This window comes from Microbacterium sp. zg-Y625, from assembly GCF_030246925.1.
In the GTDB taxonomy this organism is placed as follows: domain Bacteria; phylum Actinomycetota; class Actinomycetes; order Actinomycetales; family Microbacteriaceae; genus Microbacterium; species Microbacterium jiangjiandongii.
This window is the reverse complement of sequence record NZ_CP126740.1, coordinates 2,965,070-3,021,279: the sequence shown is the minus strand read 5'-3', so window position 1 is coordinate 3,021,279 and position 56,210 is coordinate 2,965,070. Positions and strand designations below refer to the sequence as shown.

55 protein-coding genes and 1 riboswitch (2 of these 56 running past the window's edge) are annotated in these 56,210 nt (G+C 72.0%); of the genes, 35 read left to right on the top strand and 20 right to left on the bottom strand.

Features of this window, described 5'->3' with window-relative positions; translation table 11 throughout:
• A protein-coding gene (locus QNO14_RS14085; protein WP_257494409.1) for a glycine--tRNA ligase crosses the window boundary here: on the top strand, positions 1-1,214 show its 3' portion. The gene continues 175 nt to the left of window position 1, outside the view; only the last 1,214 of its 1,389 coding nucleotides appear in the window; the start codon falls outside the window, past its left edge; the stop codon is at positions 1,212-1,214.
• A gap of 166 nt (positions 1,215-1,380) precedes the next feature.
• Here the strand turns inward: QNO14_RS14085 and QNO14_RS14080 are convergent, their stop codons facing one another.
• From QNO14_RS14080 to QNO14_RS14050, 7 genes are all read right to left on the bottom strand, one after another.
• On the bottom strand, positions 1,381-2,139 hold the full coding sequence (locus QNO14_RS14080) for a hypothetical protein (protein ID WP_257506493.1): 759 nt from the start codon (positions 2,137-2,139) through the stop codon (positions 1,381-1,383).
• Between the two features lie 16 nt (positions 2,140-2,155).
• On the bottom strand, positions 2,156-4,504 hold the full coding sequence (locus tag QNO14_RS14075) for a beta-glucosidase (RefSeq protein WP_257506494.1): 2,349 nt from the start codon (positions 4,502-4,504) through the stop codon (positions 2,156-2,158).
• Between the two features lie 133 nt (positions 4,505-4,637).
• A complete protein-coding gene (locus tag QNO14_RS14070; RefSeq protein ID WP_257506495.1) occupies positions 4,638-6,119 on the bottom strand; it encodes a flotillin family protein in 1,482 nt (493 codons plus the stop codon).
• A 36-nt stretch (positions 6,120-6,155) separates the two neighbouring features.
• Positions 6,156-6,623, bottom strand: coding sequence for an NfeD family protein (locus QNO14_RS14065; protein ID WP_257506496.1), 468 nt, complete (start codon positions 6,621-6,623; stop codon positions 6,156-6,158).
• A 74-nt stretch (positions 6,624-6,697) separates the two neighbouring features.
• On the bottom strand, positions 6,698-7,282 hold the full coding sequence (locus QNO14_RS14060; RefSeq protein WP_257506497.1) for an HhH-GPD-type base excision DNA repair protein: 585 nt from the start codon (positions 7,280-7,282) through the stop codon (positions 6,698-6,700).
• Between the two features lie 88 nt (positions 7,283-7,370).
• Positions 7,371-7,856, bottom strand: coding sequence for a hypothetical protein (locus QNO14_RS14055; RefSeq protein WP_257506498.1), 486 nt, complete (start codon positions 7,854-7,856; stop codon positions 7,371-7,373).
• Between the two features lie 30 nt (positions 7,857-7,886).
• Complete coding sequence (locus QNO14_RS14050) at positions 7,887-9,182, bottom strand: hypothetical protein (protein ID WP_257506499.1); 1,296 nt, start codon at positions 9,180-9,182, stop codon at positions 7,887-7,889.
• A gap of 164 nt (positions 9,183-9,346) precedes the next feature.
• Here QNO14_RS14050 and QNO14_RS14045 point away from each other — a divergent pair, with 164 nt between their 5' ends.
• Positions 9,347-9,898, top strand: a complete 552-nt coding sequence (locus tag QNO14_RS14045) for a hypothetical protein (RefSeq protein WP_257506500.1) — start codon at positions 9,347-9,349, stop codon at positions 9,896-9,898.
• A 62-nt stretch (positions 9,899-9,960) separates the two neighbouring features.
• Here the strand turns inward: QNO14_RS14045 and QNO14_RS14040 are convergent, their stop codons facing one another.
• The gene (locus tag QNO14_RS14040) at positions 9,961-10,257 is read right to left on the bottom strand and encodes a hypothetical protein (protein WP_257506501.1); all 297 of its coding nucleotides are present in this window, start codon (positions 10,255-10,257) and stop codon (positions 9,961-9,963) included.
• Positions 10,258-10,259: 2 nt separating this feature from the next.
• Entirely contained in the window at positions 10,260-11,564 is a 1,305-nt protein-coding gene (locus QNO14_RS14035) for a glutamyl-tRNA reductase (RefSeq protein ID WP_257506502.1), read from the bottom strand.
• A 62-nt stretch (positions 11,565-11,626) separates the two neighbouring features.
• On the opposite strand from QNO14_RS14035, the gene hemE reads away from it, so the two are divergent.
• The 11 genes from hemE (at position 11,627) to cofD (ending at position 21,421) form a co-directional block, all read left to right on the top strand.
• On the top strand, positions 11,627-12,655 hold the full coding sequence (gene hemE, locus QNO14_RS14030) for a uroporphyrinogen decarboxylase (RefSeq protein ID WP_257494397.1): 1,029 nt from the start codon (positions 11,627-11,629) through the stop codon (positions 12,653-12,655).
• Entirely contained in the window at positions 12,652-14,154 is a 1,503-nt protein-coding gene (gene hemG / locus QNO14_RS14025) for a protoporphyrinogen oxidase (RefSeq protein ID WP_257506503.1), read from the top strand. The genes hemE and hemG overlap by 4 nt, the downstream gene beginning before the upstream one ends.
• A gap of 98 nt (positions 14,155-14,252) precedes the next feature.
• Positions 14,253-14,639 carry a hypothetical protein gene (locus QNO14_RS14020; RefSeq protein ID WP_257506504.1) on the top strand — a complete coding sequence of 129 codons (387 nt, stop codon included), beginning with the start codon at positions 14,253-14,255 and terminating at the stop codon, positions 14,637-14,639.
• 1 nt (position 14,640) lies between these two features.
• Complete coding sequence (locus QNO14_RS14015; RefSeq protein WP_257494393.1) at positions 14,641-15,051, top strand: phage holin family protein; 411 nt, start codon at positions 14,641-14,643, stop codon at positions 15,049-15,051.
• Entirely contained in the window at positions 15,041-15,325 is a 285-nt protein-coding gene (locus QNO14_RS14010) for a hypothetical protein (protein ID WP_257506505.1), read from the top strand. The genes QNO14_RS14015 and QNO14_RS14010 overlap by 11 nt, the downstream gene beginning before the upstream one ends.
• A gap of 89 nt (positions 15,326-15,414) precedes the next feature.
• Positions 15,415-16,074: a hydrogen peroxide-dependent heme synthase gene (gene hemQ, locus QNO14_RS14005; RefSeq protein WP_257494391.1), complete on the top strand. Its 660-nt coding sequence runs from the start codon at positions 15,415-15,417 to the stop codon at positions 16,072-16,074.
• A 10-nt stretch (positions 16,075-16,084) separates the two neighbouring features.
• The gene (gene hemC, locus QNO14_RS14000; protein WP_257506506.1) at positions 16,085-17,083 is read left to right on the top strand and encodes a hydroxymethylbilane synthase; all 999 of its coding nucleotides are present in this window, start codon (positions 16,085-16,087) and stop codon (positions 17,081-17,083) included.
• Entirely contained in the window at positions 17,080-17,883 is an 804-nt protein-coding gene (locus tag QNO14_RS13995) for a uroporphyrinogen-III synthase (RefSeq protein ID WP_257494389.1), read from the top strand. Before hemC ends, QNO14_RS13995 begins: the two co-directional genes overlap by 4 nt.
• Positions 17,880-18,863, top strand: coding sequence for a porphobilinogen synthase (gene hemB / locus QNO14_RS13990; protein WP_257506507.1), 984 nt, complete (start codon positions 17,880-17,882; stop codon positions 18,861-18,863). The genes QNO14_RS13995 and hemB overlap by 4 nt, the downstream gene beginning before the upstream one ends.
• 91 nt (positions 18,864-18,954) lie before the next feature.
• Entirely contained in the window at positions 18,955-20,277 is a 1,323-nt protein-coding gene (hemL, locus tag QNO14_RS13985) for a glutamate-1-semialdehyde 2,1-aminomutase (protein WP_257506508.1), read from the top strand.
• Between the two features lie 172 nt (positions 20,278-20,449).
• Entirely contained in the window at positions 20,450-21,421 is a 972-nt protein-coding gene (gene cofD / locus QNO14_RS13980; protein ID WP_257494386.1) for a 2-phospho-L-lactate transferase, read from the top strand.
• A gap of 45 nt (positions 21,422-21,466) precedes the next feature.
• Here cofD and cofC read toward each other — a convergent pair whose 3' ends face one another.
• From cofC to cofG, 4 genes are read right to left on the bottom strand one after another with little or no spacing between them, the layout of a single operon-like run.
• The gene (cofC, locus tag QNO14_RS13975; protein WP_257506509.1) at positions 21,467-22,639 is read right to left on the bottom strand and encodes a 2-phospho-L-lactate guanylyltransferase; all 1,173 of its coding nucleotides are present in this window, start codon (positions 22,637-22,639) and stop codon (positions 21,467-21,469) included.
• A complete protein-coding gene (fgd, locus tag QNO14_RS13970) occupies positions 22,636-23,649 on the bottom strand; it encodes a glucose-6-phosphate dehydrogenase (coenzyme-F420) (RefSeq protein WP_257506510.1) in 1,014 nt (337 codons plus the stop codon). The genes cofC and fgd overlap by 4 nt, the downstream gene beginning before the upstream one ends.
• Positions 23,646-25,133, bottom strand: coding sequence for a flavin-containing monooxygenase (locus tag QNO14_RS13965; protein WP_257506511.1), 1,488 nt, complete (start codon positions 25,131-25,133; stop codon positions 23,646-23,648). The genes fgd and QNO14_RS13965 overlap by 4 nt, the downstream gene beginning before the upstream one ends.
• Positions 25,130-27,811: a 7,8-didemethyl-8-hydroxy-5-deazariboflavin synthase CofG gene (gene cofG, locus QNO14_RS13960; protein WP_257506512.1), complete on the bottom strand. Its 2,682-nt coding sequence runs from the start codon at positions 27,809-27,811 to the stop codon at positions 25,130-25,132. Before cofG ends, QNO14_RS13965 begins: the two co-directional genes overlap by 4 nt.
• A gap of 96 nt (positions 27,812-27,907) precedes the next feature.
• Here cofG and QNO14_RS13955 point away from each other — a divergent pair, with 96 nt between their 5' ends.
• The gene (locus QNO14_RS13955; RefSeq protein WP_257506513.1) at positions 27,908-28,399 is read left to right on the top strand and encodes a hypothetical protein; all 492 of its coding nucleotides are present in this window, start codon (positions 27,908-27,910) and stop codon (positions 28,397-28,399) included.
• Between the two features lie 55 nt (positions 28,400-28,454).
• Here the strand turns inward: QNO14_RS13955 and QNO14_RS13950 are convergent, their stop codons facing one another.
• Together QNO14_RS13950 and QNO14_RS13945 are read right to left on the bottom strand one after the other, a co-directional pair.
• Positions 28,455-29,282: an ABC transporter permease gene (locus QNO14_RS13950; RefSeq protein ID WP_257506514.1), complete on the bottom strand. Its 828-nt coding sequence runs from the start codon at positions 29,280-29,282 to the stop codon at positions 28,455-28,457.
• Positions 29,279-30,244: an ATP-binding cassette domain-containing protein gene (locus QNO14_RS13945; protein ID WP_257494379.1), complete on the bottom strand. Its 966-nt coding sequence runs from the start codon at positions 30,242-30,244 to the stop codon at positions 29,279-29,281. Before QNO14_RS13945 ends, QNO14_RS13950 begins: the two co-directional genes overlap by 4 nt.
• Before the next feature lie 70 nt (positions 30,245-30,314).
• On the opposite strand from QNO14_RS13945, the gene QNO14_RS13940 reads away from it, so the two are divergent.
• The 3 genes from QNO14_RS13940 to QNO14_RS13930 are packed head-to-tail and all read left to right on the top strand — an operon-like array spanning position 30,315 to position 33,981.
• Entirely contained in the window at positions 30,315-31,379 is a 1,065-nt protein-coding gene (locus QNO14_RS13940; protein ID WP_257506515.1) for an enoyl-CoA hydratase/isomerase family protein, read from the top strand.
• A gap of 47 nt (positions 31,380-31,426) precedes the next feature.
• Complete coding sequence (locus tag QNO14_RS13935; RefSeq protein ID WP_257506516.1) at positions 31,427-32,353, top strand: J domain-containing protein; 927 nt, start codon at positions 31,427-31,429, stop codon at positions 32,351-32,353.
• A 38-nt stretch (positions 32,354-32,391) separates the two neighbouring features.
• Positions 32,392-33,981 carry an SLC13 family permease gene (locus QNO14_RS13930; protein ID WP_257506517.1) on the top strand — a complete coding sequence of 530 codons (1,590 nt, stop codon included), beginning with the start codon at positions 32,392-32,394 and terminating at the stop codon, positions 33,979-33,981.
• A 14-nt stretch (positions 33,982-33,995) separates the two neighbouring features.
• On the opposite strand, the gene QNO14_RS13925 is transcribed toward QNO14_RS13930, so the two are convergent.
• A complete protein-coding gene (locus tag QNO14_RS13925) occupies positions 33,996-35,630 on the bottom strand; it encodes a D-alanyl-D-alanine carboxypeptidase family protein (protein ID WP_257506518.1) in 1,635 nt (544 codons plus the stop codon).
• A gap of 38 nt (positions 35,631-35,668) precedes the next feature.
• Positions 35,669-35,778, top strand: a riboswitch (TPP riboswitch).
• On the opposite strand from QNO14_RS13925, the gene QNO14_RS13920 reads away from it, so the two are divergent.
• The 4 genes from QNO14_RS13920 to QNO14_RS13905 all read left to right on the top strand — a co-directional run bounded on the left by QNO14_RS13920 (position 35,772) and on the right by QNO14_RS13905 (position 39,110).
• Positions 35,772-36,422 carry an ECF transporter S component gene (locus QNO14_RS13920; RefSeq protein WP_257494374.1) on the top strand — a complete coding sequence of 217 codons (651 nt, stop codon included), beginning with the start codon at positions 35,772-35,774 and terminating at the stop codon, positions 36,420-36,422. It overlaps the preceding riboswitch by 7 nt.
• A gap of 1 nt (position 36,423) precedes the next feature.
• Entirely contained in the window at positions 36,424-38,031 is a 1,608-nt protein-coding gene (locus QNO14_RS13915) for an ABC transporter ATP-binding protein (RefSeq protein ID WP_257506519.1), read from the top strand.
• Positions 38,028-38,804 carry an energy-coupling factor transporter transmembrane component T family protein gene (locus QNO14_RS13910; protein WP_257506520.1) on the top strand — a complete coding sequence of 259 codons (777 nt, stop codon included), beginning with the start codon at positions 38,028-38,030 and terminating at the stop codon, positions 38,802-38,804. Before QNO14_RS13915 ends, QNO14_RS13910 begins: the two co-directional genes overlap by 4 nt.
• Before the next feature lie 123 nt (positions 38,805-38,927).
• The gene (locus QNO14_RS13905; protein ID WP_257494371.1) at positions 38,928-39,110 is read left to right on the top strand and encodes a hypothetical protein; all 183 of its coding nucleotides are present in this window, start codon (positions 38,928-38,930) and stop codon (positions 39,108-39,110) included.
• A gap of 71 nt (positions 39,111-39,181) precedes the next feature.
• On the opposite strand, the gene QNO14_RS13900 is transcribed toward QNO14_RS13905, so the two are convergent.
• Positions 39,182-39,907 (bottom strand): aminoglycoside 3'-phosphotransferase, encoded by a 726-nt coding sequence (locus QNO14_RS13900; protein ID WP_257506521.1) that lies wholly within the window; start codon positions 39,905-39,907, stop codon positions 39,182-39,184.
• 199 nt (positions 39,908-40,106) lie between these two features.
• On the opposite strand from QNO14_RS13900, the gene QNO14_RS13895 reads away from it, so the two are divergent.
• Genes QNO14_RS13895 through QNO14_RS13885 form a run of 3 tightly spaced genes read left to right on the top strand, consistent with a single transcriptional unit; the run spans position 40,107 to position 42,528 of the window.
• Positions 40,107-40,868 (top strand): SDR family NAD(P)-dependent oxidoreductase, encoded by a 762-nt coding sequence (locus QNO14_RS13895; protein ID WP_257494369.1) that lies wholly within the window; start codon positions 40,107-40,109, stop codon positions 40,866-40,868.
• A 26-nt stretch (positions 40,869-40,894) separates the two neighbouring features.
• Entirely contained in the window at positions 40,895-41,704 is an 810-nt protein-coding gene (locus tag QNO14_RS13890; protein WP_257506522.1) for an enoyl-CoA hydratase/isomerase family protein, read from the top strand.
• Positions 41,701-42,528, top strand: a complete 828-nt coding sequence (locus QNO14_RS13885) for an SDR family oxidoreductase (protein ID WP_257506523.1) — start codon at positions 41,701-41,703, stop codon at positions 42,526-42,528. The genes QNO14_RS13890 and QNO14_RS13885 overlap by 4 nt, the downstream gene beginning before the upstream one ends.
• Positions 42,529-42,653: 125 nt before the next feature.
• On the opposite strand, the gene QNO14_RS13880 is transcribed toward QNO14_RS13885, so the two are convergent.
• On the bottom strand, positions 42,654-43,499 hold the full coding sequence (locus QNO14_RS13880) for an HAD family hydrolase (protein ID WP_257506524.1): 846 nt from the start codon (positions 43,497-43,499) through the stop codon (positions 42,654-42,656).
• 78 nt (positions 43,500-43,577) lie between these two features.
• Between QNO14_RS13880 and QNO14_RS13875 the strand changes: the two genes are divergently transcribed.
• Positions 43,578-43,928 (top strand): VOC family protein, encoded by a 351-nt coding sequence (locus tag QNO14_RS13875; RefSeq protein ID WP_257494364.1) that lies wholly within the window; start codon positions 43,578-43,580, stop codon positions 43,926-43,928.
• Positions 43,929-44,002: 74 nt separating this feature from the next.
• On the opposite strand, the gene QNO14_RS13870 is transcribed toward QNO14_RS13875, so the two are convergent.
• Entirely contained in the window at positions 44,003-44,557 is a 555-nt protein-coding gene (locus tag QNO14_RS13870; protein ID WP_257506525.1) for a TetR/AcrR family transcriptional regulator, read from the bottom strand.
• Between the two features lie 128 nt (positions 44,558-44,685).
• Here QNO14_RS13870 and QNO14_RS13865 point away from each other — a divergent pair, with 128 nt between their 5' ends.
• Positions 44,686-45,729: a hypothetical protein gene (locus tag QNO14_RS13865; protein ID WP_257506526.1), complete on the top strand. Its 1,044-nt coding sequence runs from the start codon at positions 44,686-44,688 to the stop codon at positions 45,727-45,729.
• Positions 45,730-45,921: 192 nt separating this feature from the next.
• On the opposite strand, the gene QNO14_RS13860 is transcribed toward QNO14_RS13865, so the two are convergent.
• Positions 45,922-46,395, bottom strand: a complete 474-nt coding sequence (locus tag QNO14_RS13860) for a GNAT family N-acetyltransferase (protein WP_257506527.1) — start codon at positions 46,393-46,395, stop codon at positions 45,922-45,924.
• Between the two features lie 110 nt (positions 46,396-46,505).
• Here QNO14_RS13860 and rlmN point away from each other — a divergent pair, with 110 nt between their 5' ends.
• From rlmN to QNO14_RS13815, 9 genes are all read left to right on the top strand, one after another.
• A complete protein-coding gene (rlmN, locus tag QNO14_RS13855; RefSeq protein ID WP_257506528.1) occupies positions 46,506-47,750 on the top strand; it encodes a dual-specificity RNA methyltransferase RlmN in 1,245 nt (414 codons plus the stop codon).
• A 72-nt stretch (positions 47,751-47,822) separates the two neighbouring features.
• A complete protein-coding gene (locus QNO14_RS13850; RefSeq protein ID WP_257506529.1) occupies positions 47,823-48,836 on the top strand; it encodes an aldo/keto reductase family protein in 1,014 nt (337 codons plus the stop codon).
• Positions 48,836-49,321: an NUDIX hydrolase gene (locus QNO14_RS13845; RefSeq protein ID WP_257506530.1), complete on the top strand. Its 486-nt coding sequence runs from the start codon at positions 48,836-48,838 to the stop codon at positions 49,319-49,321. The genes QNO14_RS13850 and QNO14_RS13845 overlap by 1 nt, the downstream gene beginning before the upstream one ends.
• Positions 49,322-49,585: 264 nt before the next feature.
• Positions 49,586-50,266: a GntR family transcriptional regulator gene (locus QNO14_RS13840; protein ID WP_257494357.1), complete on the top strand. Its 681-nt coding sequence runs from the start codon at positions 49,586-49,588 to the stop codon at positions 50,264-50,266.
• Positions 50,267-50,278: 12 nt separating this feature from the next.
• Positions 50,279-51,805: an MmgE/PrpD family protein gene (locus QNO14_RS13835; RefSeq protein WP_257506531.1), complete on the top strand. Its 1,527-nt coding sequence runs from the start codon at positions 50,279-50,281 to the stop codon at positions 51,803-51,805.
• Positions 51,806-51,920: 115 nt separating this feature from the next.
• Positions 51,921-52,820 carry a methylisocitrate lyase gene (gene prpB, locus QNO14_RS13830; protein ID WP_257506532.1) on the top strand — a complete coding sequence of 300 codons (900 nt, stop codon included), beginning with the start codon at positions 51,921-51,923 and terminating at the stop codon, positions 52,818-52,820.
• 7 nt (positions 52,821-52,827) lie between these two features.
• Positions 52,828-54,015, top strand: coding sequence for a bifunctional 2-methylcitrate synthase/citrate synthase (locus tag QNO14_RS13825; protein WP_257506533.1), 1,188 nt, complete (start codon positions 52,828-52,830; stop codon positions 54,013-54,015).
• A gap of 237 nt (positions 54,016-54,252) precedes the next feature.
• The gene (locus QNO14_RS13820) at positions 54,253-55,542 is read left to right on the top strand and encodes a sugar ABC transporter substrate-binding protein (RefSeq protein ID WP_257494353.1); all 1,290 of its coding nucleotides are present in this window, start codon (positions 54,253-54,255) and stop codon (positions 55,540-55,542) included.
• 113 nt (positions 55,543-55,655) lie between these two features.
• A protein-coding gene (locus tag QNO14_RS13815) for a carbohydrate ABC transporter permease (protein WP_257506534.1) crosses the window boundary here: on the top strand, positions 55,656-56,210 show its 5' portion. It continues 330 nt past the right edge of the window; the window shows 555 of its 885 coding nt (coding positions 1-555); its start codon is at positions 55,656-55,658; the stop codon falls past the right edge of the window.

Here is a 56,210-nt window from a genome sequence, read left to right as displayed (position 1 = left end):
GTGGCGACATGGTGGGCCTGGACTCCTCGATCATCCTGCCCAAGCGGGTGTGGGAGGCGTCGGGCCACGTCGCGACGTTCACCGACCCGCTCGTGGAGTGCCTGCAGTGCCACAAGCGGTTCCGCGCCGACAACCTCATCGAGGACTTCGAGGCCCGCAAGGGCCGCCCGGCTGCCAACGGTCTGGCCGACATCCCGTGCCCGAACTGCGGCACGAAGGGCAAGTACACCGAGCCGAAGGCGTTCTCGGGCCTCGTGAAGACCTACCTCGGCGTCGTCGACGATGAGTCGGGCCTGCATTTCCTGCGCCCCGAGACCGCGCAGGGCATCTTCGTCAACTTCACCAACGTGCTGACCGCTTCGCGCAAGAAGCCGCCGTTCGGCATCGGCCAGGTGGGCAAGGCCTTCCGCAACGAGATCACGCCCGGAAACTTCATCTTCCGCACGCGCGAGTTCGAGCAGATGGAGATCGAGTTCTTCACCCCGCCCGCCGAGGCGCCCGAGTGGTTCGACCACTGGGTCGAGGCGTGCTGGAACTGGTTCGTGGACCTGGGCGTCAACCCCGACAACATGCGCCGCTTCGACGTTCCCGAGGAGGACCGGGCGCACTACTCCGCAGGCACGATCGACGTCGAGTACCGGTTCGGCTTCACCGGCAAGGAGTGGGGCGAGCTCATGGGCATCGCCAACCGCACCGACTACGACCTGGGGAGCCACTCCGAGGCATCCGGCCAGTCGCTGACCTACTTCGACCAGGCGACGGGCGAGAAGTACACCCCCTACGTCATCGAGCCGTCGTTCGGCCTCACCCGCGCCATGATGGCGTTCCTCGTCGACGCGTACGACGAGGAAGAGGTGCCCAACGCCAAGGGCGGGGTCGACACCCGCACCGTGCTGCACCTCGACCCGCGTCTGGCCCCTGTGAAGGTCGCCGTGCTGCCGCTGTCGCGCAACGAGCGGCTGTCGCCGCTGGCGCGCGAGGTCGCCGACACCCTCCGCGGCCGCGGCTGGAACATCGACTTCGACGACGCCGGCGCCATCGGCCGCCGCTACCGCCGCCAGGACGAGATCGGCACGCCGCTGTGCGTGACGGTCGACTTCGACTCGCTCGACGACGGCGCCGTGACGGTGCGCGACCGCGACACCATGGCGCAGGAGCGCGTGTCGCTCGACGCGCTCACCGCGTACCTGGCCGAGCGCCTGCGCGGAGCCTGAACCCGGGCGGTCCGCGGCGTTCCGCTGCCGACCGCCCCCGGCACCGGTTTTTCGGACAACGCCGCTTCTTCGGAGGCGAGCGGGGGCAAAGCTCCGAAGTGCCGGCGTTCTCCGAGATTGTGGTGCGGCGTTGTGCCCGCGACGTGCCCGCGACGTGCCTGCGAGGTCAGCGGTCCGCGTCGGTGCGGGTGCTGCGCGGCGCATGGCGCGACGGAACGGGGCCGGGCGGACCGTAACCGAGCTTGACCTCGAGTGCCTGGCGCGGATCGGAATAGGGGTACACCGCCCGCCGGATGCCGGTGAACAGACCCACCGCGGTCGGCAGCATGCCGCCGGCCAGCACGAGGCCGAAGGCGGCGAGTCCGAGCTCCGCGGCGGACGCGGACCCCGCGGCCATCGCCCCTCGGACGGCCAGGGCCGCCCCGCCTGCCCCGAGCAGCCCGGTGACACCGGCCGCGGACCAGCGCAGGGCGACGGCCGGGTCGGTGTAGGCGCGGGTCGTGCCGTCGTACAACGGGTGCCGGCCGCGCGGCTCACCGCGCAGCCACGGGAGCCGCACCCAGTAGGCGAGGGCGCGCGTCACCGCCCTCCCGGAACGGTGCAGTCGCCAGAGCAGCCATCCCGACACCGCCCCGAAGCCGGCGGTGAGAACCGCGCCCGTCACCGCCATGCCCACGCCGCCGTCCTGCCCCTCGGCTAGGCCGGCCGGAATGAGGGAGGCCGCCGCCGCGGCGCCCATCCACAGCACCAGCGCAAGCGTGCCCCAGCCGAATCGGGAGTACCGGCGCCAGTCGCGGTAGAGCACGTCCTCCGCCTCGCGTGCGTCGGCGGACGCCGCCACCTCCTCGGGAGCGAGTGCTCCGCTTTCCCGCTCCACGGCGCGGGCCTTCTCGGCCTGCGCGATCCAGGGCTGGGACTCCGGCATGGTCCAGCGCATCATTTCACCGCGGTCCCCACTCCGGGAGAGTCACTGTCACCGGCGCGACGATCATCCGCTCGGGGCCCACGTGTCGCATGTCGCCGACGACATCGACGGCGTGCTCGGACACGAGGTCCTCGCTCGAGCGACCCAGGCTGAAGACGAGGGTGCCGGCATCCACCCGCCGCTGCAGGTCGATGCCGGTGTAGGCCGCCAGCTCGGGCGAGACCGTGAAGGTGACGGTCGCCGCGGCGCCGGGCTGCAGCGTCGTCTTCGCGAACCCGACGAGGCGCCGCACCGGGCGGGCGACCTCGGCGACCGGATCCGAGACGTACAGCTGCACGACCACCGGCGCGGTGACGTCGCCGGTGTTGCGGACGACGGTCGACAGGGTCGCTGTGCCGTCGGTGGCGATCGCCTCGGCGTCGAGGATGCCGGGGGTGATGTCGACCGCTCCGTAGGACAGGCCGTGCCCGAACGGGAACGCAGGTTCCGTCGGCAGGTTCGAGATGCGGTCGATCGTGCGGGTGAGCGGGGCGCCGAGGTAGACGTGCTGACCGCCGCCCGCGATGCGCGGGATCTGCACGGGAAGCCGCCCGCCCGGGTTCACCCGACCGCTCAGCACGCCGGCGATCGCGGCGGCACCCTCCTCGCCGGGGATGAACGCCTGCACCGCAGCCGGTACGGCCGACGCCGGATGGTCGAATGCGTACGGGCGTCCGCTGTTGGTGACCAGCACCACCGGAGTCCCGACCGCGAGCACGGCGGCGACGAGCGCGGCCTGGCCGCCCGGGAGTGTGAGGTCGGTCGCGTCGCACCCCTCACCGGAGGTGCCGCGGCCGAACATTCCCGGCAGGTCGCCGACGGTGAGGATCACGAGGTCGGCGTCGCGGGCGGCCGCGACGGCCGCCGGGATGCCCGACTCGTCGGTGTCGAGGAAGTCCGCGCCGCGTTCGTGGACGATGTCGGCGTGCGGGAACTCGGCCCGCAGCGCTTCGAGCACCGTGGGCACCTCGATGCCCAGGCCGAATTCCGGATGCCGCGGCAGCACGTGCACGGGGTACGAGTAGCAGCCCAGCAGCGCGCGGGCGCGGTCGGCCGTCGGGCCGATGACGGCGATGCGGCGGCGGGTGTCGGCGGGGAGGGGGAGCAGGTCGCCCTCGTTGCGCAGCAGCACGATGGATGCCTCGGCCGCCTCGCGTGCCAGCGCACGGTTGGTCGGGGGATCCAGATCCACCGCGGTGCCGGCGACGGGCGGGTGCTCGTCGAGCAGTCCCAGTTCGGCCTTCTGCTGCAGGACGCGCCGGACTGCGGTGTCGACGACGGCGACGTCGAGGCCGCCCGAGCGCACGAGATCCACCAGCGGCGGGAAGCACATGCCGTTGGGAAGCTCCACATCGAGCCCCGCCTCCAGTGCGATGCGGCCGGCGTCCTGCGCGTCCCGCGCCACGCCGTGCGCGGTGGCGAGGAACGCGACGGCCCAGTAGTCCGACACGACGGTGCCGGTGAAGCCCCATTCCTCGCGCAGCAGCTCGGTGAGCAGGTGCCGGTCGGCTGCCACCGGGACCCCGTCGAGATCGCTGTAGGAGTTCATCACCGACCGCACGCCGCTGTCGCGGACGGCGAGCTCGAACGGCACCAGAAGCACGTCGGCGAGCTCACGCGGTCCCACCGCGACCGGTGCGTGGTTGCGGCCCGACAGCGAGGCCGAGTAGCCGACGAAGTGCTTCAGGGTGGCGACGACGCCGGCATCCTCCAAGCCGCGCACGTAGGCGCTGCCCACGCCGCCGACCAGCACCGGGTCTTCGCCGATCGTCTCTTCGACGCGGCCCCAGCGATAGTCACGGACGACGTCGAGCACCGGGGAGAGCCCCTGGTGCACGCCGAGCGCGCGCAGATCGGCCCCGATGGCGGCGCCGATGCGCTCGGTCAGGGCCGAGTCGAACGAGGCGCCCCACGCGATCGGTGCCGGATAGACGGTGGCGCCGAGCGCGTTGACGCCGGTCAGGCACTCCTCGTGGGCGATGGCGGGGATGCCGAGCCTCGTGTCCCGCATGAGCGCGTGCTGCACGTCGGCGAGGCGGGCCACCACCTCGTCTGTCGGTGCGGGGGTGGTCCCGATCACCCGCGTGACGTGGCCGAGCCCATCACGCGCAGCGACCTCGAAGGGAGGCCGTCCTGCCCCGAGCGTGTCCTGCATCGGCGCGACCACCTCGCCGGCGCCGCGCTTGTCGAACCAGTACCCGGTGAGCTGGGCGACCTTCTCCTCGAGGGTCAGCTGCGCCAGCAGCGTCTCGGCGCGCTCGGCGGCCGGGCGCGCGGTGTCCTGCCAGGCGTTCGGTGCTGCCGCGCCGGGGGTGGTGTCGCTCACGAAGACTCCCTTGTCCATCTGTCATCCGGTCGTGCTGTCGGCCAGGCCCGGTCGGGCTGTCGGCCGGCTGTGACGATGCGGTCCGCACCGTCATCCGGTGTGGACCGCATCGTCGGCATCCTGCGCTGTGGGCTCAGCCGTGCGCGGTCGTTCCCGTGCCGGCCGGCGCCGAGCCGTTGCCCGAGGCCCCGGTGCGGGCGCCGGCGAAGCCGGCCAGAAGGGTCCCGAGGTCGAGCCCGGTCAGCGACTTGACGACCTCGGTGCCTTCGCCGAGCACCGTGCCGACGGTCTTGGTGACCGCCGACGCGCCGTCGGTGGAGATGACGGTGAGCTGGTCGATGTTGCTGATCGGCTCGGCGGCGGCGCGCACGATCTCGGGCAGGCGGGAGATGATCTCCTGCGCGAGCGCGGCCTCGCCGTACTTCTTCAGCGCCTCGGCCTTGGCGTCGGTCGCGGTGGCCTCGGCGACACCCTCGGCCTGGATGGCGGCGGCGCGGGCCTCGCCCTCGGCGCGGATACCGGCGGCCAGAGCCACCTGCTTGTCGCGCTCGGCCTCACCGGCGAAGCGCACCGACGTCGCGGACGCCTCGGCATCCTGCACGGCGGCGACCTTGTTCGCCTCGGCGATCTTGGTGCGCTTGTAGGCGTCGGCTTCGGTCGCGGCGTTGGCGGCGTCGCGCTGGGCGGTGGCGCGCTGCACCTCGGCGTACGCCTCGGCCTCGGCGGGCTTGCGGATCTCGATGTCGAGGCGCTCCTGCGTCACGAGTGCCTGCTCGATGAGCGCTTCACGCTCCTGCTGCGCCACGAGGCGATCCTGCTCTGCCTTCGTGAAGGTACCTGCGGCCTCGGCCTCGGCGTTGGCGCGGTCTGTTTCGGCCTTGATCGATGCCTGGCGCAGGCTCAGTGCCTTCTGGCGCTCGGCGATCTGCTCGGCGGCCTCGATGCGGGCGAATTCGCTGGCGCGTGAGGCTTCGGCTTCGCTGACCTCGGCGACCTGACGGGCACGGGCGGCCTCGGCGCGACCCAGGTTGGCGAGGTAGTCGCTGCCGGGCGTGGAGATGTCGCTGATGTTGAGCAGATCCACCTGCAGGCCCTGCTCGACGAGGTCCGCTTTCGTCTCGGCGACGACCCGGTCGGACAGCCCCTTGCGGTCGGAGATGATCTGCTCGATCGTCATGTCGCCGATGATCGATCGCAGCGAGCCTTCGAGGGACTCCCGGATGATGTCGGTGAGGGTCTCCTGCTGCGAGAGGAAGCGCTGGCCGGCGCGGCGCACGCCCTCTTCGGTGCCCGAGACCTTGAAGTTGATGGACGCCTTGATGGCGATCTTGATGCGGTTCTTGTCGACGCCTTCGACGGTGATGCCGATCTGGCGCTGCTCCAGCGAGATCGGGAACCCCTGCTGCAGAATCGGCCACACGAACGTGCGCCCGCCGATCACGACGCGCTGGCCGACGGCCTCGCCCGGCTCGGGCTTGCCGGCGCCGCGGCCCACGATGATGAGCGCCTCGTTCGGAGGCACGCGCCGGATGCGCCGCGCGATGAAGGTCAGCAGTCCCAGGACCGCGACGATGAGGGCGAGGACGGCGGCGATCTGGACGATGTCGACCGGCATGGGATTCCTTCCGTGGATCGCGGCGGCCGCCGCGGGTTATTCGGCGACGACCTTGACGCGCGTGCCGGTGTGCTCGACGACGCGGATGCGCACGCCTTCGGGAATGGGGGTGTCGGAGTACGCGAGACGCCGCTCGATCTCGTGCGGGCCGTCGAGGGAGACCTCGCCGCCGGCCGGGGTGATCGGGGAGCGACAGATGCCGGTGAGGCCGACCGTGCTGACGGGAGCGCCGTCGGAGCTCGCCGCGAGCTTGCGGATGAACAGCACCGCCGCGACGTAGGTGACGACCGCGAGTCCCGCCGCGATGACGTACACCCACACATCGTCGAGATCGGACGAGTGCGTGAACACGCCGCTGGCGCCGAAGACCACGGCGGCGATGCCGAGGGCCGTGCCCGACAGGGCGCCCTCGCCGATCTCGAAGTGGTCGAAGACGTCGCCGACCACGAGGGAGATCACGAGCACCAGCAGACCGATGCTGCCGATGATGATGAATGGCGTCATGCAGGCCTCCCCGGGGCGTCGGCGGTCGCTTCGCCTCTACCCTATGAGAAAGCTGAGAGTTCGCGCTGCCTTTCTTATGCCGAGGTCGCTTTCGACTCGCGCGCGGCGGCCTTCGCGGCCTTCTTGAACGCACGCACCTGCTGCAGCGAGTCGGGCGACACGATGTCGGCGACGCTGCGGTGCGACCCCTCCTCGCCGTAGGGGGCGGATGCCTCGCGCCACCCGTCGCCGGTGTAGCCGTACTGCTTGCCCAGGAGCGCGAGGAAGATCTTGGCCTTCTGCTCTCCGTACCCGGGCAGCGCCTTCAGTCGCTTCAGCACCGCCGCGCCGTCGGGGGCATCACGGGTCCAGATCGCTGCGGCATCCCCGCCCCACTCGTTCACGACTGCGCTGCACAGCGCCTGCACGCGCGCCGCCATGGAACCCGGAAAGCGGTGCACCGCGGGGGTCTGTGCGAACAGCGCCGCGAACTGGTCCGGGTCGGCGCCCGCGATGGCCTCGGCATCCAGCGTCCCCAGCCGCTCGCTGATCTTCAACGGACCGGCGAACGCGGTCTCCATCGGCACCTGCTGGTCCAGCAGCATGCCGATGAGCAGGGCCAGCGGGTCGCGCGTGAGCAGCTCATCCGCTGCGGGGTCGTCGGTGATGTGCAGGCTCATCCCTCCATCGTCTCACCGCGGTCTGTGAGCCCGTGCGGGGCGCGGGCGCGAGCGGTCAGTCGAACCAGGCGTCGGCGAAGTCGGCTCGTCAGGTCGCGCGCCGGACCGGATCGATTTCGACACCTATTCGGTCACGAAAACGCAGGAAGACCGGGTTGGCCGAGAGGGAGTAGCTGTAGGGCATCACGATGCGATCCTGATGGGGGCCTGGAGCATCCCACAGCATCGTGACGCTCTGCGGCTTGAGTTCGGCCAGAAACCGGCGGGTGTCGCTTTCTCGCGACTCAGCCTCCTCTACCCATTCCCGGAGGAGCGCCGACGGAGCGGAATCAGGATCGTCCAGAGCCGCCACCAGCGCGTCATGGGCCATCGTGTCGATCCGCTCCCAGCCCAGGAGGATGGCGTCGAGTTGCGCGAGTTGCCGCTCGTCGAACCGAGACGGGTCGTCCACTTCGAGGCGGAACGGCACGGTGGCGCCGCTGAGCTCGGTCGTGGTTTCGAACACGGCGCCGCCGGGGCCGCCGACGAGTTCTACGGGTCCGAAGACACGGCTTTCCATTGCGATGCGATCCATTCTGATCTGTTCCGGGGTGCCCGATGAGGCTCAGGAGTTCGGCGTGAGGGCTTCGGATGCAGCAAGCTCCTCCACGAGTTGCTGGTTCTCTTCGTCGGTGTTGAAGTAGTTATCCACCTCGGCGTCGAAGAGATCCTTGCCGCGCGAGTACTCTTCCAACGTCGACATGAGTGCATCGGCCGTGTAGTCGAACAGATTGAGCGCATTCGAGTGGGTTCCGCTCGAGAGCTGCGAGTGAGGCGTCGGGTCGGAGTAGGGCGGGGATCCGAGTGCGGTCTTCGCGGCGTCGAGGCCGTCGATCACACGCTGCATGTTGCTCGACACGGTGTTCGTATGCTGGCGCGCCATCACGATCTCGTCGGAGAAGTCACCCTGCGTCTGGATCTGGTAGCGGTTGAGATCGAAGCCGCTCGGGTCCGCGATGATCGCGTTGACGGCGCCGGAGAGCATCGTGCGAACCTCGGATTCCTGGTCGGAGACCGCCGAGCGGAGATCCTCCAGGGCTTTCTCGAACGACGACATGATCTCGTCGTAGCTTCCGCCCGTGATCGAGGCATCCGCGCTGATCGCGGAGACCGCGGTCGCGGCCGCGCTCGAAAGGGTGACCATCGCGCCGACCAGCGGCGCTGCGGCGCCCGCCGTCGCCACGGTGGCCACGGCTGCGGCGACGGTCGCCACGACTCCCAGCGTGATCTGCAAGTTGGCCGCATTCTTGCTATCCGCGTACTCGACGCACGCCCGTTTTGCGTTCTCGACGATGGCGGCCGCGTCGGCGCGCACGTCCTGCCACATGGTCGACTGCATCGTGTAGTTCATCTGCAGGATCGCGGCAGCGGCTCCGAGGCTCTGCGAGACGCCCTTGAACTGCGTGTAGTACTTGTCGAGCATCGGTTCGATGAAGGACGCGACGAGCTGTTGCGTGAGCAGATCGCCCACGGTGTTCGTCGACGTGAGAATCGCTCCGTCGTCGGCGACGGACGCGCCGCTCCCCGACGCTCCGAGGCTGGCGGCCGCGCTCGACGTGGACGTCTTGTACGTGCCGGCGGCCGTGCCGGTCGGCAGGTCCCGCCACTTGTCGACCGCGTTGTCGACGCGCGAGCGGATGCCGTCGAAGGAGATGTCATCGGCCCACGGCAGGCCGTCCACCATCTTGCCGCCGCCTTCACCGGACGAGCTCGGCATCTCGTAGCCGTTCGGCGCCCAACCCCACTTGTAATAGCGGTTCGTGCCGAGCTTGTCTTCGTAAAAGCCGTCGTCGGCCATCCATGCGTCGATGGCCGCCTTCTTCAGCGCGCCGATGGAATTGTCGAGGTCGTCATAGCTCACAGAAGTATCCTCATCCGTCTCTTGCTCACGGGCGGCTGCGGCTATTGTCCACGACTGGAGACGCCCTTCTGGAAACTTTGCATATCGCGTGCCTAAACAAAACCCCCGCGGGGTAAATGCACATAACCCGCCTATGCTCGTTGTGTCTCGAACGGGGGAAACTTATGCCCGAAGGTGCAACGCTCGCGGTGTCGCGGTTGCGTGTGGCGAGTGTGGGGCTCTCGGTTGCCGCCCTCGCACTTTTCGCGATGGGGATGCTCCTGTCTTGGTCGCGGATGGCCGTGCTGATCGTGCCCGTCGTCCTCGGTGTGGTCGCGCTCGTTCTCGCGATCAGGGCGCGCGGATCCGCAGCCGCTCGCCCCGGCCGCGCCATCGCATTCCTGATGTCCGCGCTGGCGATGATCGCTCCCGCCCTCGCCATCGGCGCGGTGCTCCTCGCGCCAGCCCTGGCCCCGTCCGCGGTCTACACGATCACGGTCGACTCGCCGGAACCCGTCGACGTGGTCATCAGAGAAGGCGCCGACAGCACCAGCGCGGCGTGGGACTCGGGAGACACCATCACTCTCGACTCGAACGCGACGGTCATCGGGATCGCAGCGCACACGTCGACCCCCACCACGGTGATCTCGTGCGAGATCCGCCGCCACGGCAAGATCCTGGCCGCCGAAGAGCGCGCCGGATCAGTCAACTGCAGCTTCGTCGAGGGCGAAGAGTAGAGAAGCGGGCCCGGGCCGGCATCTGGCGTCCCGACTCGTTCGCCGAGCGCGAGCGCGAGCGGTCAGTCGAACCAGGCGTCGGCGAAGTCGACCGCGTCGAGGGTGCGGAGGTCGTGCTGCGCGAGCTCGAGCGTCGCCTGCACGTCGTCGATGTCAGAAGGCTGCAGCCGGTGGACCTCCGACCCGTCCAGCACCAGGCGGAAGACGATGTCCGTCATCGCGGGTGCGCCGCCGCCGCCGAGATCGAACAGCGAGACCACCGCCGTCCCCGCCCACTGGGCGGCTCGCCGCAGCGGCGAAGAGAGGCGGTCCTCCCCGGCGACGGAGTACACCTCGAACGCGGCGACGGGTGTGGTCACGGTCAGCCGGCGGATGCCACGTCGTCCGGTGCCGCCACCGGCGTCGCGAGCTCCTGCACGTCGATGTTGAAAAGCGCCGACACGGCTGCGAACACGTCGTCGGCGCGGCCCTGCTCGGCCAGTTCGTGGGCGCGCACGGTGGGGGTGTGCATGAGCACGCCCGCGAGGTGGCGCAGCGCCTGCTCGGTCGTGCCGTCGTCACCGCGTGCGCGGGCGCGGGCGATCTCGGTCTCGAGCACCGCACCGACATACGACCGCAGCGCCACGACGGCGGGCGTGACACTTCGGCGCTCACCGCTGACGACGAACCGGGCCGCGGCGTCGGCGACGAGCCGGCGCGCATCGTCGGTGGCCTGCAGCTCTTCGAGCGGGGCATGCAGGCGGATCGTCTCGAGATCGAGCAGATCGGTGTCGGGCACGCCGGAGACGTCGTGGTCGACGTTGCGCGGCAGCCCGAGGTCGATGACCAGGCGTCGGGCGGGCAGCTCGGCGGCGTCGGCGATGGCGGCGCCCTCGGTGAAGTCCGCGGCGGAGAGCACGGGGTGCTCGGCGCTCGTGCAGGTGATGACCAGGTCGGCGCTTGCGACGGCCTCGGCGAAGTGCGTCGAGGGCACGGGGCGCAGGGCGTGGCGGGCAGCGAACAGCGCCTCGCGCCCGGACGGCGATGCGACCCGGATGTCGTCGGCCCCACGGTCGCGGAGGGCTGCGACCGTGGCCGCGGCGTACGATCCGGTGCCGACGAGCACGACGCGCAGGGTCGACCAGTCGGTGACGCGGCTGTCGGCCAGTTCGAGCGCGAGGCGCACCAGCGAGCGACCGGCGCGACCGATCGCGGTGGCGTTCTTGATGCCGCGCTGCGTCTCACTCGCGCGCTGGAAGAGCCGCTCGAGCTCGGTCGACGTCGTGCCCTGCTCACGCGCCTCGGTGAGCGCGCGGCGCACCTGCCCGGCGATCTCGCCCTCGCCCACGACGACCGATTCCAAACCCGATGCCACGGCGAAGAGGTGACGGGCGACATCGTCGCCGACGACGACGTCGTATGACCCCTCGAGCTCGGCGGGGGAGACCCCCATCGCGGACTCGATGGCGAGCAGTGTCGCCTCGACGCCCACGGCGCCGGCAGCGGTCACCGGCTCGTCCATCTCGACGTACGCCTCGAAGCGGTTGCAGGTCGCGACCACGACGGCGCCCTGTACGCACTCGTCGTGCCCGGCGATGATCGGCGCGACGCGGTCGGGGTGCACGCTGAGACGTTCGAGCAACTCGAACGAGGCGGTCTTATGACTCGCGGTGACACACAGCAGCACCATTGAAGGCTACCTGTCCTCTGGCTGAGAGGGCGCACGACGGCGGGTGCGAGGATGGATCAATGGCCACCGCCCCCCTTCTGCGTGCGTTGCACGGCGACCGCCCGGAACGCCTCCCCGTCTGGTTCATGCGTCAAGCCGGACGCTCCCTCCCCGAGTACCGCGATCTGCGGGTGGGGACCCGCATGCTCGACGCCTGCCTCGACCCCGCCCTGGCCGCCGAGATCACTCTGCAGCCGGTGCGCCGGCACGGGGTGGATGCCGCCGTGTTCTTCAGCGACATCGTGGTGCCCCTGCTGCTGGCGGGCATCGACGTCGAGATCCAGCCCGGCCGGGGTCCCGTCTTCGCCGAGCCGGTGCGCACCGCCGCCGACGTCGCGCGTGTGACGGCGATCGAGCCGGCCGCCGTGGTCGCGGCATCCGGTCCCATCGCCGAGGCGATCGGCATCGTCACGGCCGAACTGGGCGAGGTGCCGGTCATCGGCTTCGCCGGGGCGCCCTTCACCCTCGCCGCCTACCTCGTCGAGGGTGGGCCGTCGAAGGAGCACCTGCGCGCCCGCGGCCTGATGCACGCCGATCCCGATTCCTGGCACCGCCTGGCCGGCTGGCTCGCCGAGGTCTCGCGGGCGTTCCTCGGCGTGCAGACCGATGCCGGCGCGTCGGCCGTTCAGCTGTTCGACTCGTGGGCGGGGTCGCTGTCGGCGGCGGACTACCGCGAGTTCGTCGCCCCCCACTCCCTCGCCGCGCTCGAAGGGGTCACCGTTCCCCGCATCCACTTCGGCGTCGGCACCGGCCACCTGCTGCCGGACATGCGCCTGAACGGACGGGCAGACGCGGTGGGCGTCGACTGGCGGATGCCGCTGGACGAAGCCGCCCGCATTCTGGGACCTGACGTCACCTTGCAGGGCAACATCGACCCGGCGCTGCTGGCCGCACCGTGGCCGGTGCTGTCGGCCCACGTGCGCGATGTCATCGGCCGCGGCGAGGCCGCTCGCGCACACATCCTCAACCTGGGGCACGGCGTGCCGCCGGAGGCTGACCCGACGGTGCTGACCCGCATCGTCGCCCTCGCCCACGGGGAGGACGCATGACCGACGCGGCAGACCTCGTCGCGCATGCGCACGACACCCGCATCGTCGTGGTCGGCGGCGGCGTCGCGGGCCTGGTCGCGGCGCTGGAATGCGCCAAGGTCGGCATGCAGGTGACGGTGCTGGAAGCGTCGGATCGACTCGGTGGCGTCGTGCGCTCCGCGGAGGTCGACGGCGTGAGCGTGGACGTCGGCGCCGAGAGCTTCGCCACGCGCGGGGGCACGGTCGCGGCGCTCGTGACCGAGCTGGGGTTGCAGCACGCCATCGTCGCGCCGGACGCTGCCGGGGCCTGGGTCGCCGGGCTTCCCGGCGGTGCCGCGGCGCCCCTGCCTGCCGGCGGCATCCTCGGCATTCCCGCCAACCCGTTCTCGGACGACGTGCGCCGCGTCATCGGCTGGCGCGGCGCGTGGCGCGCGTACCTCGACCGCCTGCGGCCTCCGCTCACGATCGGCCACGAGCGCAGCCTCGGCGCCCTCGTGCGCCGCCGCATGGGGCAGGCCGTGCTCGACCGGCTCGTCGCCCCCGTGACGACCGGTGTGTACTCCGCCCGTCCCGACGACATCGACGTCGACCTCGCCGCCCCGGGCCTCAACAACGCCCTGACCCGCACCGGCTCGCTGCAGGGGGCGGTCGCGCAGCTGCGCGGCGGACGCGCCGTCGTGCCGGGCCAAGCGGTGCAGGGGCTGGACGGCGGCATGACCCGCCTCGTGGACGCGCTCGTCGAGCGGCTGACCGACCTGGGGGTGGAGCTGCGGGTCGGCGCTCCGGCCCGGGAGATCGTCCGTGACGGCGATGCGTGGGCCGTCGTGGTCGACCCCGCCACCGGCGACGGGTCGCCCGCTGCGCCTGCGGCCGCCGACAGCGCGACGCCCGCCCCCGGCGACCGGGTGCCCGCGCACGCCGTCATCGTGGCCACCCCCGAGGCGCAGGCGCGACACCTGCTGGCGCCGGTGTCGAGCCTCGACCCCGGCAGCGTCACCGCGCCGGTGGTCGAGATCGTCACGCTCGTCGTCGACGCGCCCGAACTGGATGTCGCCCCCCGCGGCACCGGCGTACTCACCGTTCCCGGATCCCACACCGCCAAGGCGCTCACGCACGCCACGGCGAAGTGGCAGTGGCTGCGCGAGGCGACGCCCCACCACATCCTGCGCGTGTCGTTCGGCGCACAGGGCGAGGCGCCCGCCACGGAAGCCCTTGATGACGACGCGGCCGCGGCCCTGGCGCTGTCGGAGGCCGCTGCGCTGCTGGGCGTGCCGCTGCAGCCGTCGCAGCTGCGCGCGTCGCACCGCGAGCGCTACGTGCAGTCGCAACCGGCCGCGGTCATCGGACGCGCCGCGGTGTCCGCCGCCGGTCGTGCCGCCGTGCACGCCGTGCCGGGGCTCGCGGTCGTCGGCGCCTGGCTGTCGGGCACGGGGCTGGCGCAGGTCGTTCCCGACGCGATCGCCGAGGCGGAGCGCGTGCGTCGCGAAGCGCTCTGGGGCGGTTCGGTCGCCGCGGACTAACCCAGTACGCTCCGGCGCGCAACCCCGGATACCCGGGACGGCATACAGCGCTAATCTGGGGGCACACGAAGCACTCCCAACGAGCGTGAGGAGACCCCATGAGGGGCAAAGTAGGACTCGTCGTCGGACTCGCTGCGGGCTACGTCCTGGGCACTCGGGCCGGTCGGGAACGCTATGAGCAGATCAAGGAAAAGGCCTCGAAGGTCTGGGACCTGGACCCGGTTCAGGAGCAGGTCGCCAAGGTCAAGGACCTCGGCAAGACGGCCGCGATGGCCTTTCCGACGGCTGTCTGGGACAGCGCCGTCAAGGTGACCAAGGCCGCGACGAAGAAGGGCGGCTCCGCCGGTCAGCGACTCGACGCCGCGATCGACGCAGGCAGGGACTCGGTCGACGAGGTCGCCGAGGGCGCCGAGACGACCGCAGCGCAGGTCAAGCAGGCCGCGCACGAGGCGCTGGACGACGTCAAGAAGGCCGCGGACAGCTGACATGACCACACCTCGCGGATTCCGCGATCGCAGCGACGACAGCCTGCTGACGCTGATCGGCGAGCTGCCCGAGCTTGTGCGCAACCTCGTCATGGCCGAGTTCAACGCGGCGAAGAAGTGGGCGAAGAAGACGGGCAAGGATGCCGGCATCGGCAGCCTCTGGGTCGTCGCGGCGCTGTTCGTACTGTTCTGGTCGATTCCGGTGCTGGGCGCGTTCATCATCATCGGACTGTCGTCCTGGTGGCCCGCGTGGCTGTCGGCGCTCGTGGTCTTCGTCGTGATGATCGTCATCACGGCCGTGCTGGTGCTGCTCGGCATCCTGCGATTCCGCAAGCTCTCGAGCCGGGACAACCCCGGCCAGGCGATCGCGACCGACGCCAAGATCGTGAAGGACGCTGTCAATGACTATTGACCGACGCACGCCCGTGCCGGTGCCGCGCACCGCTGTTCCGCTGGGCATCGCCGACCCCGTGGAGCAGGCAAGGGCCGAGCTCAAGGCGGCCCTCTCGGCGATCGAGGAGAAGGCGAACGTCTCGAAGCGGGTGGGTGAGGCGACGGACCGTCGCGTCGCCGAGGCGCGCCGATTCGCCCGCCGCAACCCCACTGCCGCCATCGCGGCGACGGCCGGAGCCGCCATCGCCGTGGGGCTCACCGTCTGGGGAATCGTGCGCCTCGTCGCGCGCTGACCCGACACCACGACACCGACACCGCCACCGCCGGCGCCGACCCGCGCCGGCGGTTTGGCGTGCGGCGGAGCGGAAGAGAGACTTGAGACATGTCCGACACCGCTTTCACCCTCTGGTCCGTGCTGCGCCGCGACCCCGCGCGCCCCGTCACCGACCCCGATCCCGCCGAGCTGGAACGCGTCGTGGCCGATCTGGCCGACGCCGGCACCACCGTGCGCGGGTTCTACGACGTCAGCGGTCTGCGCGCCGACGCGGACGTGATGATCTGGATGCACGGGCCCACCGCCGAAGGCCTGCAGCGCGACCTGCGGGCGCTGCGGCGTACCGCGCTGCTCGCGCCGCTGCTGCCCACATGGAACGCCATGGGCGTGCACCGCGATGCCGAGTTCAACCGTGCCCACGTCCCCGGCTTCCTCCGCGGCATCGCGGCCAAGCAGTGGCTCACCGTGTACCCGTTCGTGCGCAGCTACGAGTGGTACCTGCTGCCCGATGAGGAGCGTCGCGCCATGCTCGCCGACCACGGCCGCAAGGGCGCCGCGTTCACCGGCGTCACCGCGAACACGGTGGCATCCTTCGCCCTGGGCGACTGGGAGTGGCTCCTGCCCATGGAGGCAGACGAGCTGACCGACCTCGTCGACATGATGCGGGAGCTTCGCTACACCGAGGCGCGCCGTCATGTGCGCGAGGAGGTGCCGTTCTTCACCGGTCGCCTCGTCGCCCCGGCAGATCTCGTCGAGGTGCTGCGATGAGGATGCCGCGATGACCCGCCCATTCCGGCTGGGCACGCGCCGCAGCGCCTTGGCGATGGCGCAGTCGCAGCAGGTCGCCGACGCCATCGCTGCGGCGGCCGGCCGGCCGGTCGAGCTCGTGCCGATCGTCTCCGAGGGCGACGTCTCCCGAGCCTCGCTGTCGCAGATCGGCGGCACCGGGGTCTTCGCGACCCGGTTGCGTGAAGCGCTCGTCGCGGGGGAGTGCGACCTGCTCGTCCATTCGCTGAAGGACCTGCCGACCACCCAGCCCGAGGGTCTCGTCATCGCGGCGATCCCGCCCCGCGAGGACGCCCGGGACGTCGTGGTCACCCGCGACGGCACGCCGCTGCACCTGATGGCCGCCGGGGCGCGCGTGGGCACCGGCTCGCCGCGCCGCCGCGCGCAGGTGGTGCGCCGCAACCCCCGCGTCGAGCTGCACGACCTGCGCGGCAACGTCGACTCCCGTCTGCAGCGCGTGCGCGATGGACAGCTGGATGCCGTCATCCTCGCTGCCGCCGGGCTGTCTCGCATCGGCCTCGACCTCGGTGACCTGCACCTCGAACCCCTGGGGCTCGCGGCATGGCCGACAGCGCCCGGTCAGGGCGCCCTGGCGATCGAGACGCTGGCCGACGCCCCTGAAGATCTGCGGGCCGCCCTCGCGCTCATCGACCACCTCGACACGCGAGTGGCGGTGACGGCGGAGCGTACGGTGCTGTCGGCGCTCGAGGCCGGGTGTCACGCCCCGCTGGGGGTGCACGCCGCGCTCACCGACGCCGACCTGCGCATCGATGCGGTCGTGTACGCGCTGGACGGAAGTCGCCGAATCGGGCTGGACCGCGCCGCCCCCTTCCCACGGGAGTATGGTGGGACGACAGGCAGCGGCGATGGTGCGGATGCTGCCGACGACGCGACCCCGATCGCGTACGCCGTACGCGCCGGGACCGACGTTGCTCGTCGGCTGCTCGTTAGTGGGGCAGCCGATCTGGTACCACGAGAGTCGACCCCATGAACAACGCCCCCTGGCCATCGCAACCCGCTAAGCCGCTCAGCGGCTGGCGGGTGCTCGTGCCGCGCGGGGGACCCTGGGGAGATGGCGTCGCGGCCACACTGCGCGCGCAGGGTGCGACGCCCGTGATCGCACCTCTCATCAACTTCGCGCCGTCCACCGACGAGGCCACGCTTGAGAAGGCGCTGGCCGATCTGGCCGCGGGCGTCTTCGACTGGCTGACCGTCACGAGCGCGACCACCGTCGACGTGCTGTACGCCTACCGGGCGCAGATCCCGGCCAACACGAAGGTCGCCGCGGTGGGGGAGACCACCGCCGCCGCGTTGAGCGCCGTCGGGTACAAGGTCGACCTCGTTCCCGAGGTGGACAACTCCGCCGCCGGCATGGCCGACCAGCTCATGTCGCTCGAGACCGAGCCCCGCGACATCCTGACGCTGCGCAGCGAGATCGCGAAGCCGGTGCTGACCGAACGGCTGAGTGCCGGCGGCCACCGCGTGCGCAGCGTCGTGGCCTATCGCACCGTCGGCGTCCCGGTGACGGACAAGATCGCCCACGACGTCGCGAGCGGCCGCATCAACGCGATCCTCGTGACGAGCGGATCGGTGGCGCAGCAGGTGCGGGAGCAGTTCCCCGCGATCCCCCCGTCGACCGTGCTCGCCGCGATCGGGCCGCGCACCGCCGAGGACGCCAGGCTGCTGGGTCTGCCCGTCGACGCCGTGGCCGCCGAGCAGACCGTGGCGGCCCTCATCGGTGCGGTCGCGGAACTCGCGCTGCCCCACTCTGCCGACGAGACGGTGCCGTGAGCTTCCCCGCCCACCGCCCACGTCGGCTCCGCCAGTCGCCGGCGGTCCGTCGACTCGTGCGTGAGACGCACGTGGTGCCCGCCCAGCTCGTCCTTCCTACGTTCGTCAGGGAAGGGCTGACCGAGCCCGTCGCCATCGGCTCGATGCCGGGCGTCGTGCAGCACTCGCTCGACTCCCTGCGGCGCGCCGCAGCCGAGGCCGCCACGGCCGGGGTCGGCGGCATCATGCTCTTCGGCGTGCCGGCCGTGCGCGACGCCGTCGGCTCCGGAGCAGATGACCCCCGCGGCATCCTGAACGTCGCCACCGAGGCGCTGGTCGCCGAGGTCGGCGATGCGCTGGTCGTCCAGACAGACCTGTGCCTGGACGAGTTCACCGACCACGGCCACTGCGGCGTGCTGCGCGCCGACGGGGTCGTCGACAACGACGCCACCCTCGAGCGCTACGCCGCCATGGCGCTCGCCCAGGCGCGCGCGGGCTCGCAGCTGCTGGGCCTGTCGGGGATGATGGACGGCCAGGTCGCGTACATCCGCGCGGCGCTGGAGGCCGAGGGCTTCACCGACACGCTGATCCTGGCGTACGCCGCCAAGTACGCCGGTGCCTTCTACGGACCCTTCCGCGAGGCGGTCGACTCGCAGCTGCAGGGCGACCGCCGCACCTACCAGCTCGACCCCGGCAATGGCCGCGAGGGCGTGCGCGAAGCGGTCACCGACGTCGATGAGGGAGCCGACATCGTCATGGTCAAGCCGGCCATGCCCTACCTCGACGTGCTGGCCGCCGTGCGCGCCGCCGTCGATGTGCCGGTGTGGGCGTACCAGGTGTCGGGCGAGTACGCGATGGTCGAGGCCGCCGCGGCCAACGGGTGGATCGACCGCCGGGGAGCGATCACCGAGTCGCTCACGGCGATCCGCCGCGCCGGGGCGGACGCCATCCTGACCTATTGGGCCGTCGAGGCGGCCGGCTGGCTGCGCGACGGTCTGTGACGGCCGCGACGGTCTGTGACGGCCGCGACGGCGGTGCACAGCCCCGACGGCGGCGCACAGCCGCGATGGCGGCGATGAGAGAGAGTGACGCATGACTGACCGCAACGACGAACTGTTCGCACACGCGCGCGAGGTGATCCCCGGGGGCGTGAACTCCCCGGTGCGCGCCTACGGCTCGGTCGGCGGGACACCGCGCTTCGTGTCGTCGGCACGCGGCGCGTACATCACCGACGCCGCCGGCCGCGAGTACGTCGACCTGGTCGCGTCGTGGGGGCCCGCCCTCCTCGGCCACGCGCACCCCGAGGTCGTGGCGGCCGTGCAGCAGGCGGCATCCCGGGGGCTCTCCTTCGGCGCTCCCACCGGCGCCGAGGTGGAGCTGGCGGACATGATCGCCGCACGGGTCTCGGCCGGCGGGCGTCGCCCCGTCGAGCGCGTGCGGCTGGTGTCGACCGGCACCGAGGCGACGATGACGGCCATCCGGCTGGCGCGCGGCTACACCGGACGGGACCTGCTCATCAAGTTCGCCGGGCACTATCACGGGCACTCCGATGGGCTGCTCGCCGACGCCGGCTCCGGGGTCGCCACGCTCGCGCTGCCCGGATCTGCCGGGGTGCCGGCGCCCATCGCGGCGCAGACGCTCGTGCTGCCGTACAACGACGTCGCCGCCGTCGAAGAGGCCTTCGCCGTGCACGGCGACAAGATCGCCGCGATCATCGTGGAGGCCGCCGCCGCGAACATGGGCGTCGTCCCGCCGCTGCCGGGGTTCAACGCCGCGCTGGCCGACATCGCGCACCGCAACGGCGCCCTGCTCATCCTCGACGAGGTGCTCACGGGGTTCCGCGTGCACCCGGCCGGATACTGGGGTCTGCAGCAGGAGGCCGGCGAGGAGTACACCCCCGACCTCTTCACCTTCGGCAAGGTGGTCGGCGGCGGCATGCCGCTCGCCGCGCTCGGTGGCCGCGCTGACGTGATGGAGATGCTCGCCCCCGTGGGGCCGGTGTACCAGGCGGGGACGCTCTCGGGCAATCCGCTCTCGGTCGCCGCGGGCATCGCGACGCTGCAGCTGGCAACCCCCGAGGTCTACGCGCGGGTGGATGCCGCGGCATCCGTCGTCGCCGACGCGCTCGACGCGGCGCTGACCGCCGAAGGCGTGGTGCACGCGGTGGCGCGGGCCGGGTCGCTCTTCGGCCTGGCGATGCTTCCCGAAGCGCCGCGTTCGTACGCCGAGGCGCTGGAGCAGCAGGCGGCCCGGTACACACCGTTCTTCCACGCGATGCTCGACGCCGGGGTATCGCTTCCCCCCAGCGTCTACGAGGCCTGGTTCCTCACCGCAGCGCACGACGACGCCGCGCTCGCGCGGATCGTGGAGGCGCTCCCCGGCGCGGCGCGCGCCGCCGCCGGCGCGGCCGCGTAGCCCTTCGGGGTGCGGCGCCGCCCGCGTCTGTGGTGCGCCGACCGCGTGCCCGGCACCGGCATGCTGCAACTCCTCGACAACGGTGCCGGTCGGGCCGCAGGGGCCGGTTTCGGCCGCGCTGTGGCGGGTTCTTGAGGAGTTACGGCGACCGACCCGCCCGTAGGGTGGAACGGTGACATCCTCTCCTCGTGTCGTCGTGCTCGCCGGCGGGGTCGGCGGCTCGAAGTTCACCCTCGGCGTGCGGGAGGCGCTCGCCCGTCGCGGCGCCCCGCAGGCGACGGTCGTCGTCAACACCGGGGACGATCTGTGGCTCTCGGGCGTGCGGCTGCAGCCCGACGTCGACTCGATCCTCTACGCCCTGGCAGGGGTCAACGACACCGAGCGGGGATGGGGCCGCGCCGGCGACACCGAGCGCGTGAACCACGAGCTGCAGCAGTGGGATGCCGGCTGGCCCTGGTTCACCCTCGGCGACCTCGACCTCGGCACCCACCTCGCACGCACCGGCTGGCTGCGGGAGGGCCTCACCCCGACCCAGGTGGCCGAGCGACTGTCCCGCCGGTGGCCGCTGGGGGTGCGCCTGCTCCCCATGACCGACGCCGAGGTCGACACCCGCGTGCTGGTGGAAGGCGGGGACGTGATGCATTTCCAGGAGTGGTGGACCCGCCACCGCGCGCGCCTGGTGCCTCGGGCCTTCGAGAACGCCGGGATGGATGCCGCGCGCCCCGCGCCCGGTGTCATCGAAGCGATCGCCGAGGCGGACGTCGTGCTCGTGGCGCCGTCGAACCCTGTCGTCTCGATCGGCCCGATCCTCGCGGTGCCGGGAGTGCGCGAGGCTCTCGCCGCGACGTCGGCGCGCGTGGTGGGCGTCTCGCCGATCATCGGCGGGGCGGTCGTGCGCGGCATGGCCGACGTCTGCCTGGCGGCCATCGGCGTCGAGACGTCGGCCTCCGCCGTCGCGAGGCACTACGGCGCCCGCCGCGCGGGGGGCCTCCTCGACGCGTGGCTGCTCGCCGAGGAGGACACCGGTCTCGCCCCCGACGTCGCCGCCCTCGGGATGACCGCGGCGGTCGCGCCACTGTGGATGCGGGATGTCGCGGCATCCGCCCACATCGCCGACGCCGCGCTCGCCGCCGCCATCCGCTGACCCCGCGGCGCTCGTCCGCCGTCCGCTGCCCGCCGTGCGCTGAGGCTACAGCGCCATGCGCATGACGGTGATGCCGGCGGACTCCGATTCAGCGGCATCCCGGTGCATGCCGGTCTTCTGCGCCACGCGCGTCGACGCAGCGTTGTCCGGATGCACGAGGGCGCGCAACTCGGAGAAACCGAGCGACCGGGCATGGTCGCGGCAGGCGGCGGCCGCCTCGGCGGCGTAGCCGCGGCCCTGCAGCGGCGGGGTCACGTGGTAGCCGACCTCCAGCACCAGCCGGGCGCCCAGGGGCTGCCAGGTCAGTCCGCAGTCGCCGACGAAGCGGCCCTCGGCATCCTCGACGATCCACAGCCCCAGTGCGTCGTTGCGGTAGCGGAGCATGCTGCGGGCGATCCACTCCGCCGCCTGCTCGCGGGTGCGCGGCGCGGGGTAGTACCGCATCACGTCGGGGTCGCCCAGGAGCGTCGCCATGTCGTCGAGGTCGTCCGGGCGCATCTCGCGAAGCCGCAGCCGCGCTGTCGGCGCCGGAGCCGTGCCGCCGGCGCCCGCCGCGCGCAGCAGCGCCGTCGTGCGCGGCCCGAGGCCGAGCTCGGACACCTGCTGCAGCTGCCCGGCGGTGTCGATGTCGCGGCGCAGCCCGGATGCCGCGGGAGCGTCCAGCGGCTCCGCGCCCTGCGCGCGGTGACGGGCGAACGAGTCCGCGCCGAACGACGAGCGCCACGGCACGCCCGCCGCGGCGGTGAGGAGGGTCGACCCGGTGCCTTCGGCATCCGGCATGACGGCGGTGGGCCGTCGCGCGGCCTGACGCAGCGCCTGGCCGAGGTCGGCCGGTTGCAGCGCCGGCAGGTCGCCCAGCAGCGCGGCCCGCGGGTGGCCGTCAGCTCCGGCCGCGCCGGCCGCGATGGCCGAGTTCAGTCCCTCGCCCGGGTCGGCGACGACCGAGACCGGCGCGGCAGCGGGCGCCGAGGGTACTGTCGCCGCCAGATCCGGGTCGGCGGTGACCACCACGACCCGCGCGACGCCGGGAGCCTGCGCGGCGGCGTCGATCGTGTCCCGCGCGATCGCGCGGGCGAGGGCCACGCGGTCGAGGCCCGGCGCGGCGAGACGCGACTTGCCCTCGACCGGCGGCTTGACCGGGATCACGACGACCCAGCCGCCGTCGCGCCCGCCCTCGTCCGCCATCCCGACGCGCTTGCCCGGCGAACCGATCGTCACTGACCGAACCGGGCCCGCAGGCGCGGCAGGATCTCGGTGCCGTAGGTGCGCAGGAACGTCTCCTGGTCGTGACCGGGGTCGTGGAACACCAGGTGACGGAAGCCGAGGTCGACGTACCGGGCGATCTGCTCGACGTGCTCGTCCGGATCGGTGGAGACGATGAACCGTGACGCCGCACGCTCGATCGGCAGCTCGTCGGCCCGCCGCTGCATCTCGATGGGGTCGTGGATGCCGGTCTTCTCTTCCGGCGACAGCGCGAGCGGCGCCCAGAAGCGGGTCTTCTCCAGCGCCTCCTGCCGGGTCTCGGCGAACGACACCTTCACCTCGATGAGCGTGTCGACGTCGTCGGCGGAGCGGCCGCCCTTCTCGAGGCCCTCCTCCAGCGCCGGCAGCAGCTTGTCGGTGTACAGCGCGGGGTCTTTGCCGCTCGTGGTGATCCAGCCGTCGGCCATGCGCCCCGCCAGGCGGGTCGCGGCCGGTCCCGAGGCCCCGATGTAGATCGGCACCGGCTGGTCGGGACGGTCGTAGACGGTGGCATCCTTCACACTCCAGAAGTTGCCCTCGAACGTCACCCGGTCGTTCGTCCACAGCTCGCGGATGAGCGTGATGGCCTCCTTCATGCGCTGGAAGCGCTCGGGCGGGTCGGGCCAGTCCAGTCCGAGAGTGACCTCGTTCAACGCCTCGCCGGTGCCGACTCCGAGGATCATGCGCCCCGGGAACATCACCCCGAGTGTGGCGAACGCCTGCGCGACGACGGCCGGGTGGTAGCGGAAGGTGGGCGTCAGCACCGAGGTCCCCAGCAGCACCCGCGAGGTGCGAGCGCCTACCGCGCCGAGCCACGGCAGGGCAGCGGGGGCGTGGCCGCCTTCGTGCATCCAGGGCTGGAAGTGGTCGGAGATGAACACCGAGTCGAAGCCGACCTCCTCGGCCAGTACGGCGAAGTCGGCGAGCTGCGACGGGCCGAACTGCTCGGCCGACGCCTTGTACCCGAGGCGGAGCGGAAGGGTCATGTGGATCTCCTGTCGTCCCCGCCGGTGCGGGCGGGGGTGGTCGTGAATTCGGACCCGTCGGCGCGGGCGAGCCGCGCGCGGAACGCGTCGACGGTGCCCGGCCACAGCAGCGTCAGCCTGCCACGGTCGACGTACCAGTTGTGGCATCCGCCGGTCAGCCAGGGGGTCGTTCGGGCGGCGCGGGCGATCTCGGCGGTGTAGTCGGCCTCGGCATCCGGGTGCACGCGCAGCACGCCGTTCGGGAAGGCGCCGCGGCGCGCGAGGGCGCGTACGGTGTACGCGGCCTGTTCCTCGAGCATGAGCACCGCGGAGTTGTGCCCGAGCGAGGCGTTCGGGCCGTCGAGCACGAAGAGGTTCGGGAACCCGGCGACGACCGTCGACGCGAAGGACGTCATGCCCGTGGCCCAGTGCTCGGCGAGGGTCTGGCCGTGCTCGCCGGTGACGAGGTCGGCGTAGGGCTGGCGCTGTGAAACGAACCCGGTGGCGAGCACGAGGGCGTCGACGCGGTGGCGGGCGCCGGATGCCGCGACCAGCTCGCCGCCGTCGACCGCGGTCAGGGCCGAGGGCTCGAGGGTGACCGCGGGGGAGGCGACGGCGGGGTAGAACTCGTCCGAGAGCAGCACGCGCTTGCACCCGAACGCGTAGTCGGGGGTGAGGGCTGCGCGCAGCGCCGGGTCGGCGACCTGCGCCGCCAGGTGTGTGAGCGCGGCCTCACGTGCGGCTGCGGATGCCGCGGCGTCGCCCGACCGCGAGGCGTACCGGGCCTCGCCCTCGACGTACAGGGCGGCGCGGAGCGCGGCGAGCTCCTCGGGGTGGGCGGCGAAGCGCTCCCGCTCGGTGTCGTCATACCGGCGCTCGCCGCGCGGCACGATCCAGGCGGGGGTGCGCTGGAACAGCGTCACGTGCCCGGCGACGTCGGCCAGCCGCGGCACCAGCTGCACCGCACTGGCTCCCGTGCCGACGACGGCGACGTGCGCGCCCGCGAGGTCGGCGCCGTGATCCCAGCGCGCGGAGTGGAAGATGGGCCCGGCGAACTGCTCGAGCCCCGGGATCTCGGGGATCGACGGCTCGGTGAGCCGGCCGCAGGCCAGCACGAGGGCGTCGGCGGTGAGCGGGCCGGATCCGGTGTCGAGCGTCCAGCGCGCGGTCGTGGCATCCCACCGCGCCGACAGCAGCGGCGTGCGCAGGCGCAGGCGCTCGCCGAGGTGTTCGGCCGCGGCGACCCGTTCGAGGTATCTGCGGATCTCGGCGCCGGTCGCGTAGAGCCCCGACCAGTCCGGATTGGGGTGGGTGGCGAAGCCGTAGAGGTGCGAGGGCACGTCGCAGGCGACGCCGGGGTAGGTGTTGTCGCGCCACGTGCCGCCGACGGATGCCGCCCGCTCGAGGATCACGAACGATTCGCGGCCCGCGCGGCGGAGCGCGATCGCCATGCCGAGGCCGGCGAAGCCCGCGCCGACGACGGCGACCTCGACGTGTTCGGTCACGGGGTGCTCGCCGGTGTGGGCGGGGCGGCGGTGGCGGGCGTCGCGGTGGGCATCGGGGTGCCGTAGTCGGTGGTGCGCAGCCGGAACGGCCGCATCAGCCGCGCGGCCATGCGTGCCGCCTCGGATGCCGGCAGCTCCTGCCCGTGCTCGATGCCGGTGTCCGGGCGCACGCGACCGTCGAGCAGCGTCCCGCCCAGGTCGTCGGCGCCGGCGCGCAAGAGCACGGCGACGGCTTCCCGCCCGAGCCGAGGCCACGGCACCTGGATGTGCGGGATCGATCCGTTGAGCGCCAGCCGCGCCACCGCGACCATGGCGCGGTGCTCGTCGATGGGCGTACGCCCGGGCACGAGCGGCACGCCGCCGGCGGTTCCGGGCAGCGGAATGGGAACGAACTCGGTGAAGCCGCCTCCGGCGCGGGCGGCGGTCGCGGCATCCTGCAGGCGGCGGAGGAGTCGCAGGTGAGCGACGCGCTCGGCGGCGGTCTCGACGTGCCCGTAGAACAGCACGCTCGTGGAGCGGAAGCCGTGGCGATGCGCGGCCGAGATGCCCTCGATCCAGCGGTCGACCTCAAGGTCGGTGGGGAAGAGGGCGGCGCGCACCCGCTCGGCGGCGACCTTCACACCGGTGCCGGGAACCGTGTCGACACCGGCGTCGCGCAGCGCCGCCAGGGCGTCGTCGAGGCCCAGGCCGCCGCGGTCGGCGAGGTCCCACACATCCTGCGGGCGGTAGGCGTGCAGGTGGATCCCGGGGGCGGCCGCCTTCACGGCGCGGGCGATGTCGAGGTAGGCGGCTGCGTCCTCGGTCGCCGGCAGCAGGCCCTGCACGCACAGTTCCGTCGCGCCGAGGTCGGCCGCGTCGCGTGCGATCGCCGCGACGTCGGCGAGGTCGAACTCGCCGGGTGCCGCCGCGCCGCGGGAGCGGAAGCCGCTGGAGGTGAGGTTGCGGTTGACCACCAGGCTCACCGCCTCGCCCACGGTGTACCGCCGAACGTCGTCGGCCGTCGCGACGACGGACTCGAGGTCGGCGCCCGTGGCCAGCAGCAGCCGCTCCCAATCGTCGTCGCCGAGGCTCAGCGGGTCGCCGGCCGCTTCCTCGGCGAGGCGGGCGATGGTGGCGGTGCCGGCGCTCGCGCGTGCAGAACGTCGCCGATCCGGGCCGGACGGCCCCGAAACCGGACCCCCAGCCGCGTTGTCGAGGGGATCGCCGACGTTGTGCACGCCGGCCCGGGCCGCCGCGCCCGAACCCGCGCCGCCGGTAGCGCCGGTGTTGTGCACCCCGGCCCCCGCCGCCGCGCCCGCGGCGCCCGCGGCGCCGACGTTAGCGCCGATGTTGTGCGCGCGGCCCGCGCGTGCAGAACGTCGCCGATCCGGGCCGGACGGCGCCGAAACCGGACCATCAGCCGCGTTGTCGCCGGGATTGCCGACGTTGTGCACGCCGGGCTCCGCAGAAGCGACCGCCGCGAGCCCCGAAACCGGGTCGGCCAGCGCCGCGACCGGCCCGTGCATGGCGGGGTCGAGCCACTCGTCGGCGCGGTGGATGTACTCCGGGTGGGCGGTGAGCCGCTCGCGCAGCGTGAAGCCGAGCTCGGCGGTGCGGCGGGCCAGGTCGTCCAGGTGCGGCCAGGGCCGCTCGGGGTTGACGTGGTCGGCGGTGACGGGCGAGACCCCGCCCCAGTCGTCCGCGCCCGCCCGCACCAGCAGCGCGAACTCGGTCGGATCCGACAGGTTCGGCGGCACCTGCACGCGCATGCGTGGTCCGAGCACCAGACGGGCGACGGCGACGGCCGCGACGTATTCGCGCAGGCCCGCGTCGGGCGCGGACTGCGCCGCCGTCCGCGGCTTCGCGCGGAAGTTCTGCACGATCACCTCCTGCACGTGCCCGTGCCGCGCGTGCGCGTCGCGGAGCGCCACGAGCGATTCCGCCCGGTCGCGCAGGGTCTCGCCGATTCCGACGAGGATGCCGGTGGTGAACGGCACCCGCGCCCGGCCGACATCGTCGATGACCCGCAGTCGCACGGCGGGGTCCTTGTCGGGCGAGCCGAAGTGCACCTGACCGGGTTCGGTGTACAGGCGCGTCGAGGTCGTCTCGAGCATCATGCCCATCGAGGGGGCGGTCGGCCGCAGCGCGAGGATCTCGTCGTGGCCCATGACCCCCGGGTTCAGGTGCACGAGCATGCCGGTCTCGGCCGTGATGAGCCGGGCCATCGTGCCGACGTAATCCAGCGTCGAGGAGTAGCCGTGGTCGTCGAGCCAGGCGCGCGCGGCGGGCCAGCGGTCCTCGGGGCGGTCGCCGAGGGTGAGCAGCGCTTCCTTGCATCCCTGCGCCTGCCCCTGACGGACGACCGACAGCACCTGCGCCTCGGTCATGTACAGCGGCTTGTGCTGGGCGGCCAGCTGGCCCGGTGTGTCGACGAAGACGCAGTAGTGGCAGCGGTCGCGGCACAGCGTCGTCAGGGGAACGAAGACCTTGCGGGAGTAAGTGATGACACCGGGCCGACCGGATGCCGCCAGGCCCTCGTCGCGCAGCCGCGCGGCGATGTCGAGCAGTCGGTCGAACGCGTCACCCGACGCCTGCAGCAGCATCTCGGCGTCATCGGCATCGAGCAGGGCGCCGTCGGCCGCCCTGTCGAGGATGTCATGGACTGTCGCCGCCGGGGGAGCGGGCTGCGCAAGGGTCACTGATCCAGTCTTGCACCGCCAGCGCTCGCAAGGCCCGACCAGATCGTTGCCGTCCCGTAAGCAAACCCCGCCCGCGACGCTGGCAGACTGGAACACATGGTGACGCTGCTCCTGGACTCGACCCGCCTCGAAGTGGTGCTGTCGGCCACCGAGCGCGCCCTCGCATTCCGCAAGGGGAATGTGATCGTCGAACGCGAGACAATCGCCAAGGTGCAGCTCATCGACGACCCCTGGACCTGGCTGCGCGGCATCCAGAGCCCCGGCACGCGGTTCCCGGGTGTCGTCGCGATCGGCACGTGGAAGTCGGTCAACGGCGTGGACTTCGTGGTCGTCCGACGCCACCTTCCCGGCGTCGTCCTCGACCTCGAGGGACACCCCGAGTTCCAGCGGGTGCTGCTCACGACCCGCCACGGCCTCGCGCTGGTGCAGGCGCTGCAGGTGGATGCCGGCGAGCACCCGGCCGACGTCGTGACGCTCGCCACGGCGGCGATCTCGACGCAGCCCGAGGCCGCGCCCGCCGACAGCGCCCGTCCGACGCGTGCCCGCGCCCCGAAGCCGAAGCCCGCAGCCAAGCCGGCCACCGCCTAGCTCGCGGCCCGCAGCTCGCGGCCGCAGTTCGCGGCCGCACGACGAAGGCGCCGCGTCAGGCCACGTCGCGGCGCCAGCTGAAGAGGTATGCCAGCACCAGCAGCACCGCGGCGACGATGAGCAGCACGAGGCCGCCCGCCCACCACTCGAGCGTGTCGCCGCCGCTCGTCCCCATGATCGCCTCGGCGTTGTACAGGCTCGCTCCGACGAGGGCATCGGATGCCGCGCCGGGCAGGAAGCGCACCACGTCACCGGCGCCCTCGACGAACGGCACGAGCGTGCGGGCGATGGGCTCCACGAACTGGGTGAAGACCAGCACGCCGACGATCGCGACGATCTGGTTGCGCACGAGCGCGCCGACCGCGATGCCGATGAACACCCAGAGCACGAACGCGGCGAGCATGCGCGCGACCATCGCCCAGGTGTCGCTTTCGCCGAGCTGGGTGTCGACCCCCTGAACCGACAGCAGCGCGGCCGACGGGACGACCGACGACAGCACGCCGATGACGCCGTACAGCAGGCCGAGGGCAGCGCCCACGATGAGCTTGGCCGCCAGCACCCGGCCGCGACGGGGGGTCGCCAGGAACGTGGGGGTGAGCGTCTGGTGGCGGATCTCGGTGGTCACCATGAGCGTGCCGATGAGGAGCGGAAAGACGTACCCCATCGCCGTGGCGAGGCTGTAGAGCAGCGGGGGCAGGGTCTCGGCCGGCATCTGCGGGGCGTCGGCTCCGCCCAGCTGGCCGGTGGCCGAGGCGGCGAAGAAGAACGCCAGCGCCGAGGCCGTGGATCCGACGTAGACGACGAGCACGATCGCGAGGATCCACCAGGACGACGTCGAGAACTGCTTGGTCTTCTCGGATCTGACCGTGCCGACGAGGCTCATCGCGCCGCTCCTTCCGCCGCAGCGTCGACCGGCGGGGCCGCGGCCTCGCCGCCCGCGCTGGCATGGACCCGGCGGCCGTCGGCGAGTTCGAGGAACACCTGCTCGAGCGACGGTCCCTGACGCTGCAGCAGCGACAGGGCGACGCCGGATGCCGCGGCGATGCGGCCGATCTCGGCGGGGTCGGCCACCGCGACCCGCAGTCCCGCGCGCAGCGGCTCGGTGCCGATGCCGGCCGCGGCCAGCGCGGCCGCCAGTGCGGCGCGGTCGGGGGCGTCGACGACGGTGGCATACTCCCTGGGGTCGACGAGCTCGTCGATCGTGCCCTGGAAGACCAGCCGTCCCCGCGCGATCACCAGCAGCGAGTCGACGGTCTGCTGCACTTCGGACAGCAGGTGCGACGAGACGAAGACGGTGCGCCCTTCGCGGGCGAGGGCCTGCAGGAAGTCGCGGATCCAGCGGATGCCCTCGGGGTCCAGCCCGTTCGTCGGCTCGTCGAGCACGAGCACTCCCGGGTCGCCCAAGAGCGCCGCGGCCAGGCCCAGCCGCTGACGCATGCCCAGCGAGTAGCCACCGACCTTGCGTCCGCCGGCATCCGCCAGTCCGACGAGCCCCAGGGTCTCATCCACGCGTGAGACCGGCACGTCCGAGGCCTGCGCGAGGGCGGTCAGGTGGGCGGCGGCGGTGCGGCCGGGGTGGAAGCTCGACGCCTCGAGCGCCGAGCCCACGCTCTGCAGCGGCCGCCGCAGCTGCACGTACGGGGTGCCGCCGATGGTGGCGGTGCCGTCGGAGGAGCGCACGAGCCCCAGCAGCATGCGCATCGTCGTGGTCTTTCCCGCCCCGTTCGGGCCGAGAAAGCCGGTCACCCTCCCGGGTTCGACGCGCGCCGTGAAGCGGTCGACGGCCGTCAGTGCGCCGAAGCGCTTGGTGAGGCCGGAGAACTCGAGCACCTGTCCGTCGGGCATGCGGGCATCCTCTCGTCTCGCCCAGTCTGGCGGGGATGGGCGGCGAATGCGAACCGGATAACGTGAGGCTGTGACCGAGAACCCGCCCGAGACCCGCATCCGTGTGCAGCGCCGCAACGGAGTCGGACACCTCACGCTCGACCGCCCGCGTGCCATCAACGCGCTCGACCTCGGCATGGTCGAGGACCTGCACGCCGCACTGGATGCCTGGCGCGACGACCCCGACGTCGGGATCGTGCTGCTGGACGGCGCCGGCGAACGGGGCCTGTGCGCCGGCGGCGACGTGCGCGGACTGTACGACCAGATCGTCGCCGGGCGCCCGGGCGACACCGCCCTGTTCTTCCGCGCCGAGTACGCCCTCAACGCCGCGATCGCCGAATACCCGAAGCCCGTGGTGGTGCTCGCCGACGGCATCACGATGGGCGGCGGCATGGGCCTCGCCGGCCACGCCGCCGTGCGCGTCGTCACGGAGCGATCCCGGCTCGCCATGCCGGAGACCCGCATCGGCTTCACCCCCGACGTCGGCGGCACCTGGCTGCTCGGCCGTGCGCCGGGCCGGCTGGGGGAGTACCTGGGGCTCACCGGCACGACGATGGATGCCGCGGACGCGATCCACGCCGGCTTCGCCGACCACCTGGTGCCGTCGGAGCACCTGCCCGAGCTGCAGCATGCGCTCGAGACCCGCGCCGACCCCCACACACCCACCGAGCTCACCCTGCTCTTCGACACCACGGCGGGGCCGTCCCGCCTGCAGGCGGACCGCGCGTGGATCGACGACGCCTTCGCCGGCGACTCCGTGGCGGACATCGTCGAGCGCCTGCGGGCACGGCCGGAAGCTGCGGCATCCGCCACCGCCGACGAGCTCGAGACGCTGTCGCCGACGGCGCTGACCGTCACCCTCGCCGCCGTCCGCCGTGCCCGGGCCCTGCCGGACCTGCGCGCGGCCCTCGCCCAGGAGTACGGCCTGGTGATGTGGTTCGCCCAGACCCAGCCGGACCTCGTGGAGGGGATCCGGGCCCAGCTGGTCGACAAGGACCGCTCGCCGCGGTGGCATCCGGCCGCCCTCGCCGACGTCGACCCGGGAATCGCCCACGAGGCGCTGGCGTTCGTTCCCGACATGCCGCTGTGGAGCTGACGTCCGGGTTGCGCCGCTAGCCTGGATGGCCGACCCCGGGAGGGAACGTGTTCGACAGTCCGCTGTCCGCCTCGGCGTACGACGTGCTCGGCGTCGAGCCCGCGGCCGACGACGAGGCGCTGCGCAAGGCCTATCGCCTGCGACTGCGGCAGACCCACCCCGACACCGGTGGCGATGCCGCGGTGTTCGTGCAGGTGCAGCGCGCGTGGGAGCTGGTGGGCACCCCCGACGCCCGTGCGGCCTATGACCGCGGCCACGGTTTCGGCGCGGCTGCCGCCCCGGACTTCTCCGGGTGGAAGGCACCGTCCGCGCGCACCGACACCCGTCCGCGCGCCCGCTCGTTCGGGCACCCCGGCGGATGGCGGCGGGAGCGCTACCTCACCCTGATCCGGGAGTGGGCAGGGCGCGGCGTCGACCTTCCGGACCCGTACGGCCCCGCCCTCGTGCGCACCGCACCCCACGAGGTGCGCCGGCTGCTGGCCGACGCGCTCGCCGAAGAGGCCACCGCGCGCGTGGTCGCCGATCTCGGCATGGGCTACACCGTGTGGCACGACGTCTCGGCGCCGGCCCGCGGCGACCGCCCCGACGCGAAGCTCGACCACATCGTGCTCGGTCCCAGCGGGCTGTATGCCGTGCTGTCCGAAGATTTCGGCGGACCCGTGCGCGTGCGGCGGGGCGAACTCATCGGCGACGGGGTCGAAGGGTCGCCCGTGGCCGACCTGGTCGCCCGTACCCGCACCATCGCCCGCGCTGCGGGCGTGCGGTTCAGCGGCGTGCTGGTGGTGCTGCCCGACGACGACCTGCTGCAGCCGATCGAGGAGCTGGGGAAGGTTCGCGGCCTGCCGGTGGCGGTGGTCTCGCGCAGCTCGCTGGCGACGGTGCTCCGCCGCGGCATGACCGGTGCGCGCGACATCGGCGGCAACGAGCTGTTCGACGTGCGCACGCGCCTGCAGCGCACCGTGCGCTTCGTCTGACCCGCCCTCCGCCGGAGGGGCGGGGGTACCGTTGACGCGTGGACCCCGTGATCGCGATCTTCGTCATCCTGGGACTGGCGATCATCGCCTTCGTCAGCGGAAAGGTGCCCCTGGCGATCGTGGCGATCGGCGTGACGCTGGCGCTGTGGGTGACCGGCATCCAGACCCTTCCCGAGGCGTTCGCCGGATTCGCCGACCCGACCGTGATCTTCATCGCGTCGCTGTTCGTCATCAGCGAGGGATTGGATGCCACCGGGGTGACGGCCTGGGCCGGCCAGCAGGTTCTCACCCGCGGGGGTGCGCGGCCCCGGCGGCTTCTGGTGATCATCGGCGCGATGTCGGCGGTGCTCACCGGCTTCATCAGCATCAACGGCGCCGTCGCGGCGCTGCTGCCGGTGGTCGTGGTGGTGGCCCTGCGCGCCGGCATCGTGCCGTCGAAGATGCTGATCCCGCTCGCCTTCACCGCCAGCGCCGGATCGCTGCTCACGCTGACCGGTACTCCCGTGAACCCGGTGGTGTCGCAGCTGGCGGAGTCGGCCGGCGGGCGCCCCTTCGGCTTCTTCGAGTTCGCGCTGGCCGGGGTGCCGCTCGTGGCGCTCACGATCGCAATGGTCGCCGTGCTCGGTCCGCGCCTGCTGCCCGACCGCACCGCCGATCGGTTCGATGCGGCGCCCGACCCCAGCGCCGCGGCGCAGGGGTGGCGCGAGAGCTACGCCGTCGACCTGTCCACCCGGAGCCTGTTCAGCGCGACCGACGGGGTGGTCGAGGTCATGGTGGCCCCCCGCTCCACCCTCATCGGGCGCACCGTCTGGTCGGGAATGATGACCCGCGATGAGAACCTCGTGATCCTCGCGGCACGGCGGGGCACCACGCAGCCACCGCACGTCTCCCGAGACGGGACAGCGGGCGAGCTGACGCTGCAGGCGGGGGATGCCGTGCTCGTCCAGGGCCCGTGGGCGGCGCTGGAGCGCTACACCCGCTCGCCCGACGTCATCGCCGTGACGCCGCCACACGCGCTGCGGCGCACTGTTCCGCTCGGGAACGGGGCGCGTCGGGCGCTGGTGGTCCTGGGTCTCATGGTGGTGCTGCTCGCCACCAACCTGGTGCCGCCCGCCGTGGCGGGGCTGCTGGCGGCGGGCGCGATGGTGCTCACCGGCGTCATGACCATGCCCCAGGCCTATCGGTCCATCTCGTGGACGACCGTGATCCTCATCGGGGGCATGGTGCCGTTGTCTTCCGCGTTCGTCTCGACCGGCGCGGCCGACGTGGTCGCCGCGCTGGTGCTGGGCTTCACCGGCGACGCCTCACCGCACCTCGCGCTGCTCGTGCTGTGCGTCGTGACGATCGTGCTCGGTCAGTTCATCTCGAACGTCGCCACCGTGCTGGTCGTCGCCCCCATCGCCGTCTCCATCGCCGCGACCCTGGATCTCAGCGTGCAGCCGTTCATGATGGCGCTGACCGTCGCCGGTGCGGCATCGTTCCTCACCCCGATCGCGACGCCGGTGAACCTCATGGTCATGCAGCCTGGGGGGTACCGCTTCGGGGACTACTGGCGACTGGGTCTGCCTCTGGCGCTGGTGTTCCTGGCCGTCGCGGTGCTGTACGTGCCGCTCATCTGGCCGTTCTGACGCTCGGGCCGTGATCAGCCGGCGAGGCCGAACAGCTGCAGCGGGTGGGTGAGGCGCCACCACGGGCTCGGGCCCTCGATGGTGCCGGCGAGGTGCACGTCGACGGTGGCGGTGTCGAGGGGACCCTTCACCGTCAGCGACCCGGCGACCGCCTCGGCCTCGCGGTCGTCGCCGACGGCGAGGTCCGTGGTGACTTCGCCGGTGGCGCCGTTCCACAGCACGACCGACGCGTCCGCCGAGGTCACCATGTCGACCCGCTCGCCCCACGCCGTCGTCACCTCGCCGGCGATCGTGCCGGCGGCCACCGTGGGCCGCTGCTGCAGCTCGGACTCCAGCTGGGCGAGCATCGCGCGCGCGGTCACGTTGCGCTCCTCGCCGTCGAACTGCCCGAGGATCGCCGCGAACAGCCGCACCGGCGTTTCGCCGACGACGATGTCCTTGGCGACCAGCAGATTGAAGTGCTCCCACAGGGCGCCGGTCTTCACCCCGACGACACCGGGGTCGGCCAGCAGGGCGTTGGTGTTCTCGATGAGTCCGGCGCCGGGAAGCTCGGCAGATGGCATCCGCACGATCTCGGCGATGACCGGGTTGGCCATCGCCCGTTCCGCCAGGGCGACCAGCGCGGCGGGCTCGGCGGCGTTGTCGTCGCCGATGCCGCTCGGGTCGACGATCGTGATGCCGGTCAGCCCCTGCTGCGCGAGCCATGATTCGGCGGCGTCGGCGAAGACCCGGTTGCTCGGCCACAGCTCCGATGCGAGCCGATCGGCGTAGTTGTTCGCCGAGGAGATGAGGATGCCCTGCAGCAGCTGGTACTGCGTCAGCGTGCCGTCGACGGGTACGGGGAGGGCGGACTCGCCGCGTTCCCGGTATGCCCAGTACTCGCTCTGATCGGCGGAGGTGAACCGGTACTCGGGACCCTGCTCGCCGGGGGTGAGCGGCATCTCCTCGAGGACCATCAGCGACGTGACGACCTTCGTGAGGCTTGCGATGGAGGTGGGGTCGGATGCGGAGGCGACCGTGCCGGTGATGCCGTCGACCCCCAGCGCCGCGCTTCCCTCCTGAGGCCACGCCGGCGCGGCGGCGGGCGCCGACAGCGGGGCGATGGTGGCGGGCGACACCGTCGGCGGCAGGGCGTGCAGGGGCCAGAGCAGCGTGGTGAGGACGTAGAGGGCGATCACCGCGACGACGCTGAGAGTGGGCACCAGCACCGAAGGACGCAGCGGCGACCGTCGCGGTCGGCTGGCGAGCAGGTCGGTCTGCACCGTCGTGTAGGGGGAGGCGGCGGTGCCGAGACTGACGGCGGGGGATGCCGCGGCCACGGCATCCTCGTCCACCCACCCGAGCGCGACCCGGTGGGGCGGGCCGGCGGCTGCCGTCTCCCGGTCGGCGGGCTCGGGGCGAGCGGCATCGGCGGGCGCCGGCGCCGCAGCGGCGGCTTCGTCGTCGTCGGCGTCGTCGTCGGGTGCGAGGCGGGCGGGTTCGTGCTCGGGCGCTGCCTCGTCTGCGGGGGCGTCGCTCACCGAGTCGGGCGATGCCGCAGGATCGGCGGAAACGGGGGACGCGCTCGCCGCGGCGTCGGCCGCCGCTTCAGCGCGCAGGCGCGCTCGTCGCGCGCGGCGCGTGAGCGGGGGAGCGTCCTCGGTGGTCACCTGCCAAAAATACCCTGCCCGCCCGTGGGTATACTCGACGCCACAACCACGGGAGTCCGGTGAGCCGGGCTGAGAGGAAGCGATCCACGCTTCGACCGTCGAACCTGATCCGGATCATGCCGGCGCAGGGAGGAGAGAGAAATGCACGCATCGAAGCCTGCTGGCGCAACCGCGCAGAGCTCATCGCGACCGGCCGTTCCGCCGCTGTCGCAGCGCGTCCGCTGGCGCGTCGTCGACATCGTCGTGGCCAGCGTCATCGCCGTCGCCTGTGCGGCGGTGTTCCTGCTGTGGAACGTCGGCTACGAGGGGCCGAGCGCGCTGCTGAAGCCCCTGCTGCCCGGCATCCAGGGCGTCTTCGCCGGGCCGTGGCTCATCGCCGGTGTGCTCGGCGGCCTGATCATCCGCAAACCCGGTGCGGCGCTCTACACCGAGACCGTGGCCGCGGTCATCTCGGCCCTCGTCGGCAACCAGTGGGGCCCGCTGACCATCGTCTCCGGGCTCGTGCAGGGCGTGGGCGCCGAGCTGGTGTTCCTGCTGTTCCTCTACGGTGTCTGGCGGCTGCCGGTGGCGATCCTCGCCGGAGCCGCGGCGGGCCTGGGTGCCGGCATCAACGACCGCATCCTCTGGTACGCGGGGGCGGACACGCTCTTCACCACCGTCTACATCGCCTCGACGACGCTCTCGGGCGCGGTCATCGCGGGCCTCGGCGCCTGGCTCATCGCTCGCGGGCTCGCCGCCACCGGTGCTCTCAGCCGGTTCGCGGCGGGCCGCGAGGTCTCCCGGCGCGTCTGACGTGCCGGCATCCCCCGCCGCCTCACCCGCCGCCGTCGAGGCCCGCGGGTGGGGCTGGCGCTATGCCACGCGCGAGGCGTGGGCGGTGCGCGACGTGTCGCTGCGCGTCGAACCAGGCGAACGGGTGCTGCTTCTGGGCGCGTCGGGATCCGGCAAGTCGACGCTGCTGCAGGGCATCGCCGGCGTGCTCGGCGGTGCCGACGAGGGCGACCAGGAGGGTGCGCTGTTCGTCGGCGGCCAGCCGGCGGCCGCGACACGCGGGACCGCAGGACTCGTGCTGCAGGACCCTGACAGCCAGACGATCCTCGCGCGTGTGGGCGACGACGTCGCGTTCGGCTGCGAGAACCTGGGCGTGCCGCGGGAGGAGATCTGGCAACGGGTGCACGCGGCGCTGGACGCGGTGGGGCTGGACGTGCCGCTGGATCGATCGACCTCGGCGCTGTCGGGCGGGCAGAAGCAGCGCCTCGCGCTCGCCGGTGTCATCGCCATGCGCCCGGGGGCCGTGCTGCTGGACGAGCCGACCGCGAACCTCGACCCGGCGGGCGTCGTCGACGTGCGTGACGCGGTGGGCCGGGCGCTGGATGCCACCGGCGCCACCCTGATCGTCATCGAGCACCGGGTGGACGTCTGGCTGCCGCTGGTGGACCGCGTCGTCGTGCTCGCGCCGGGGGGCGGTGTGCTCGCGGACGGGTCGCCGCGCGCCGTACTCGGCAGCGGAGTCGCGATCCCCGGCGGCGTGGGTCCGCGAGGCCCCGCCCGGTCCCTCGCGGGCCACGGCGCGACCGCTCCGCCCCCCGCGGCCGCCCCGGCCACCGAGCTCGACCTGCCGCGGCAGCTCGCCGCGGCGGGGGTGTGGGTGCCGGGCTTCGCGCCGCGGGTGCCGCCGCCGCCCGCGGTGGCACCGGGCGAGGCGCTGCTGTCCGCGCGCGGGCTCGTGGTGGCGCGCACCCCGGGGGTGCCGGTCGCCGGCCCGCTCGACCTCGAGGTTCGGGCGGGGGAGGTGCTGGGCGTCGTCGGGCCGAACGGCGCCGGCAAGTCCACCCTCGGACTCACCCTCGCCGGGCTGGTGCGCCCCGAGGCGGGGCGGGTGGGGGCATCCGACGCGCTCGCCGCGGGGGCTGCGGCACGCCGGCGTCGGGCGGATGCCGGAACGGACCCCGCCGGCTGGTCGTCGCGCAGCCTGCTGACGCGCATCGGCACCGTCTTCCAGGATCCCGAGCATCAGCTGCTGGCGCGCACGGTGCGCGAGGAGCTCGCCGTGGGGCCGCGTGCGCTCGGCCTGCCCGAGGCCGAGGTGGCGGCGCGGGTGGATGAACTGCTGGAGCGGCTGCGGCTCGCGCGTCTGGCCGACGCCAATCCGTACACGCTCTCGGGCGGCGAGAAGCGTCGGCTCACGGTCGCCGCGACCCTCGCGACGCGTCCCCGCGTGATGGTGCTGGACGAACCGACCTTCGGTCAGGATGCCACCACGTGGGCCGAGCTCGTGGCGATCATCGCGGGGCTCCGCGACGGCATCGACGAGCGCGGCCCGCTCGCGATCGCCGCGATCAGCCACGATGAGGCCGTGCTCGCGGCCCTGCACGCCCGACGCCTCGAGGTGGGCCGGTGAGCCCCCGGGCCGGCAGCGGTCCGGTCGCCGTCCGCAACCCGGTCGCCAAGCTCGGCGCGGCCCTGCTCATCGCGCTGCCGCTCGTGGTGACGATCGATCCGGTGTCGGCGCTGGTCGCCCTGTTGCTGGAGATCCCGCTGCTGCTGGCGGCGGGGCTCAGCGCCCGGCAGTTCTGGCTGCGGACGCTGCCCCTGTGGATCGCCGCCCCCACCTCCGCCGTCACCATCGCGCTGTACGGGGCGACGAGCGGCCACGTCTACGTCGAGTGGCTCTTCGTGCGCGTGAGTGAGGGATCGCTGCTGCTGGCGGCGGCGACCTTCTTGCGCGTGCTCGCCATCGGCCTGCCCGCGGTGGTGCTGTTCGTCACGGTGGATCCCACCGACCTCGCCGACGGACTGGCGCAGATCGTGCGGCTGCCCGCCCGCTTCGTGCTCGGCGCGCTCGCCGGCATGCGGATGCTGGGCCTTCTCGCCGACGACTGGCGGGCGCTGTCGCTCGCCCGGCGGGCCCGCGGCGTCGCCGATGCCGGACGGCTGCGTCGCGTGCTCGGCACCGCGTTCGCGCTGTTCGTGCTGGCGATCCGGCGGGGGTCGTCGCTGGCCACGGCGATGGAGGCGCGCGCGTTCGGCGCGCCGACGGCGCGCACTTGGGCGCGCGAGTCGCGGCTCACCGGGGGCGACGGCATGCTGCTGCTCGCCGGGGCAGCGATCTCGGCGACGGCGCTGACGGTGTCGATCGCGGTCGGCGCCTTCACACCGGTGCTCGGCCGCTGACCCGCATCGTCCGTCTGCGTCCCCGCAGCCGCGGAGCGCCTAGCGGGGGCCCGCGCCGCCGTCAACCGGGTGCTGTGCGGTCACCGCGGCGGCGCATGCTGGCTGCGGAGAAAGGAGCGCGACATGAGCCTGGGTATACCCGACGGTGAGGGTCTCATCGACCCCCACACAGGAGTCCCCATCCCCTTCATCGACGACGATCGCCCCGTGGACCCCGAGACCGGTCTGCCGGTGCCGGTGCCCGACGAAGAGCGGCCGGTGCCGCTCGACGACGACGGCGACCCCATCGCAGGCCAGCAGGATTGAGCCGTCCGGGCGCGGGGCAGGTGACGCACCGCTCCGCGCCCGGCCGCTGCCGTCGTCGCGGGCGCCGTCGGTCAGGTCGCGTCCCACAGGGCGGCGTAGAACGACATCCGCTCCGGATCGCGGGCGATGCCGTACGCGTCGAGCAGCGCGTCCTCCCACCCCGGCCCGTAGTTCCACCCCGTGCTCATCGCCGCGACCGCGATGTCGGCCCAGCGGTCGGCGACGCCCAGGGAGTCGAGGTCGACATGACCCGACCACTGGCCGGCATCATCGAGCAGGGTGTTGGGCGCGCAGGCGTCGCCGTGACAGACGACGAGCACATCGACCGGTGGTGCCTGGTGCAGCGCGGCAGGCACCCGGATGCCACGGACCGCCGCGTTCGCCACGCGCGCGGGCACGCTCCAGTCGTACGGGCACGTCGCCACCGGCAGGGCGTCGTGCAGGGCGCGCAGGCCCTCGCCGAGTGCGCGCACCGCGACCGCCGGCTCTGCGATCCACCGGGGGTCGACGGCCGACCGACCGGGGAGCGCCGCCGTGACGAGCCACTCCTCGTCGCCCTCCGTCCCGTGGTCGAGCACGCGCGGCACCGGCGTGTGCGCTGCGGCCCACCCCAGCCGGTCCGCCTCGCCCGCCATCGTCGTCTCGGCGTTGCGGGGGCCGTGCTTGATGTAGCGGCCGTCGTCGGTGCGGAAGGTGACGCCTCCCCGTTTGTTCCGCCAGACCGGGATGAGCGCGGCCCCAGCCGCCAGAGCACGCACGCGTGTGGGCACCTCGAGGGGAGAAAGCGGAATCGACACCGCCTCATCCTGTCGTGTCGCCGCGGTCACCGGCGACAGGTGTCACACCGGCACCGCCGCGTCGTAGACACGCTTGATCCGGATCATGCGGCCCGTCGGCGCGCCCGCCTCCGGTGCCGGTAGCCTGGAGCAGCGACGACCCGGCCTGGGACGCAGTCGCACAGATCGTGAGACGCAGAATCAGTTCGAAGGAGAACGCATGGACATCGCCGGCGCATCCGCCCTCGTCACGGGAGGCGCGAGCGGACTGGGATTGGCCACCGCACGACGCCTGTCCGACGCCGGCGCTCATGTCGTGATCATCGACCTGCCCTCCTCCGCCGGCGCCGAGCGCGCCGCGGAGTTCGGCGGAACGTTCGCCCCCGCTGACGTCACCGACCCGAGCGAGGTGGCGGCCGCCGTCGCGACCGCCGCGAGCATCGGGCCCCTCCGGGTCGTCGTCAACTGCGCCGGCATAGCCCCGCCGGCGAAGGTGCTCGACCGCGAGGGCGCGCCGACACCGCTCGGGGACTTCGAGCGCATCGTTCGGGTCAACCTCATCGGCACCTACAACGTCATCGCGCAGGCATCCGCCGCCATCGCGCGCACCGAGCCGACCGGCGACGGGGACCGTGGCGTCATCGTCAACACCGCCAGCGTCGCCGCGTTCGACGGCCAGATCGGCCAGCCCGCCTACGCCGCCAGCAAGGGCGGCGTGCATGCGATGACGCTCCCCATCGCGCGGGAGCTCGCGCGCTACGGCATCCGCGTCGTCACGATCGCCCCCGGCATCATGGAGACGCCCATGCTCGCGAGCCTGCCGCAGGCCGCGCAGGACTCCCTCGGTCAGCAGGTGCCCTACCCGGCGCGCCTCGGCCGCCCCGACGAGTACGCGGCCCTCGTCGCGCACATCGTCGACAACGGCTACCTCAACGGCGAGACCATCCGCCTCGACGGCGCCATCCGCATGGCGCCGAAATGACCGGCACCCAGACGAGAAGAGACGACATGAGCGACGCCATCCTGTTCAGCGTCCACGACGGGCTCGCCCGCATCACGCTCAACCGGCCCGACAGCCTCAACGCCTTCGACGCCACGCTCGCCCGCGAATGGGAGCGCGTCACGGTCGAGGCGACCTCGCGCGACGATGTCGGGGCGATCCTGCTGGATGCCGCCGGGCGGGCGTTCTGCGCCGGCGGTGACGTGCGCGCGATGGCCCAGACGATGGGGTCGGGAAAGGACATCAGCGACCTCGCCGAGGTGATCAACACCGGCATCCGCGCGCTGACGGAATCGGCCGTGCCCGTCGTCGCCGCCGCGCACGGGACGACCGCCGGCGGAGGCCTCGGCATCCTGCTCACGAGCGACTACGCGATCGTCGGCGCGGACTCCCGCATCGGCAGCCTCTACGCGAACATCGGCCTCACGCCCGACCTTTCGGTGTCGGCCCAGCTCGCGCAGGCGGTCGGTCAGCGACGGGCGCTGCAGCTGGTGCTGCAGGACCGCATGCTGACGGCGGACGAGGCTCGCGAGTGGGGCCTCGTTGCCGAGGTGGTCGGCGGCGAGGATGCCGAATCGATCGCCGCCGCGGTGCGGGCACGGGCCGAAGAGGTCGCCCGCTTCTGGCTGGCCGGCGCCCACGGTGCCTACGGGCAGGCCAAGCGGCTCATCCGCTCCCGGCCCGAGCGCACCTTCGCCGAGCAGCTCGACGAGGAGGCGCGCTCGATCGGCGCGGCCTTCGACACCCCCGAGGCGAAGGCCCGCGTGGCCGCGTTCGCCTCGGCATCCCGCAAGACCGCTTCGAAGGAGAACGCATGAGCCTCGCCGGCAAGACCATCCTGATGTCCGGCGGTAGCCGCGGCATCGGGCTCGCCATCGCCCTGCGCGCGGCGCGCGACGGGGCGAACATCGCGCTGCTGGCGAAGACCGACACCCCGCATCCGAAGCTCGAGGGGACTGTGCATACGGCCGCCGAGCAGATCCGGGCGGCCGGCGGGCAGGCGCTGCCGCTCGTGGGCGATGTGCGCAACGACGACGACATCATGGCGGCGGTGCTGAAGACGCAGGGCGAGTTCGGCGGCATCGACATCGTCGTGAACAACGCCAGCGTCATCGACCTGTCCGGCTCCCTGGATCTCTCGGCGAAGAAGTACGACCTCATGCAGGACGTCAACGTCCGCGGCACGTTCATGCTCAGCCGCGCGGCGGTGCCGATGCTCAAGGATGCCGACAACCCCCACATCCTCTCGCTCTCGCCGCCGCTGAACCTCTCGCCGCGGTGGCTCGGGGCGCACACCGGCTACACGCTCGCGAAGTACGGCATGACGATGGCGACCCTCGGCATGGCGGCTGAGTTCGCCGACGACGGCATCGCGGCCAACACGCTGTGGCCGGCGACGACGATCGCGACCGCCGCCGTGCAGTTCGCCCTCGGCGGCGAACGCATGATGAAGGTCAGCCGCACGCCGGAGATCTACGCCGACGCCGCCTACGAGGTGCTGATCCGTCCCGCCGCCGAGCGGACGGGGCAGACGCTGATCGTCGAGGATGTGCTGCGCGAGGCCGGGGTCACCGACTTCGCGCAGTATGCGGCGACGCCGGGAACCCCCGACAGCGAGCTGTTCCCCGACATCTTCCTCTGACGCCGCCCTGCCGCCGCGCGCCCGGAGCTGCTCCGGTGTCGCGTGTGGTGGGTTGCGCGGGCGTGGACCGTGCGGACGTGACACTCGAGCAGCTCTGGCGGCGCGCGGGCGCGGGGGCGCGGGGGTCAGCCCGCGATCAGGCCGTGGCGCACGAATGCGCGGTGCACGCCGTCGTGGTGGATGCTCGCGGTGACCTCGTCGGCGCGGGCCTTGAGCGCGTCCTCGGCGTTGCCCATCGCGATGCCGACGCCGCACACCTCGAACATCTCCACGTCGTTCCAGCTGTCGCCGATGCCGATCGACTCGGCGGGATCGATGCCGAGGTGGTCGAGCACGCGCTGGATTGCGGAGCCCTTCGTCGTGCCGCGCATGCCGATCTCGCCGTTTGTCCCGCCCGGCAGCGGCATGCTGCCCGCGACGACGTGGAAGCGGTCGCCGAGGTCCGCCCGCGCCCGCTCGACGGTTCCCGGGTCGTCGCCGAGGAAGACCGCCTTGGCGACGTGGTCGAGGTCGATGTCGGCCATGTGCAGGAAGCGCGGGACGCCCTGCGGCGCCGTCTGCGGCTCGTCCGCGTCGCCGTGGGCGCTCAGCCACTGCTCCATGAACGCCGCCGTGGCCGCCTGCGCTTCCGGGGTCGCGTACACGGCGGCATCCGTCTGCAAGAAGTAGAGGATGCCGTGCTGCTCGAAGTAGTCGACGAGGCGCTCGACGGCATCCCGGGGCATGGGGTCGGCCACGATGGTCTCGTCGCCGGCGGTGGCGTAGGCGCCCCCGTTGGTGATGGCGCCGTCGAAGCCGATCTCGAGCACCCGGGCGTCGATGTCTCCGGAGGAGCGGCCGGTGCAGAGGTACACCAGACACCCGGCGGCGCGGGCGTAGCGCACGGCCTCGACCGTGGACGCGGCGATGTCCTTGCCGTGGTCGAGGATCGTGCCGTCGACGTCGAGGAAGGCGATGCGGGGGATGGTCACGGAGTTCTCCAAACGGGTCGTGTCCAGGATGCCCCACCGCCCGATGACACCGGGCGCGGCCGGGGGTACCGTGACGCCATGACGGTGGCACGGCTGTTCCCGATCCTGCGTACCCGTGATCTTCCGGCCCTCGTGTCGTTCTATCGTGCGGCGTTCCACGCCGTCGAGTCCTACCGGTTCGAGGATGTCTACGTCGCGCTGGGGGTGGGCGGCGGCACGGTCGGCATCGGGCTGGAGCCCGAAGTGACGGCATCCGGGCGCATCGCGATCTGGCTCTACGTCGACGATGTGGACGCGACGTACCGGGCGGTGCTGGATGCCGGTGGCTCGTCGACCGAGCCGCCGGCAGACATGCCGTGGGGTGAGCGCGTCGCGCAGGTGCGTGACATCGACGGCAACCCGCTGTATCTGGGTTCGCCCGCCGGCTGATCCGGCGCGGGATCGCCCTGGTGACGCCGGGTCAGCTCAGCGGCGTCGTACTCCGGGGGCATGCGCAGGGGGCGTCATGCGCCCAGGCCCGCCTCGAGCACCGCGATCAGGCGCGGCACGAGCTTCGGCACCGCGGTGCGGATCGGCTCGGGTTGCGGCCGGGTGAGCATGCCGATCGCCAGCACCAATTCGAGCGGCTCGATCTCGGCGCGTACGACGCCGGCCGCGCGCGCCGCCGAGAGCACGGCGGCGATGCGATCGAGCGTCTGCTCCTGCGCTTCGCGCATCGGCCCCGAGATGTCGCCGACGACGTGGTGGGCGAGGGCGTCGGTGAGGGCGCCGAGGTCCAGATCCACCAGCGCCGTGACGAACCCGTGCCACCCGTCTTGCGGGTCGGCGTCGATCCGTGCGAGCGCCAGAGCGGCGGCATCCCGCATGTCGGTCAGGATGGCCAGCGCCACGGCGTCGGCCAGTGCCGTGCGGGAATCGAAGTTGCGGTAGAGCGTCGCGATGCCCACGTCGCTGGCCTCGGCGATCGTCTCGAGGGCGACAGTGCCACCCTGCGCGGCGAAGAGCGCTCGCGCTTCGCGGATGATCCGCTCCCGTCGTCGTGCGGCGTCTGAGCGCATGCGCGTCCTCTCGTCGTCGGATGCCGCGCGGGATCGCCCCTGGGCGGCTCACCGGAAAAGTGGAGGATTAGCATCCGTATAATCGGAGGGTACCGCTCCGCTTCTCATCTTCGCAGTCAGGACCCTTCATGACCACCGTCACCTCCGCCGACGTCGCCGCCTCCGCAGAGGACGCCCCGCTCGCGCCTCGTCCGCGGCGCACGCCGCCGGCGCTGGCGAAGCTGGTCGGTCTCACCGTCGCGCTGGGTGCCATCCTCGTCGTGCTGCTGATGCTGTTCATCATGCCGTCGCTCAAGAGCGGGGCCCACGATCTGCCGATCGGGATCGTCGCGGCATCCGAGGCCGTCGACGGCGTGGAAGCGGCGCTGCAGCAGGCGGCGCCGGACGCCTACGATGCGCGCGCCTTCGCCTCGGAGGAGGATCTGCGCGCCGCCATCGCCGACCGCGAGGTCGTCGGTGGACTCGTGGTCGAGGGATCCGGTGTGCACGCCTTGGTCGCGAGCGCCGGGTCCGCCGTGATCTCGGGCGGACTCTCCGCCTCCGCGCAGGCGGTGGCAGCCGCCTCCGGGGGCACGGCGCAGGTGACCGATGTCGTGGCCCTGCCGGGCGCCGACCCCACCGGCATCGGCATCGGTGGGCTGGCCTTCCCCCTGGTCTTCGGTGGGATCGTGCCCGCTGTGGCATTCCGCAAGGTGTTCGCGCGCCGTCTCGGCTGGGCCGTCGCCGGCATCGCCACGTTCTCGGTCGTGGGCGGGCTGATCGTCGCGGCGGTCCTCGCCTTCGCGTTCGGCAGCATCGCCGCAGCGAGCTTCTGGCCGGTGGCCGCAGCGATGTCCCTCGGCATCGCGGCACTCGCGCTGGCGCTGGCCGGACTGCAGGAGGCCTTCGGCGGCAAGGGCTTCACGATCGGCGCGATGGTGATGATGTTCATCGGCAACCCGCTGGCCGGCATCGCGACGACGTCGGCGTGGCTGCCCGCCGGCTGGGGACTGGTCGGTCAGCTGCTTCCTCCCGGCGCGACCGGCACGCTCGTGCGGTCCGCGGCGTACTTCGGCGGCGCCGGTGGGCTGACGGCGGCGGTGACCCTGGCGGCATGGGTGGTGGGCGGCATCCTGCTGCTCGTGATCGGCGCCCGCCGACCGGCGGCTCGCCTGTCTCAAAGTGTCGTGTGATGGCGCGGCAGGGGACAGTTCGGGACAGGTGAGGCCAGACGCGGGCCGAAGCCGCCGGTGGATCCCGCCGCGGCGGGCGACCGGCGGCTCGCCTGTCGCAAAGTGTCGTGTGACGGCGCGGCAGGGGACAGTTCGCGACAGGTGAGGCCACACGGCGGTCCGAAGCCGCGATCCGCGGCAGGCGAAGGCCGGTCAGGCCAGCGGCTTGCGCAGGAAGACCTGGTCGCTGCCGTCACCGGGAACCCGCTCGGACTCGGCATAGCCCTCGCGCTCGTAGAGCCGCAGGTTCGCCTCGCTGAGCGACCCGGTGAAGAGTTCGGCCGTGCGCGCGCCGGCATCCCGCCCGCGCTGCTCGACGGCCGCCAGCAGCTTCGTGCCGATGCCGCGCCCCTGCTGGTCGGGGGCGATCGTGATGCGTCCGATCAGCAGCAGCTCGCCGTCTCGTCGCGCCCGCACCGCCCCGACGATGCGGGGGCCGTCGAGGGCGACGCAGCCGAGGTTGTCGACGAGTTCCGCGGCGAGCTCATCGAGCGTCTGCGTCAGCGGCGGCATGTCGGGGTCGCCGTAGATGAGCGCCTCGCTGACGAACGCCGCGCGTTGCAGGGTCAGCACCTCTCCGGCATCCTCGGGTCGGATGTCACGGATCTCGATCGCCTCGTCACTCACGCAGCCACGGTATCCGCGCCGCGGCGGCGCGTTCCAGCCCTCCCGCCGTGCCGCTGCGGTGTGCTAACCCCACCAGCACCTGTCCAGCACGCCTCCCGTACCCTGGGAGCATGACCGATACCTCCCCCGTGCGCGCCACCAAGCCCCGGCAGGTCCGCCCGGCGACCGAGGGCTGGTCGCAGCAGAAGGATGCCGAAGGCCGTCCGCTGCTGCAGTTCGCGAGCCCGAAGCGCGGCAAGCCGCCGGTGCACCTGGCCGACCTCACGCCCGAGCAGCGTGTCGAGAAGGTCAAGGAGCTCGGGATGCTGGGCTTCCGCGCTGCCCAGCTCGAGAAGCACTACTTCACGCACTACACCGCCGACCCGGCCCACATGACCGACCTCCCCGCAGCCGGTCGCGAGGAGCTCGTCCACGGACTGTTGCCGCCGCTGCTCACCGAGGTGCGGCGCCTGGAGACCGACAAGGGCGACACGATCAAGTTCCTGTGGAAGCTGCACGACGGCGCCCTCGTCGAGTCGGTGCTCATGCGCTACCCCGGCCGCATCACGCTGTGCGTGTCGAGCCAGGCCGGCTGCGGCATGAACTGCCCGTTCTGCGCCACCGGCCAGGCGGGACTCACGCGCAACATGTCGGCCGCCGAGATCGTCGACCAGGTGGTGCGCGCCAACCGGCTCATCGCCGAGGGCGGTCTCGGCGACCCGCGCAAGGTGGGTCACGAGGGTGAACGCGTCACCAACATCGTTTTCATGGGCATGGGCGAGCCGCTGGCCAACTACAACCGCGTCATGCAGGCCGTGCGCACGATGGTCGACAAGAAGCACGGGCTCGGCATGAGCGCCCGCGGGGTCACGGTCTCGACCGTCGGACTCGTGCCGGCGATCCGCAAACTCGCCGACGAGGACATCCCGGTGACGTTCGCGCTCTCGCTGCACGCCCCCGACGACCATCTGCGTGACGAGCTCATCCCGGTGAACTCCCGCTGGAAGGTCGATGAGGCGCTGGATGCCGCGCGCGAGTATTTCGACAAGACCGGTCGCCGCGTCTCGATCGAGTACGCCCTCATCAAGGACATGAACGACCACGCCTGGCGCGCCGACCTGCTGGCCGAGAAGCTCAATGCGCGCGGTCGCGGCTGGGTGCACGTGAACCCGATCCCGCTGAACCCGACGCCCGGGTCGATCTGGACGTCGTCCGACAAGGACGTGCAGGACGAGTTCGTCCGCCGCCTCAATGACGCCGGCGTGCCGACGACCCTCCGCGACACCCGGGGCAAGGAGATCGACGGCGCCTGCGGTCAGCTCGTGGCCACCGAGGACGACGAGCGCGCCGCCGAGGACATGCCCGTCGAGGCCTGACGCCGCTACACGGACCGAGCGGGGGTGTCCACCCCCGCCCCGCCCTCGGGCAACCCGGGGTAGCGTTTTCCCATGGTCAACTATCGCTATCTCGGCAACTCAGGTTTCAAGGTCTCGGAGATCACGTACGGCAACTGGATCACCCATGCCTCGCAGGTCGAGAACGAGGCGGCGATCGCCACGGTGCACAAGGCCCTCGATCTCGGCATCACCTCGTTCGACACGGCGGACACCTACGCCAACACCGCAGCCGAAGAGGTGCTCGGTGAGGCGCTGAAGGGCCAGCCGCGCGAGTCGGTCGAGATCTTCACGAAGGTCTACTGGCCGATCGGCCGCAAGGGCCCCAACGACATGGGCCTCAGCCGCAAGCACATCTTCGACGGCATCCACGGGTCGCTCCGCCGCCTCGGCGTCGACTACGTCGACCTGTACCAGGCGCACCGCTACGACTACGAGACCCCGCTGGAAGAGACGATGCAGGCCTTCGCCGACATCGTCCGTCAGGGCAAGGCGCTGTACATCGGCGTCTCGGAGTGGACCGCCGAGCAGCTGCGCGAGGGTCACGCGCTCGCGAAGGACCTGGGCGTGCAGCTCGTCTCCAACCAGCCCCAGTACTCCGCGCTCTGGCGCGTCATCGAGGGCAAGGTCATCCCGGCATCCGAGGAACTCGGCATCTCGCAGATCGTCTGGTCGCCGATGGCGCAGGGCGTGCTCAGCGGCAAGTACCTGCCCGGGCAGCCGCTTCCCGAGGGGTCGCGCGCGACCGACGACAAGAGCGGCGCGGCGTTCATCAAGCGCTTCATGAACGACGAGGTGCTCACCGCGGTGCAGAAGCTCAAGCCCGTCGCCGAGCAGGCCGGACTCACCATGCCGCAGCTCGCGATCGCCTGGGTGCTGCAGAACCCCAACGTCGCCGCGGCGCTCGTGGGCGCGTCGCGTCCGCAGCAGCTCGAGGACACCGTCAAGGCTTCGGGCGTCACCCTCGACGCCGACACGATGAGCGCCATCGATGACGCCCTCTCGGGTGTGGCCGAGACCGACCCCGAGAACACCTACGAGGTCTCGCCGAAGTCCCGCCCGGCCTGATGCCCGTCCACAGCGCCGGCCTCCTGCTCTACCGGCTCGCCGACGGCGAGCCCGAGGTGCTGATCGCCCACATGGGCGGTCCGTACTGGGCGGGCAAGGAGGCCGGCGCGTGGTCGATCCCCAAGGGCGAGTACGACCCCGACGCCGAGTCGGCACTGGATGCCGCGCAGCGCGAGTTCCGCGAGGAGCTCGGGGTCGACCCGCCCGAGGGGCCGTACGCGGAGCTCGGCACGTACCCGTACTCCTCGGGCAAGCGGGTCACGGTGTTCGTCGCCGACGGCGCCGGGTTCACGGCGACCGCGGGCGACTTCGTCTTCGGCGAGTTCGAGATGCAGTGGCCGCCGCGTTCAGGCGCGACCGCCCGCTTCCCCGAGGTCGACCGCGTGGAGTGGGTGGGGCTGAGTGCCGCGGGCGACCGGCTCGTGAAGGGGCAGCGGCCTGCGCTTGAGGCGCTGGCCACCCACCTGCGGGGCGCCGGGGCGTAGAGGCGCGCCCGCACGCGCGTCGGCCCCGCCCGCGGCTGCGCCGGTGCCTGCAGCGGCCTCGCGCCGCTCTGGCCCCGCCCGGCCGGTCGGCCGGGATGAGGAGATCTGCCGGGCTGAGGAATGTACGTGGGGATCCGCCCTCATCCGGGCAGATCCCCTCACCCGGGCAGCTGTGCAGGCCCAGTGGCTGAGCGATGTATACGCAATTCCGTGCCAGCGCGACAAGATCGCCGCCTGGCGGGGTTTATGTATACACTGATGCCGATGGTTACCGACGGAGCAACCCAGGGGCGCGCGGGCGAACGAGCCTATGCGACCCTGCTCGCCGAGATACAGTCGGGCGCCCTCCCCGCCGGCACCGTGCTGGGAGAGGTCGAACAGGCCGCCCGCCTCGGTGTCAGCCGCACGCCGCTGCGGGAGGCCCTGCGGCGCCTGGCCGCGGACGGACTCGTCGCGCAGCAGTCACCGCGGGTCACCGTCGTCACCGACGTGGAGCCCGACGACATCCGGGCGCTGTTCGAGTTGCGACGCGCGCTGGAAGAGACCGCCGCCGCCCTGGCGGCCCGCCGCGGCGACCGGACGGTGTTCGCCCGCTTCGTCGATCGGTTCGCCGACGTCGACCTCAGCGCTCCCGGTGGGGCCGACGCGTACTACGCCCTCATCGCGCAGCTCGACGCAGAGCTCGACGCCGCCGTGGCGAACGACTACTTCACCGCGGCGCTGCGGACCGTCCGCACGCACCTCGTCCGCGTGCGGCGACTCGCACGCGACAACCCCGAGCGGCTCGCGGCATCCGTCGCCGAGCACCGCCTGATCGCCGCCGCCATCGCCGACGGCGACGCGGAACTCGCTGCCCACGCCACCCATATCCACCTGCACAACGCGCTCGCGAGCATCCTGACGTCGCTCGACGACGGCTCCGCCGCGCGCCCCGCCGTGTTCTGAGAAAGGACCCCCATGACCATCACGCACCACCTGCGCGTCCACCGCAGCGACGAGAATCTCGCGCGCGAGGGCCAGCTCGCCTGGCACATCGCCGAGGTCGCCACCGACCCCGTGCCCGTCGAGCCCGAGGTGGTCGACATGATCATCAACCGCGTCATCGACAACGCCGCCGTCGCCGCCGCCTCCCTGACGCGCCCGCCCGTGAGCGCGGCCCGCCAGCAGGCGCTCGACCACGCCGTGTCGGTCGGCGGCACCGGCGCCACCGTGTTCGGCTGCGCCCTCGAGCGCCGCACGAGCCCCGAGTGGGCGGCCTGGGCCAACGGCGTGGCGGTGCGGGAGCTGGACTACCACGACACCTTCCTCGCGGCGGACTACTCCCACCCCGGCGACAACATCCCGCCGATCCTCGCCGTCGCCCAGCACGTCGGCGCCGACGGCGACGCGCTCGTGCGCGGCATCGCGACGGGCTACGAGATCCAGATCGACCTGGTGCGGGCCATCTGCCTGCACAAGCACAAGATCGACCACGTCGCCCACCTCGGCCCCTCGGCCGCCGCCGGGATCGGCACGCTGCTGGGTCTTCCGACCGAGACGATCTACCAGGCGGTCGGCCAGGCGCTGCACACGACCACCGGGACCCGGCAGTCGCGCAAGGGCGAGATCTCCACCTGGAAGGCGCACGCCCCCGCTTTCGCCGGCAAGATGGCCGTCGAGGCGGTCGACCGCGCGATGCGCGGCGAGACCTCCCCGTCGCCCATCTACGAAGGCGAGGACGGCGTCGTCGCGTGGATGCTCGACGGCCCCGACGCGTCGTACGACGTGCCGCTGCCCGCCGCGGGGGAGCCCAAGCGCGCGATCCTCGACTCGTACACGAAGGAGCACTCGGCCGAGTACCAGGCGCAGGCCTGGATCGACCTGGCCCGCAAGCTCCACCGTGAGCACCCCGAGGCGACCGATCCGGCCAACGTCGAGTCGATCGTGCTGCACACGTCGCACCACACCCACTACGTCATCGGCTCCGGCGCGAACGACCCGCAGAAGTACGACCCGACCGCGTCGCGCGAGACGCTCGACCACTCGATCCCGTACATCTTCGCCGTCGCGCTGCAGGACGGCGGCTGGCACCACGTCGACTCGTACGCCCCCGATCGCGCCGCGCGCGAGGACACCGTCGCGCTCTGGCACAAGATCACCACGGCCGAGGATGCCGAGTGGACGCGCCGCTACCACTCCGAGGACCCCGCCGAGAAGGCGTTCGGCGGTCGCGTCGAGATCCGCCTGACCGACGGCACCGTCATCGAGGAGCAGATCGCCGTCGCCGACGCGCACCCCCTGGGGGCGCGCCCGTTCGCCCGCGAGGACTACATCCGCAAGTTCCGCATCCTCGCCGAGCCGGTGCTCGAGCCGGCCGAGATCGAGCGGTTCCTGGACCTCGCCCAGCGCCTGCCCGAGCTCACCGCCGATGAGGTGCGGCAGCTGTCGATCGTCGCGAAGCCGGGGCTGCTGCTCGCTGCTCCGGCGCCGAAGGGCCTGTTCTAAACATGGCGTCGTGCACAACGTCGTCGATCGGGTGGGGCCGCGGGCCGGAATCGCCCGGTGGCGCTTCCCACGCGATGGATCGGCGACGTTGTGCACGCCCGAGAGGAGACCACTGATGCTGTATTCGACCGTGACCCCCGCTGACAAGCGGCGGCTGTTCCGCGAGCGCCTCGCGACAGGCGAGCTGCTGCGCTTTCCCGGGGCGTTCAACCCGCTGTCGGCCCGCCTCATCCAGCAGAAGGGGTTCGAGGGCGTCTACATCTCGGGCGCGGTGCTCAGCGCCGACCTCGGGCTTCCCGACATCGGGCTGACGACCCTCACCGAGGTCGCCGGGCGCGGGCAGCAGATCGCCCGCATGACCGACCTGCCGGCGATCATCGACGCCGACACCGGGTTCGGCGAGCCCATGAACGTCGCCCGCACGATCCAGACCCTCGAGGATGCCGGCATCGCCGGAGCCCACATCGAGGACCAGGTGAACCCCAAGCGGTGCGGCCACCTCGACGGCAAGGCGGTCGTCGACGAGGACACCGCGATCAAGCGCATCCGCGCCGCCGCCGACGCCCGCCGCGACCCGAACTTCCTCATCATGGCGCGCACCGACATCCGCGCCGTCGACGGGCTGGATGCCGCCATCGACAGGGCCCGCGCCCTCGTCGACGCCGGCGCCGACGCGATCTTCCCCGAGGCGATGCGCACCCTCGAGGAATTCGCCGCCGTGCGCGCCGCCGTGGACGTGCCGATCCTGGCCAACATGACGGAGTTCGGCAAGAGCGACCTGTTCTCGGTCGAGCAGCTGCGCGACGTCGGCGTCAACATCGTCATCTGGCCGGTCTCGTTGCTGCGCATCGCGATGGGCGCGGCGGGACGCGCGCTGGATACGCTGGGCGCCGAGGGGCACCTCACCGGCAAGCTGGGGGAGATGCAGCACCGCGCCGACCTGTACGACCTGCTCGACTACGAGGCGTACAACCGCTTCGATACATCCGTCTTCAACTTCGAGATCGAGAAATGAGCGTGCGATGACCACCGACATCAAAAAGGGGCTCGCGGGCGTCGTCGCCGACGTGACCGCGATCTCCAAGGTCGACCCCGAGATCAACAGCCTCATGTACCGCGGATACCCGGTGCAGGAGCTCGCGGCGACGCAGCCGTTCGAGGCGGTCGCCTACCTGCTGTGGAACGGAGAGCTGCCCACCGATGAGCAGCTCGCCGAGCTGCGCGCGATCGAGCGGGCCAACCGGGCACTGTCGCCCGCGGTGAAGGCCCTCATCGACGCGGTCCCCTTGGACGCTCACCCGATGGACGAAGTGCGCACCGTGGTCAGCCTCATCGGCGCGATCGACACCGCCGGCATCGACAACGTGCTCGACGCGGCCGGGACCCCGGCGGAGAACCTCGACCGCAGCATCCGACTGTTCGCGGCGCTGCCGGCCGTCGTCGCCTACGGGCAGCGCCGCCGCCACGGCGAGCAGCTCATCGAGCCGCGCGAAGACCTCGACTACTCCGCGAACTTCCTCTGGATGACGTTCGGCGAGGAGCCGCATCCGGTGGTGGCCGACGCGTTCAACCGCTCGATGGTCCTGTACGCAGAGCATTCGTTCAACGCCTCGACCTTCACCGGCAGGGTCATCACGTCGACCCTCAGTGACCTGTACTCCGCCGTGGTCGGGGCGATCGGCGCACTCAAGGGGCCGCTGCACGGCGGCGCGAACGAGGCCGTGCTGCACATCTTCACCGAGATCGGGGATGCCGACAACGTCATCCCGTGGCTCGACGAGGCCCTCGCCGCGAAGCGCAAGATCATGGGGTTCGGGCACCGCGTGTACAAGCGGGGCGACTCGCGCGTGCCGACGATGAAGGCGGCGCTGGACACCCTCATCGCCCACTACGACCGCCCCGACGTCGCCGCGCTCTACGAGACGCTGGAGTCGGAGTTCGTCGGCCGCAAGGGGATCTACCCGAACCTCGACTACCCGTCGGGTCCGGCGTACAGCCTCATGGGGTTCGACACGCTGACCTTCACGCCCCTGTTCATCGCGGCGCGCGTGACCGGCTGGACGGCGCACGTCATGGAGCAGCAGGCCGCCAACGCGCTCATCCGCCCCCTGTCGGCCTACGACGGTCCCGCCGAGCGTCACATCGACGGCTACGTTCCGGATGCCGCACAGGTCGAGGCGCTGCAGCGCGCGGAGGAAGCGGCGAGCTGACCCACCGCGCACCCTGCTGAACGAAGGGCCGCCGGGTTTCCGGCGGCCCTTCGTCTGCCCGTACGCGGGCCCGACCGTGCTCTGCTGGGGGATGCGGGAAACGTCGCGACGCCGAAACACGCGTGTCATCGCGGAAGATCACAATGAAAGAACATTCCATAAGTTGCGCTGACTTATGGAGGTTTGTTCCGTAGTCTGATCGCGGGCCGCAGAGGCCGAATGCACAAAGGAGTTCACATGAGGAAGCACATCTTGCCCATCGCTGTGTTGGGTGTGGCAGCTCTCGGCCTCACCGCCTGCGGTGGCGGCGGGAACACGGGCAGCGACGATGCCGGCGGCGAGGGCAAGACCCTCGACGTTTGGATCATGCAGGGCACCAACCCCGACGCCGAGCCGTTCTTCGACGAGGTCGCCGAGGCCTTCGAGGAGGAGACCGGAGCGACGCTGAACGTCGAATTCGTGCAGTGGGCCGATGCCCACGACCGGTTCGTGACGTCGATCGCCGGCGGCACCACGCCCGATGTGGCGGAAACGGGTACGACGTGGACCGCGGAGTTCGCCGATGCCGGAGCGCTCGCACCGATCGGCGACATGGTCGCCGAGGCAGGCATCGACGACGACCTGGTGGCCGGGCTCGTCGAGTCCGGGACGTACGCCGACGAGCTCTACGGCATGCCTTGGTATGCCGGCGTCCGCTCGCTGGTGTACCGCACCGACGTCTTCGAGGAGCTCGGTCTCGACGCCCCGAGCGACTGGGAGGAGCTGCGCGCCGCGGGGCTCGCCATCAAGGAGGGCTTCCCCGACATGACCGCCGTGGCCGTTCCCGGCGACGCGGAGCAGACCGTGTATCCGTGGGTCTGGGGCGCGGGCGGCACTGTTGCCACGCAGGACGGCGACGAGTGGGTCAGCGGCCTGGACAGCGCGGAGTCCATCGCCGGGCTCGAGTTCTGGACCGGCCTCGCGACGGAGCACGGTCTCTCGTCGGCCGGCGCGACGACGTGGAAGGAGACGGACGTGCTCGACCAGTTCGCCGCCGGAACCGTTGGCATGGCGGTCATGGGCTCGTGGACGCCGACGGCGATCGTCGACAAGAACCCGGAGATGGACGGCAAGTTCGCCGCGATCCCGATCCCCGCAGAGGACGGCGGTATCGCTCCGTCGGTGCTGGGCGGCTCGCACCTGAGCATGTTCGAGACGGCCGACGACAAGGACCTCGCATTCGCGTTCATCAAAATGATGACCACGGGCGAGTTCGCGGAGAAGTGGGGCCAGCAGAGCGGCTACTTCCCCGGTCAGACCTCGCTGCTGGAGGAAACCATCGCCACGGCCGACCCGATGCAGCAGCCCTTCGCCACGCAGATGGTCGAGGGTGGCGGCTCGCTTCCGGTCACGCCCACCTTCGGCGCTGTGCAGGCGAAGAAGACCACGGGCGCGATGGTGCAGGCGATCCTGTCGGGCCAGAAGGACGTCGCGACGGCGGCCAAGGATGCCGCGGCCGAGATGACCGCCGTGCTCAACGGCCAGTGATCGACTAGGAGCAGCTCCGCATGACGCTCATGCCCACAGCCCCGGCGGCGGAGGCGACCTCCGCCGCCGGGGGGACGGCGCCAGTGGCCACATTCATTGGGCGCAAGCGCCCAATGGACCGCTGGAGGCCATGGCTTCTGCTCGCGCCCGCGCTGATCGTGGTGGGCGGGCTCCTGCTCTGGCCGCTCGTGCGCGTCGTGCTGTTCTCGCTGCAGGACTACGGGCTGCGCGAGATCGTCTCGGGAGAGACGAACTACAACGGCTTCGAGAACTACGCCGAGGTGCTCGGCAGCCCGACCCTTTGGAGGGTCGTGCTGCCGAACACGGTCGGGTTCGCGGTGCTCGCCGTCTTCGGAACCGTGGTGCTGGGCACCCTCGTCGCCCTTCTGCTGCAGTCTCTGGGGCGCTTCTGGCGCCCCGTGGTCGCCAGCGCGATCATGGCCGCGTGGGCCATGCCCGCCGTCACCGGCACGTACGTGTGGGTGTGGATCTTCGACGCGGACCGCGGCATCGTCAATCAGCTGCTGATCGGCGCCGGCCTCATGGACGAGCCCTACAACTGGTTCACCAGCCGGTGGTCGTTCTACGCGATCGTGCTGCTGAACGTGATCCACCACGGCTTCCCGTTCGTGGCCGTGACGGTGCTGGCGGGCCTGCTGGGCGTCCCG

Bases quoted from the DNA above. Each gene is read 5' to 3' on its own strand.
- QNO14_RS13845 (WP_257506530.1), top strand. From the start codon at position 48,836: ATGCCCGTCCACAGCGCCGGCCTCCTGCTCTACCGGCTCGCCGACGGC.
- hemL (WP_257506508.1), top strand. From the start codon at position 18,955: ATGACTGACCGCAACGACGAACTGTTCGCACACGCGCGCGAGGTGATC.
- QNO14_RS13920 (WP_257494374.1), top strand. From the start codon at position 35,772: ATGCACGCATCGAAGCCTGCTGGCGCAACCGCGCAGAGCTCATCGCGA.
- QNO14_RS13825 (WP_257506533.1), top strand. From the start codon at position 52,828: ATGACCACCGACATCAAAAAGGGGCTCGCGGGCGTCGTCGCCGACGTG.
- QNO14_RS14045 (WP_257506500.1), top strand. From the start codon at position 9,347: ATGCCCGAAGGTGCAACGCTCGCGGTGTCGCGGTTGCGTGTGGCGAGT.
- QNO14_RS13840 (WP_257494357.1), top strand. From the start codon at position 49,586: ATGGTTACCGACGGAGCAACCCAGGGGCGCGCGGGCGAACGAGCCTAT.
- hemC (WP_257506506.1), top strand. From the start codon at position 16,085: ATGACCCGCCCATTCCGGCTGGGCACGCGCCGCAGCGCCTTGGCGATG.
- QNO14_RS14055 (WP_257506498.1), bottom strand. From the start codon at position 7,856: ATGGATCGCATCGCAATGGAAAGCCGTGTCTTCGGACCCGTAGAACTC.
- QNO14_RS14020 (WP_257506504.1), top strand. From the start codon at position 14,253: ATGAGGGGCAAAGTAGGACTCGTCGTCGGACTCGCTGCGGGCTACGTC.
- QNO14_RS13820 (WP_257494353.1), top strand. From the start codon at position 54,253: ATGAGGAAGCACATCTTGCCCATCGCTGTGTTGGGTGTGGCAGCTCTC.
- QNO14_RS13950 (WP_257506514.1), bottom strand. From the start codon at position 29,282: ATGAGCCTCGTCGGCACGGTCAGATCCGAGAAGACCAAGCAGTTCTCG.
- QNO14_RS13895 (WP_257494369.1), top strand. From the start codon at position 40,107: ATGGACATCGCCGGCGCATCCGCCCTCGTCACGGGAGGCGCGAGCGGA.
- QNO14_RS14065 (WP_257506496.1), bottom strand. From the start codon at position 6,623: ATGACGCCATTCATCATCATCGGCAGCATCGGTCTGCTGGTGCTCGTG.
- hemQ (WP_257494391.1), top strand. From the start codon at position 15,415: ATGTCCGACACCGCTTTCACCCTCTGGTCCGTGCTGCGCCGCGACCCC.
- QNO14_RS13875 (WP_257494364.1), top strand. From the start codon at position 43,578: ATGACGGTGGCACGGCTGTTCCCGATCCTGCGTACCCGTGATCTTCCG.
- rlmN (WP_257506528.1), top strand. From the start codon at position 46,506: ATGACCGATACCTCCCCCGTGCGCGCCACCAAGCCCCGGCAGGTCCGC.
- QNO14_RS13955 (WP_257506513.1), top strand. From the start codon at position 27,908: ATGGTGACGCTGCTCCTGGACTCGACCCGCCTCGAAGTGGTGCTGTCG.
- hemG (WP_257506503.1), top strand. From the start codon at position 12,652: ATGACCGACGCGGCAGACCTCGTCGCGCATGCGCACGACACCCGCATC.
- QNO14_RS13945 (WP_257494379.1), bottom strand. From the start codon at position 30,244: ATGCCCGACGGACAGGTGCTCGAGTTCTCCGGCCTCACCAAGCGCTTC.
- QNO14_RS13885 (WP_257506523.1), top strand. From the start codon at position 41,701: ATGAGCCTCGCCGGCAAGACCATCCTGATGTCCGGCGGTAGCCGCGGC.
- QNO14_RS14015 (WP_257494393.1), top strand. From the start codon at position 14,641: ATGACCACACCTCGCGGATTCCGCGATCGCAGCGACGACAGCCTGCTG.
- QNO14_RS13865 (WP_257506526.1), top strand. From the start codon at position 44,686: ATGACCACCGTCACCTCCGCCGACGTCGCCGCCTCCGCAGAGGACGCC.
- QNO14_RS13870 (WP_257506525.1), bottom strand. From the start codon at position 44,557: ATGCGCTCAGACGCCGCACGACGACGGGAGCGGATCATCCGCGAAGCG.
- QNO14_RS13995 (WP_257494389.1), top strand. From the start codon at position 17,080: ATGAACAACGCCCCCTGGCCATCGCAACCCGCTAAGCCGCTCAGCGGC.
- hemE (WP_257494397.1), top strand. From the start codon at position 11,627: ATGGCCACCGCCCCCCTTCTGCGTGCGTTGCACGGCGACCGCCCGGAA.
- QNO14_RS13835 (WP_257506531.1), top strand. From the start codon at position 50,279: ATGACCATCACGCACCACCTGCGCGTCCACCGCAGCGACGAGAATCTC.
- QNO14_RS14080 (WP_257506493.1), bottom strand. From the start codon at position 2,139: ATGCCGGAGTCCCAGCCCTGGATCGCGCAGGCCGAGAAGGCCCGCGCC.
- QNO14_RS13890 (WP_257506522.1), top strand. From the start codon at position 40,895: ATGAGCGACGCCATCCTGTTCAGCGTCCACGACGGGCTCGCCCGCATC.
- QNO14_RS14070 (WP_257506495.1), bottom strand. From the start codon at position 6,119: ATGCCGGTCGACATCGTCCAGATCGCCGCCGTCCTCGCCCTCATCGTC.
- fgd (WP_257506510.1), bottom strand. From the start codon at position 23,649: ATGACCCTTCCGCTCCGCCTCGGGTACAAGGCGTCGGCCGAGCAGTTC.
- QNO14_RS14010 (WP_257506505.1), top strand. From the start codon at position 15,041: ATGACTATTGACCGACGCACGCCCGTGCCGGTGCCGCGCACCGCTGTT.
- QNO14_RS14060 (WP_257506497.1), bottom strand. From the start codon at position 7,282: ATGAGCCTGCACATCACCGACGACCCCGCAGCGGATGAGCTGCTCACG.
- QNO14_RS13850 (WP_257506529.1), top strand. From the start codon at position 47,823: ATGGTCAACTATCGCTATCTCGGCAACTCAGGTTTCAAGGTCTCGGAG.
- QNO14_RS13905 (WP_257494371.1), top strand. From the start codon at position 38,928: ATGAGCCTGGGTATACCCGACGGTGAGGGTCTCATCGACCCCCACACA.
- prpB (WP_257506532.1), top strand. From the start codon at position 51,921: ATGCTGTATTCGACCGTGACCCCCGCTGACAAGCGGCGGCTGTTCCGC.